Annotated in this window: 47 protein-coding genes, 4 tRNA genes and 1 pseudogene (1 of these 52 running past the window's edge); 27 read left to right on the plus strand and 25 right to left on the minus strand. The window is 71.1% G+C overall.

The annotated features are described in order from the left end of the window. Positions 1–43 precede the first annotated feature (43 nt). From ACIBAG_RS10585 to ACIBAG_RS10595, 3 genes are all read right to left on the minus strand, one after another. A complete protein-coding gene (locus ACIBAG_RS10585) occupies positions 44–517 on the minus strand; it encodes an SseB family protein (protein ID WP_399103327.1) in 474 nt (157 codons plus the stop codon). A 148-nt stretch (positions 518–665) separates the two neighbouring features. Continuing rightward, a complete protein-coding gene (locus ACIBAG_RS10590; protein WP_399103329.1) occupies positions 666–1538 on the minus strand; it encodes a DUF2797 domain-containing protein in 873 nt (290 codons plus the stop codon). A 250-nt stretch (positions 1539–1788) separates the two neighbouring features. Beyond that, on the minus strand, positions 1789–2184 hold the full coding sequence (locus ACIBAG_RS10595) for a winged helix-turn-helix transcriptional regulator (RefSeq protein ID WP_399103331.1): 396 nt from the start codon (positions 2182–2184) through the stop codon (positions 1789–1791). A gap of 166 nt (positions 2185–2350) precedes the next feature. On the opposite strand from ACIBAG_RS10595, the gene ACIBAG_RS10600 reads away from it, so the two are divergent. Further along, positions 2351–3178: an NAD(P)H-binding protein gene (locus ACIBAG_RS10600; protein WP_399104482.1), complete on the plus strand. Its 828-nt coding sequence runs from the start codon at positions 2351–2353 to the stop codon at positions 3176–3178. 197 nt (positions 3179–3375) lie between these two features. Beyond that, entirely contained in the window at positions 3376–6372 is a 2997-nt protein-coding gene (locus ACIBAG_RS10605) for a SpoIIE family protein phosphatase (protein ID WP_399103333.1), read from the plus strand. A gap of 92 nt (positions 6373–6464) precedes the next feature. On the opposite strand, the gene ACIBAG_RS10610 is transcribed toward ACIBAG_RS10605, so the two are convergent. From ACIBAG_RS10610 to ACIBAG_RS10620, 3 genes are all read right to left on the minus strand, one after another. Continuing rightward, positions 6465–7016: a YcxB family protein gene (locus ACIBAG_RS10610; protein WP_399103335.1), complete on the minus strand. Its 552-nt coding sequence runs from the start codon at positions 7014–7016 to the stop codon at positions 6465–6467. A gap of 96 nt (positions 7017–7112) precedes the next feature. Then, positions 7113–7185, minus strand: a tRNA-Arg gene (locus ACIBAG_RS10615). Between the two features lie 200 nt (positions 7186–7385). Continuing rightward, positions 7386–7476, minus strand: a tRNA-Ser gene (locus ACIBAG_RS10620). A 205-nt stretch (positions 7477–7681) separates the two neighbouring features. On the opposite strand from ACIBAG_RS10620, the gene ACIBAG_RS10625 reads away from it, so the two are divergent. Both ACIBAG_RS10625 and ACIBAG_RS10630 read left to right on the plus strand, forming a co-directional pair. Then, positions 7682–8191 carry an SSI family serine proteinase inhibitor gene (locus tag ACIBAG_RS10625; RefSeq protein ID WP_399103337.1) on the plus strand — a complete coding sequence of 170 codons (510 nt, stop codon included), beginning with the start codon at positions 7682–7684 and terminating at the stop codon, positions 8189–8191. A gap of 337 nt (positions 8192–8528) precedes the next feature. Continuing rightward, positions 8529–13124, plus strand: a complete 4596-nt coding sequence (locus tag ACIBAG_RS10630) for a PAS domain-containing protein (protein WP_399103339.1) — start codon at positions 8529–8531, stop codon at positions 13122–13124. A gap of 202 nt (positions 13125–13326) precedes the next feature. Here ACIBAG_RS10630 and ACIBAG_RS10635 read toward each other — a convergent pair whose 3' ends face one another. The 5 genes and pseudogenes from ACIBAG_RS10635 to ACIBAG_RS10655 all read right to left on the minus strand — a co-directional run bounded on the left by ACIBAG_RS10635 (position 13327) and on the right by ACIBAG_RS10655 (position 19819). Beyond that, complete coding sequence (locus ACIBAG_RS10635) at positions 13327–15003, minus strand: long-chain fatty acid--CoA ligase (RefSeq protein ID WP_399103341.1); 1677 nt, start codon at positions 15001–15003, stop codon at positions 13327–13329. A 267-nt stretch (positions 15004–15270) separates the two neighbouring features. Further along, on the minus strand, positions 15271–15831 hold the full coding sequence (locus ACIBAG_RS10640; protein ID WP_399103343.1) for a SigE family RNA polymerase sigma factor: 561 nt from the start codon (positions 15829–15831) through the stop codon (positions 15271–15273). A gap of 170 nt (positions 15832–16001) precedes the next feature. After that, positions 16002–17168 (minus strand): lipid-transfer protein, encoded by a 1167-nt coding sequence (locus ACIBAG_RS10645; protein ID WP_399103346.1) that lies wholly within the window; start codon positions 17166–17168, stop codon positions 16002–16004. Positions 17169–17992: 824 nt separating this feature from the next. Next, a pseudogene (locus ACIBAG_RS10650) lies at positions 17993–18886 on the minus strand (bifunctional MaoC family dehydratase N-terminal/OB-fold nucleic acid binding domain-containing protein); the annotation flags it as partial. A 606-nt stretch (positions 18887–19492) separates the two neighbouring features. Continuing rightward, a complete protein-coding gene (locus tag ACIBAG_RS10655) occupies positions 19493–19819 on the minus strand; it encodes a hypothetical protein (protein ID WP_399103349.1) in 327 nt (108 codons plus the stop codon). 377 nt (positions 19820–20196) lie between these two features. On the opposite strand from ACIBAG_RS10655, the gene ACIBAG_RS10660 reads away from it, so the two are divergent. The 5 genes from ACIBAG_RS10660 to ACIBAG_RS10680 all read left to right on the plus strand — a co-directional run bounded on the left by ACIBAG_RS10660 (position 20197) and on the right by ACIBAG_RS10680 (position 23435). Next, on the plus strand, positions 20197–21063 hold the full coding sequence (locus tag ACIBAG_RS10660; RefSeq protein WP_399103350.1) for a bifunctional DNA primase/polymerase: 867 nt from the start codon (positions 20197–20199) through the stop codon (positions 21061–21063). An 81-nt stretch (positions 21064–21144) separates the two neighbouring features. Next, a complete protein-coding gene (locus tag ACIBAG_RS10665; RefSeq protein WP_399103353.1) occupies positions 21145–21576 on the plus strand; it encodes a hypothetical protein in 432 nt (143 codons plus the stop codon). A 188-nt stretch (positions 21577–21764) separates the two neighbouring features. After that, complete coding sequence (locus ACIBAG_RS10670) at positions 21765–22301, plus strand: DinB family protein (RefSeq protein ID WP_399103355.1); 537 nt, start codon at positions 21765–21767, stop codon at positions 22299–22301. 114 nt (positions 22302–22415) lie between these two features. Next, entirely contained in the window at positions 22416–22787 is a 372-nt protein-coding gene (locus tag ACIBAG_RS10675; protein WP_399103358.1) for an amphi-Trp domain-containing protein, read from the plus strand. A 192-nt stretch (positions 22788–22979) separates the two neighbouring features. Further along, entirely contained in the window at positions 22980–23435 is a 456-nt protein-coding gene (locus ACIBAG_RS10680) for a VOC family protein (RefSeq protein WP_399103361.1), read from the plus strand. A gap of 65 nt (positions 23436–23500) precedes the next feature. On the opposite strand, the gene ACIBAG_RS10685 is transcribed toward ACIBAG_RS10680, so the two are convergent. The 3 genes from ACIBAG_RS10685 to ACIBAG_RS10695 form a co-directional block, all read right to left on the minus strand. Continuing rightward, positions 23501–23587 (minus strand) — tRNA-Ser (locus ACIBAG_RS10685). A gap of 114 nt (positions 23588–23701) precedes the next feature. Further along, positions 23702–25273, minus strand: coding sequence for a serine/threonine-protein kinase (locus tag ACIBAG_RS10690; protein WP_399103363.1), 1572 nt, complete (start codon positions 25271–25273; stop codon positions 23702–23704). 371 nt (positions 25274–25644) lie between these two features. Continuing rightward, positions 25645–27183 carry a S1C family serine protease gene (locus tag ACIBAG_RS10695; protein WP_399103365.1) on the minus strand — a complete coding sequence of 513 codons (1539 nt, stop codon included), beginning with the start codon at positions 27181–27183 and terminating at the stop codon, positions 25645–25647. A gap of 277 nt (positions 27184–27460) precedes the next feature. On the opposite strand from ACIBAG_RS10695, the gene ACIBAG_RS10700 reads away from it, so the two are divergent. From ACIBAG_RS10700 to ACIBAG_RS10710, 3 genes are all read left to right on the plus strand, one after another. Next, positions 27461–28288, plus strand: coding sequence for a glycerophosphodiester phosphodiesterase (locus ACIBAG_RS10700; RefSeq protein WP_399103367.1), 828 nt, complete (start codon positions 27461–27463; stop codon positions 28286–28288). Between the two features lie 205 nt (positions 28289–28493). Beyond that, entirely contained in the window at positions 28494–29132 is a 639-nt protein-coding gene (locus ACIBAG_RS10705) for an ATP-binding protein (RefSeq protein WP_399103369.1), read from the plus strand. Positions 29133–29251: 119 nt separating this feature from the next. Then, entirely contained in the window at positions 29252–30217 is a 966-nt protein-coding gene (locus ACIBAG_RS10710) for a DUF5926 family protein (RefSeq protein ID WP_399103372.1), read from the plus strand. A gap of 243 nt (positions 30218–30460) precedes the next feature. Here ACIBAG_RS10710 and ACIBAG_RS10715 read toward each other — a convergent pair whose 3' ends face one another. Both ACIBAG_RS10715 and ACIBAG_RS10720 read right to left on the minus strand, forming a co-directional pair. Beyond that, a complete protein-coding gene (locus ACIBAG_RS10715; RefSeq protein WP_399103375.1) occupies positions 30461–31078 on the minus strand; it encodes a hypothetical protein in 618 nt (205 codons plus the stop codon). A 55-nt stretch (positions 31079–31133) separates the two neighbouring features. Then, positions 31134–31793, minus strand: a complete 660-nt coding sequence (locus ACIBAG_RS10720; protein WP_399103377.1) for a bifunctional DNA primase/polymerase — start codon at positions 31791–31793, stop codon at positions 31134–31136. Between the two features lie 503 nt (positions 31794–32296). On the opposite strand from ACIBAG_RS10720, the gene ACIBAG_RS10725 reads away from it, so the two are divergent. The 4 genes from ACIBAG_RS10725 to ACIBAG_RS10740 all read left to right on the plus strand — a co-directional run bounded on the left by ACIBAG_RS10725 (position 32297) and on the right by ACIBAG_RS10740 (position 38419). Continuing rightward, the gene (locus ACIBAG_RS10725) at positions 32297–33808 is read left to right on the plus strand and encodes a PP2C family protein-serine/threonine phosphatase (RefSeq protein ID WP_399103379.1); all 1512 of its coding nucleotides are present in this window, start codon (positions 32297–32299) and stop codon (positions 33806–33808) included. Between the two features lie 272 nt (positions 33809–34080). Continuing rightward, positions 34081–35574: an aminopeptidase P family protein gene (locus tag ACIBAG_RS10730; RefSeq protein WP_399103382.1), complete on the plus strand. Its 1494-nt coding sequence runs from the start codon at positions 34081–34083 to the stop codon at positions 35572–35574. A gap of 92 nt (positions 35575–35666) precedes the next feature. Next, on the plus strand, positions 35667–37028 hold the full coding sequence (locus tag ACIBAG_RS10735) for a PLP-dependent aminotransferase family protein (protein ID WP_399103384.1): 1362 nt from the start codon (positions 35667–35669) through the stop codon (positions 37026–37028). 137 nt (positions 37029–37165) lie between these two features. Then, positions 37166–38419, plus strand: a complete 1254-nt coding sequence (locus tag ACIBAG_RS10740) for an MFS transporter (RefSeq protein ID WP_399103387.1) — start codon at positions 37166–37168, stop codon at positions 38417–38419. A gap of 52 nt (positions 38420–38471) precedes the next feature. On the opposite strand, the gene ACIBAG_RS10745 is transcribed toward ACIBAG_RS10740, so the two are convergent. The 3 genes from ACIBAG_RS10745 to ACIBAG_RS10755 form a co-directional block, all read right to left on the minus strand. Continuing rightward, the gene (locus tag ACIBAG_RS10745; RefSeq protein ID WP_399103389.1) at positions 38472–39305 is read right to left on the minus strand and encodes a triphosphoribosyl-dephospho-CoA synthase; all 834 of its coding nucleotides are present in this window, start codon (positions 39303–39305) and stop codon (positions 38472–38474) included. An 11-nt stretch (positions 39306–39316) separates the two neighbouring features. Next, positions 39317–40261, minus strand: a complete 945-nt coding sequence (locus ACIBAG_RS10750; RefSeq protein WP_399103391.1) for an intradiol ring-cleavage dioxygenase — start codon at positions 40259–40261, stop codon at positions 39317–39319. 240 nt (positions 40262–40501) lie between these two features. Then, positions 40502–40951, minus strand: coding sequence for an ATP-binding protein (locus ACIBAG_RS10755; RefSeq protein ID WP_399103393.1), 450 nt, complete (start codon positions 40949–40951; stop codon positions 40502–40504). A 259-nt stretch (positions 40952–41210) separates the two neighbouring features. Here ACIBAG_RS10755 and ACIBAG_RS10760 point away from each other — a divergent pair, with 259 nt between their 5' ends. The 9 genes from ACIBAG_RS10760 to ACIBAG_RS10800 all read left to right on the plus strand — a co-directional run bounded on the left by ACIBAG_RS10760 (position 41211) and on the right by ACIBAG_RS10800 (position 51644). Then, entirely contained in the window at positions 41211–42038 is an 828-nt protein-coding gene (locus ACIBAG_RS10760; protein ID WP_399103395.1) for a hypothetical protein, read from the plus strand. Between the two features lie 351 nt (positions 42039–42389). Beyond that, positions 42390–43136: a YcnI family protein gene (locus ACIBAG_RS10765; RefSeq protein ID WP_399103398.1), complete on the plus strand. Its 747-nt coding sequence runs from the start codon at positions 42390–42392 to the stop codon at positions 43134–43136. A gap of 97 nt (positions 43137–43233) precedes the next feature. Continuing rightward, on the plus strand, positions 43234–43887 hold the full coding sequence (locus tag ACIBAG_RS10770) for an SCO family protein (RefSeq protein ID WP_399103400.1): 654 nt from the start codon (positions 43234–43236) through the stop codon (positions 43885–43887). Between the two features lie 32 nt (positions 43888–43919). Continuing rightward, positions 43920–44360 (plus strand): copper chaperone PCu(A)C, encoded by a 441-nt coding sequence (locus tag ACIBAG_RS10775; RefSeq protein WP_399104484.1) that lies wholly within the window; start codon positions 43920–43922, stop codon positions 44358–44360. A gap of 13 nt (positions 44361–44373) precedes the next feature. Beyond that, on the plus strand, positions 44374–46425 hold the full coding sequence (locus ACIBAG_RS10780; protein ID WP_399103402.1) for a copper resistance CopC/CopD family protein: 2052 nt from the start codon (positions 44374–44376) through the stop codon (positions 46423–46425). An 8-nt stretch (positions 46426–46433) separates the two neighbouring features. Next, positions 46434–47813 carry an iron uptake transporter deferrochelatase/peroxidase subunit gene (efeB, locus tag ACIBAG_RS10785; protein ID WP_399103404.1) on the plus strand — a complete coding sequence of 460 codons (1380 nt, stop codon included), beginning with the start codon at positions 46434–46436 and terminating at the stop codon, positions 47811–47813. A gap of 190 nt (positions 47814–48003) precedes the next feature. After that, positions 48004–48936 carry a prephenate dehydratase gene (gene pheA, locus ACIBAG_RS10790; protein ID WP_399103406.1) on the plus strand — a complete coding sequence of 311 codons (933 nt, stop codon included), beginning with the start codon at positions 48004–48006 and terminating at the stop codon, positions 48934–48936. A gap of 615 nt (positions 48937–49551) precedes the next feature. Beyond that, positions 49552–50829: a serine--tRNA ligase gene (serS, locus tag ACIBAG_RS10795; protein ID WP_399103408.1), complete on the plus strand. Its 1278-nt coding sequence runs from the start codon at positions 49552–49554 to the stop codon at positions 50827–50829. Continuing rightward, positions 50826–51644: an HAD family hydrolase gene (locus ACIBAG_RS10800; RefSeq protein WP_399103410.1), complete on the plus strand. Its 819-nt coding sequence runs from the start codon at positions 50826–50828 to the stop codon at positions 51642–51644. The genes serS and ACIBAG_RS10800 overlap by 4 nt, the downstream gene beginning before the upstream one ends. Before the next feature lie 132 nt (positions 51645–51776). On the opposite strand, the gene ACIBAG_RS10805 is transcribed toward ACIBAG_RS10800, so the two are convergent. From ACIBAG_RS10805 to ACIBAG_RS10830, 6 genes are all read right to left on the minus strand, one after another. Beyond that, positions 51777–51864: transfer RNA gene (locus ACIBAG_RS10805), tRNA-Ser, on the minus strand. A 379-nt stretch (positions 51865–52243) separates the two neighbouring features. Further along, a complete protein-coding gene (locus tag ACIBAG_RS10810) occupies positions 52244–52486 on the minus strand; it encodes a hypothetical protein (RefSeq protein WP_399103412.1) in 243 nt (80 codons plus the stop codon). Positions 52487–52600: 114 nt separating this feature from the next. Further along, positions 52601–53320: an ABC transporter permease subunit gene (locus tag ACIBAG_RS10815; protein ID WP_399103415.1), complete on the minus strand. Its 720-nt coding sequence runs from the start codon at positions 53318–53320 to the stop codon at positions 52601–52603. 10 nt (positions 53321–53330) lie between these two features. After that, positions 53331–54242 carry an ABC transporter ATP-binding protein gene (locus tag ACIBAG_RS10820; RefSeq protein ID WP_399103417.1) on the minus strand — a complete coding sequence of 304 codons (912 nt, stop codon included), beginning with the start codon at positions 54240–54242 and terminating at the stop codon, positions 53331–53333. Next, positions 54239–55165, minus strand: a complete 927-nt coding sequence (locus tag ACIBAG_RS10825; RefSeq protein WP_399103419.1) for an ABC transporter permease — start codon at positions 55163–55165, stop codon at positions 54239–54241. The genes ACIBAG_RS10820 and ACIBAG_RS10825 overlap by 4 nt, the downstream gene beginning before the upstream one ends. Further along, positions 55155–56144, minus strand: coding sequence for an ABC transporter ATP-binding protein (locus ACIBAG_RS10830; RefSeq protein ID WP_399104486.1), 990 nt, complete (start codon positions 56142–56144; stop codon positions 55155–55157). Before ACIBAG_RS10830 ends, ACIBAG_RS10825 begins: the two co-directional genes overlap by 11 nt. Before the next feature lie 255 nt (positions 56145–56399). Between ACIBAG_RS10830 and ACIBAG_RS10835 the strand changes: the two genes are divergently transcribed. Continuing rightward, positions 56400–57251 (plus strand): M24 family metallopeptidase, encoded by an 852-nt coding sequence (locus tag ACIBAG_RS10835; RefSeq protein ID WP_399103422.1) that lies wholly within the window; start codon positions 56400–56402, stop codon positions 57249–57251. 8 nt (positions 57252–57259) lie between these two features. After that, positions 57260–57671: the beginning of an SDR family oxidoreductase gene (locus ACIBAG_RS10840; protein ID WP_399104488.1), read on the plus strand. The gene runs 1346 nt beyond the window's last position; the window shows 412 of its 1758 coding nt (coding positions 1–412); the start codon lies at positions 57260–57262; the stop codon falls past the right edge of the window.

A 57671-nucleotide genomic window follows, 5' to 3' on the forward strand; every position in this document is an offset into this window, starting at 1 on the left:
CGCTCCAGCGCCTCCGGATCGACCTGGTAGCCGTCGCCGCCGCTCACGCGCCCGCCGTCCCTTCCCCGTCCGTTTCCACCGCATCCACCGCCGCCGCTTCCAGATCCACGGCGTCCAGAGCCACCGCGTCCGGAACGATGCCCGGCACCGGAGGCAGCACCATGCCCGCCGCGCTCCCCGCGTCCACCGCGATCCCGACCGGTCCGCCCGACTTCGCCACCCTCGGGACCACCTGATCCAGCAACCGGGCCCCGAAGACCGGCAGCCCTTCGGGCACCGCCTCACCACGCGCCTGGGCAAAGCGCTCCAGCGCCGCGTCATCCGTGAACGCGAAGAGCCAGCGGACGCCGCCCATCTCGACCGACAGCACCGAGCCATCCACCACCGGCACCAGCACCTCGCTGCGCCGGAACTCCCCTACGACCTCACGCAGATCGCGCAGATCGCGCAGATCGCCCTGCCCGGTCTCCGCCAGCTCCGCCAGCCGCGTCCGCAGCCGCAAGGCATCGGCGCTCACGTCATCCCCCTGTTAAAACACTTCACCGGTCATCGCACAAGCGAACGATCACGCTAGTTGGTTCAGTCCGGGGAATGCCAGCATTCGCGTGTCGGCCAGACTTGGCTGAGCTGGGACATCGTGATCCGTGGCCCGACGAGGACGCCGGTCAGAACAAGCCTTCCTGGATGCGCGGCTGCGACCTGAACCCCCGCAAGGGAAAGGACAGTTCTGCATCGGCGGCGGGAACCAGCCCCCACCCCCGCATCAGCCGAGTGTCGACCACCACCACCCCGCCGCCCGTCTCCAGATGCAGATCGGGTCCGGCAGCCGCCACCAACCTCCCGCTCACCGCCCCGCCCGCGACCAGCTCCGTCACGTCCCCGACGGCGGCCGGGAGATCCGTGAGGCCGAACGCCCCGGCGTGATCCACCGGTTGGCAGGGCTCGCGGGCGAGAGACTCGGGCCAGGCATCCAGCGCGGCGGCCCGGGCATGCAGGTCCTCCACCTCGGCAGCCCGTTCCGCCGCCGACGCCGGCAGCACGGACCGCACCGCCCGCTTGTCGGCGTACGGAATCCGGTCCGGGACCCGCAACGCCGCGCGGAGCAGTTCCTCGGTGCGCCTGGCCGCCATCAGCGGGCCGATGCCCAGCCAGCTGAAGCAGACCGCGCCCTGCTCCAGCAGCCGTGCCGAGCCGCGTTCAAGAGCGGTGATGCCTACCTTGGTCATCCCCGGGCCGAACCACGCCAGATATACGTGGTACGGGCGCGGATCGTCCACGATCGTGTCGGCGGCCACCGAGTGCGCGCGGTCCAGTCGCGCACACTCCTCGCACCGCGCCCCCGTACTCCGTCCCGGCACGACCGCCCGTACCGGACACGCATGCCCCCGTGCTCCCACGCATGTCCGCACTCCCCCTTCCGCGACCCCGAAGGCCACCCGTTTCCCCCAGGTCAGCGCCGAGCGCCGACCACCGTCCCACGCCAGTTCGGGGCCGTCCGCCGACCAGCGCAGCCCGTTGCATCTCCATGCCTGTGCCATCGCTCTTCGAGCGTAGGGGCTGCCACTGACAACGCCCGTGCGGTGACCGGGGCGACCGACTTCCCCCGGTTCAGCGCCCCGCCTCAGCGCCAGTCGCCGTCCTGACCGACTGGTTCACCCGCGCAAGCACACTGGCGGCGGACCACCTGGAGGAGCACTGCCGCACCGACTGACGCGCCGGCAACGCACCAACTGCCGCACCGACTGACGCACCGACGGCGCCAGGGCTGACGTACCGGACTCACTGGAGTCACCGAAGGCCTCGGCCGCCGCCGCGCCCGTCCCCCCGAGCGTCGTACGCCGCCCGCGCCCGCTCCACCTCGCCCAGATTCACAGACCACTCCGACAGCGCGGCGAACAACGGCGCGAGGCTGCGCCCCAGTTCGCTGATCTCGTACTCCACGCGCGGGGGCACCTCGGGATAGTAGGTGCGTACGACCAGCCCGTCCCGCTCCAACTGCCGCAGCCGCTGCGTCAGTACCTTCGGCGTGATGGTGGCGATACGGCGCTCCAGTTCGACGAAGCGCTGACGGCCGTACTCATGGAGCGCCCACAGGATCGGGGTGGTCCAGCGGCTGAAGACGATGTCGACGACGGGAGCGATCGGGCAGGCGTTCTCGGGAGCGACCCCTTTCGGAACCTGCATCTCTGCGCCTTCGGCAGCGACCCCGCCCGGAACCCGCGCCACTGTGTCCTCGGTCACAATTACCCCCGCCCGCCAATACTTTCCCCTAGGTACCTACTACCCCCACAACAGTAGCGTCGCCGTACGAGACGAGACACGAGATCCGAACTCGGAACGGAGGCCGATGATGATCGTGGTGACCGGAGCAACGGGCAATGTGGGACGGCCACTTGTGCGGGCCCTCGTGGAGGCCGGCGAGCAGGTGACGGCCGTCTCTCGCCGTATCTCCGCGCGGGATGTGCCGGCGGGGACCCGCCACCACCAGGCCGACCTGACCGACCCCGAGCGCCTGGCGCCCGCCCTCGACGGGGCCAAGGCCCTGTTCCTGCTGACGTCCGGTGAGTTCCTGGCGTCCGGCGGTGACCTCACCGCCGTCCTGGATGCCGTACGGGGATCAGGCATACGGCGTGTGGTGCTGCTGTCGTCCCAAGGGGTCGGCACCGGAGACCACCCACCGGTGCTGGAGGACGCCGTCAAGGCGTCGGGGCTGGAGTGGACGATGCTTCGCCCGGGCGGCTTCCACTCCAACGCCCTTCAGTGGGCCGACATGATCCGCGCGCGACGGGAGGTGGCCGCGCCCTTCGGCGACGTCGGCCTGCCGACCGTCGATCCGGCGGACATCGCGGAGGTCGCCGCGCAGGCGCTGCGCGAGCCCGGGCATGACGGGGAGGTCTACGAGCTGACCGGGCCGGCGCCCGTCTCCCCCCGGCAGCAGACTGCCGCGATCGAGGCCGCGCTCGGCGAGGCGGTGCGGTTCGTCGAACTGACCCGCGCCGAGGCACGGGAGCGCATGCTCGGGTTCATGCCCGAGCCGGTCGTGGAGAGCACGCTCGACATGCTGGGGGCTCCGTCGGACGCGTTGCGGCGGGTGAGCCCGGACGTGGAGCGGGTCCTCGGGCGGCCTGCGCGGTCGTTCGCGGAGTGGGCGGGGCGCAGTGTGGGGGCGTTCAAGTAGCGCGAGCGTTCAAGCATCGGGCGTTCAAGCATCGGGCGTTCAACGGGGGCGATGGTGCTAGGTCTCGCACGTCAAATCGGCGGCGCTCAGGGTCTGTTGACGGCCTGTCGTATTGCCGGGTGAGGGGCGTAAGGATCTTGCGAAGCACTCTTGCGAAGCACCGATTCGGTTGAGCCCGGAACGGTAAGGTCCGCAGCATGAACGCTCGGCTGGCACTGCTCGGCACGGTGGCCCCCGGTGTCGCGGGAAGCGAGGTCTTCCGGCTGGCCCTGCAGCATGCGGTGGGCGAGCTGGGCGCGCTCGGCGGAATGGTCCATCTCCGTGGCCCGATGTCCGCGCTGCGCCTGGTGTCGACGGCCGGACTGCCGCCCGCCCTCACCCGTCACTGGGAGATCATCGACCAGGAGAGCCCGCTGGCCCCGGCCCGCGCGCTGCGCGAGGGGAGCGGCGTCTGGGTCCCGCTGAGCCCGGCCGGCGCGGTCGACACCCCGGACACCACCTGGCCCGGCACCGGCCTGGCCGCGCTGCCGATGCACAACGGCCACCGCAGCACCGGCGCCCTCAGCGTCCTGATGGGCGACCAGGGCGAACCGAGCCCCGAGCACTGGAAGTTCCTGCGCGCCCTCGTCACCTGGGCCGAGGACCGTATGGTCCAGGCACCGCCGCCCATCGGGCCCGCCCAGCCGGGGCGCAACGGCGGTCGCCTGCGCCAGGCCCTGAAGGAAGTCAGCGTCGGCTCCTGGGACTGGGACATCCGCACCGGCGAACTGCTCTGGGACGAGGCGGCTCTGGAGTTGTACGGCACCCGTCCGCAGGACTTCACCGGCAAGGTCGAGAGCTGGATGCGCTGCGTCCATCCGGACGACCTGGCGCCGACGCTGGCGCTGATGGACCGGGCGATCCGGGAGCACGGCGTGTTCGAGGCCGAGTACCGGGTGCGCAAACTGGACGGCACCTGGGGCTGGACACAGGCGCGCGGCAGGACGACGTACGACGACAGCGGCGAACCACTCCGGATGATCGGCGTGGGCTGGGACAGCGACGAGCCCCGCTCCGCCCGTGACGCGCTCGGCCGGGCCCTGCGCCACATGAGCGACGGCTTCCTCGCGATGGACGACGACTGGCGGATCACCTTCGCCAACGTGGAGGCCGAACGCACCCTGGGCTACTCCGAGGAGGAGCTGTTCGGCCGCCTGCTGTGGGACCTGCCCGCCGCCGAGCAGGTACCCGGCCTGGAGATCCGCTGCCGGCAGGCCGCCGCCGCGGAGAAGTCGGTCAGTTTCGACGTACGGCTGCCCAACGGCCGTCTGTGCCACCTGCGCCTGGTCCCGGGCCCCGACGGCCGCACGATCTACTTCACCGACGTCACCGAGAAGCGCCGGCTGGAGGAGGAGCGCCGCTGCGCCGAACGCGCCGCGTCCGAACGTGCTACGCGGATAGCGGAGTTGACGGCCGCGCTGGCCAAGGCGACGACCTCGAAGGATGTGGTGGACGCGGTCGCCCGCCGGGTGCTGCCGCCGTTCGAGGCGACCGGCCTGGTGGTGCAGGCCGCGGAGGGCGACCGGCTGCACACCGTCGGATCCGTCGGCTACCCGGACGACGTCCTCGCCGTGCTCGACGGCCGTGAGCGTACGGAGTCCAGCCCGCTGTGGGACGCGATAGTGGCCGGCACGCCCATGTTCATGTCCTCCCCGCGGGAGTTCGCCGCCCGCTACCCCGACCTGGCGGACCTGCCCGCCCGCGCCGGCAAGCAGGCCTGGGCGCTGCTCCCCCTCACGGCCTCGGGTCACACCTTCGGCATCTGCGCGATCAGCTTCGACCACCCACGCCGCCTCACCGACGAGGAGCGCACCCTCCTGACCGCGACCAGCGCCCTGGTCGCCCAGGCCCTGGAACGCGCCCGCCTCTTCGACGCCGAGCACACCCGGTCCCGCGAACTCCAGCGCAGCCTGCTCCCCCGCGACCTGCCCGACCTCCCCGCCTGCACGGCAGCGGCCCGCTACCTCCCGGCGGGACAGGGCATGGACGTCGGCGGCGACTGGTACGACATCATCCCGCTCTCGGGCGGCCAGGTGGCCCTGGTCGTCGGCGACGTCATGGGGCACGGCCTCCCCGAGGCGGCGACGATGGGCCGGCTGCGCACGGCGGTCCACACCCTGGCCGACCTCGAACTGCCGCCCGACGAGATCATGAGCCACCTCAACGACATCGTCGGGGCGATGGGCGAGGAGTCGTACGTGACGTGCCTGTACGCGTTGTACGACTCCACGACCCGGGTCTGCTCCATAGCCAGGGCGGGCCACCCGCCCCCCGCCCTGCTCCACCCGGACGGCACAGTCGTCTTCCCGCCCCTGTCGGCCGACCCGCCCCTGGGCGCGGCGGAACCCCCCTTCGAGACGACCGAGATCCAGGTACCCGAGGGCAGCGTGCTCGTCCTCTACACCGACGGCCTGGTGGAGTCGTCGAAGCGCGAGATGGACGAGGGCATGGCGGCACTGGCCGGCGTCCTCGGCACCTCCCACAAGGACGGCACGGCGAACGACCTGGACCACCTCTGCGAGCGGATCGCGACCGCCCTGCTCCCCACCGACCACCAGGCCGCCGACGACGCGGCCTTCCTCCTCGCCCGCCTCCACGCACTGCCCGCCTCCCGCATGGCCTCCTGGCCCCTCCCCGAGGACCCCAGAGCGGCGGGCCAGGCCCGCGCCCTGATCCGCACCCAGCTGGCGGCCTGGGGCCTCGACGCCCTCACCCCCACGACCGAACTCCTGGCCAGCGAACTGATCGGCAACGTCATCCGCCACGCCAGGGGCCCCCTGCGCCTCCGCCTCCTCCACGGCGCCGACCTGATCTGCGAGGTCTTCGACGGCAGCCTGACGATGCCGCGCATCCGCCGGGCGACGGAGACGGACGAGGGCGGCCGAGGGCTGCAACTGGTCACGGCGCTGTCGCAGCGGTGGGGGACGCGTTACACCCCGACCGGGAAGTGCATCTGGACGGAACAGGCTCTGCAGACGTCGCCGGACACGGCCCGGCAGGGAGCGGGGGACGATCCGTTGGCGGCGATGTTCCTGGGGATGGCGGGGTTGGGGGAGGACTTCGCAGGGGGCCTGGAAGGGGAATGGGACAGGGTCGCCGGCTGGGACTGGGACGGGGATGGGGACTTGGACGGATTGAGGTTCGGGGAGCGGTAGTTGCAGGTGGGGCGTGGCGGCCGAGTTCCCACAGCCGTCCGGAGCTCTCTCCCCCCACAGCCGTCCGGAGCTCTCTCCCCCCCCCCGGTCGTCTAGAGCCGCTTCAGATTCCGGTCCAGGATCGCCCGGAGCCGGTCGATGTCCGCAGGGTCCTGAGCGCCCCGCTTGGGCAGCACGGCGACACCGGCCGCGCGGTCACCGCCGAGGAGCACGAAAAGGCCGGGCGTCTCCAGGTACTCCCGGAACACCACCCACTGCATGCTGAAGGACGCCCGCTCGCCGGTGGTGACCGAACCACGCTCGTCGGCCACCATCCGGGCCTCCCCGTACGGCTCCACCATGCTGTGCATCCGTCGGGCCATGGTGCGCAGCCCGCGCAGAGTGCCCCAGAACGCGATCGGCACGGCGAGCACCAGCGAGATGATCCACACGACCGGCGGGGCATCCCTGGCAACCGAGAAGACGCTCACGGCGACCGCCGCCAGGACCGGCGCCATCAGTGCCTGGGCGCGTCCCGCCGATGACCGCCGCGCTCGTGCACGCAACGCCTCTTCGAAGTCCGCTGCCGTCGGCCGGTAGACGAACTCCACCGGCGTACCGAGATCCGTGTTCTGCGGTGTGGATTCCCTGCCCCTGGTGCACATGGGCAGGGATCGTAGCGAGCAAGTCCCGGGAGGATCCGACCGGTATGCAAAAGCCAGAGGCCCTGCGGAGCACTCCGCGGGGCCTCTGGCTTGTTGTGCACTCGGCAGGATTCGAACCTGCAACCTTCTGATCCGTAGTCAGATGCTCTATCCGTTAAGCTACGAGTGCTTGTTTTGTTTTCCCGCCGCTCCCGGCCTTCCGGCCCGCTCGCGGCGACAGGAAGAACATTACATGACCGGCGCCGCCATGTGAAATCCGTTTGGCCTACCCCTTGTGACCTGCGGAAATGCCTCTGAGGGCGGTCTGCGGGAGTGAGCCTGTGAACGACGAAGCCCCGGTCCTGTGGACCGGGGCTTCGTGATCGAGCGCGGAGGCGGAGGGATTTGAACCCTCGATGGGCTTTAAGGCCCAAACCGCATTAGCAGTGCGGCGCCATAGACCGGACTAGGCGACGCCTCCAGCACAGCCGCTCGCGCGAGCGCGATTGGTGCGTGCAGATGATGACACAGTCGAGCGTGGTGTCACCAATCGACGTCCACGGTACTAGGCCGGGCGGGCACAGGGCAAAGCCCTTCCCGGCGCGCTTCCCGGCGCGCTTCGCGGCGTGCCGCGCGGTGTGCCGCGCGGCGCGCAACGTCGGGGGCCTTGGGGCGCTGGTCAGGTCATGTTCCAGGTCAATCGTTCCGGCGCGGCCGGACGCGTCGGGCGGCTCCTTCTCGCCGCCGCCGGATCCCTCGTCGCCGTCGGCACCGCCACCGTCGCGCCCGCCTCGGCGTACGCCCAGGCCACGCCCCTCCCCCTCGCGCTCCCGTCCCTCCACGACTCCGCCCGCTCCGGCCACCACCTCACCATCACCGTCCGCAACGCCGGCGACGGCCATGACGGGACGTACGAGCTGTACTGCCACCCCGGCGACGGCGACCACCCCGACGTCGCAGGCGCCTGTGCCGCGCTCGATCGCGGCACCCGGTGGGGCACGGACGCCTTCGCTCCCGTACCGAAGGACACCCTGTGCACCATGCAGTACGGCGGTCCCGCCACCGCGCATGTCACCGGGACCTGGGCCGGGCGGCCCGTCGACGCGCGGTACGACCGCGCGGACGGATGTCAGATCGGGCGGTGGAACCGGCTCGTGCCCGTGCTTCCCGATGTGGGTCAGGAGGGGCGGGCGTAGGCGTGGGCCGTGGCAGCCGCTCGCCCGACCGAGCGGGAAGCGGGGGCTCCGGTACGCGATCGCACAGCCTTCGTACAGGCTTTCCCAGGGGGACGCATCGGGTCCGTAAATGTCCCGCGAAGGTCTCGCGAAGCCGGAAGGCCGCTGGAAGGAGGGCGAGCAGGACATCTGCACAGGCGGTCATACGTTCTGGGTCACTTCGTCGTGCGACCTCCCTCTCATCCGGCGTCGCGAGCGCAACCCCAGCCCTTAGACTCCCTCGCGTGACACGCTGCGGGACGGTTGGCAAGATGGCCCGAGCGGTCGGCAAGGTGCGGTAACAGGGAGGAAGCGTCTCGTGAGCAGCAGGCCATCCCGAGGCGCTGCTCGCCTCGCAGCCATACTCGACGCGCTTCCCGACGCGTTGGTGCTGGTCAACGCCAATGGGACCGTCGTCAACGCCAACACCATCGCCCTGGAGACCTTCGAGGCGCCGGGGACCGCCCTGGTCGGGCGCGGGCTGCTCGATCTGCTGCCGCACTTCGACTCCAAGCTCATCCCCGGGTCCATGCGGCGGCCCGATCACATGGACCCGCAGGGGCGGACCAAGCCGACCCGGATGATGGCCCGGCGGACGGACGGCACCGAGTTCCCGGTCGAGGTCACGTCCGCGAATCTCGAGAACGGCCAACAGGCGTACGACGGCTACGGCTATACGGGTGACGAGCTGCTCATGCTCGTCGTACGGGACCTCTCCGGGACCGTCGACACCGAGGCCGAGCTGGCGCGTTCGCAGCGGCAGACCGAGATGATCCTGCGGGCCGCGTCCGAGGGTGTGGTCGGGACCGACACCGAAGGGCGGATCGTCCTCGTCAACCCGGCGGCCGCTCAGATACTGGGTTATCGGGCCAGTGATCTGGGCGGGCGGGAGCTGCACACGCTCGTGCTGCACTCACGTGTCGACGGGTCTCCCTTCCCCTACGAGGAGTCCCCGCTCGCCGACACCCTGCGCTCGGGGCGCAAGCACCGGGTGCGCGGGCAGGTGCTGTGGTCCAAGGGCGGGGACAAGGTCTCCGTCGATCTGACGACCGCGCCCGTGCGCGACGGCGACCAGCTCGTCGGCGCCGTGATGACCTTCACCGACCGCCGGCCGTACGACACCCTCGCCGAGGAGAAGGCCGCCGCGGACAAGCGGCACGAGGAGGAGCTGGAGCGGCTCGCCGAGGAGCACGCCTCCGAGCTGACCGCCCTTCGGCAGAAGCACGTGACCGAGGTCGAGGAGCTGCAGGAGCGGCACCAGGAGGAGCTCGCCGCCGGCGAGGAGCGGTACGCCGCGCTCGGGGAGCGGGAGAAGGACCGGTACGAGGCGCTGGCGGGCCGGCACGAGCAGCTGCTGACGCTGCTCGGGCGCTCGCTGCGCGGGCCGCTCGACGAGCTGCGCCGTGAGCTGGCCGCGCTCGCCGCGGACGACGCGGGGCAGCTGTGGCCCGAGGCCAACCAGGTGCTGCACCACCTGTCGGCCGGGTACTCGCGGATCACTACGTTGATCGACAACGTGCTCCAGTACCAGCGGCTCGACTCGGGGGGCGACGCGGTCTCCCGTACGAAGGTGATGCTCGACGCCGTCGTCGCCGCGGGTGTCGACGGGGCCGTCGAGCTCATCGGGCCGGGGCGGGTGCAGTTCGCCGTGCACGCGCCGCCCATCGAGGCCGAGGTCGACCCGCAGCGCCTCGCCACCGCGCTCGCGCATCTCGTCGCCGATGTCGCCGGCGTCGACGCGACCGGCAACTCGCCCGTGTCGGCGGGCGGTTACCTGGACAACACGGTGGTCGTCGCGGCGGCGCAGCGTGGTGAGGTCGTACGGATCGAGGTGCGCGGGCCGTATGCCGGGGGAGACCCGGTGCACGAGCCGATCGTGCGCGGGATCGTGCGGGCTCACGGCGGTGTGCTGCAGACGCACGACGTACCGGGGATGAGCGGCAGTGCGTTCGTCCTCGAGGTGCCGATCGGCGGTGGGGCCGGGGCCGTCTCCGGCACCCCGGCCGAGGACGCCGGGGCCGAGGCCGGTGACGGGACCGAGGGCGCCGCCGTCGAGGCCGGGCAGAGTGCCGGCAGCGGGCGGCGGCGGGCCCGGCGGTCCTCTGTCGACGCCTTCCTGGAGAGCGAGCATCCCGGTGCCGAGGCCGAGGGCGCCGAGGCCGAGGGCGCGGCGCCCACCGGACGGCGGCGCAGGCGCGCGGCCTCCGCGCCCGAGCTCCCCCAGGGGGACGCGGGCGGCGAGGTCTCGGGAGGTACGGGACGGCGCCGTGGGCGACCGGCCGAGGACGGCGGGGACGGCGTCGCCGAGGGCGCCGTCGTGACGGCCGCCGAGCATGCGGCGGGCACCGCGGCCGCCGGGAACGGCCTGGGCGGGACCGTACCGCCGCAGGGCGTGCCCGCGCCCGGTGGGCCCAGCGGGCGGCGGGCCCGGCGGGACGGCGGTGAGCAGCACGCTCTGCCGCCCGCGCTGCCCGCGGGCGGTGACGGCGGACAGTCGCCTTCCGCGGCGGTGGCCGGTGCGGCCGCGGACTCGGGTGAGGGTGCGCAGCCGACCGGGCGGCGTCGGCGTGCGCTGGCCGCTGCTCCGGCGCGTGCGGCTGGGCAGGCGCAGGAGGCGGGGCCCCGGCAGGTGTTCGCGCTGCCTCCCGCGGAGGCGGACCGGGGTGGTGCCGCCGGGGCGGAGGGGGCGGTCGCTGAGCCGGCTTCGGCTCCGGGTGCCGGTGTGGCTTCGGCTCCGGGTGCCGGTGTGACTGCCTCGACTGCGGCTACTGCTGTGGCACCTGCGGGTATGGGTGCAGTGGCGCCAGCGGGTGCTGCTGTGGCTCCGGCTTCGCCGATGGTTCCGGGGGCGGCGGTTCCCGGGCAGGGTCCGGTTCCCGGGCAGGGTCCGGCTCCCGTGCAGGGGCTGGCTCCCGTGCAGGGGCTGGCTCCCGTGCAGGGGCTGGCTCCCGTGCAGGGTCCGGCTCCCGTGCAGGGGCAGCAGGCTCAGGCTCAGGGCCACGGCCAGGACCAGCGCCAGGTTCCGGGGCAGGCCGCTCCCGGTGACGTACTCGTCGACGAGGGGCGGCACGACGCCGTGCCCCACGACCAGGCCGACGACCACACCCCGCCGCAGCCGCATCCGACCAGCGCGCCGACCGGGCGTCGCCGGCGGGCCGTGGGCCAGCCCCCGGAGGCGGCGGAAGGGACGTCCGCGCAGGGTGGCGCGGCGCAGAACGTGCAGGGGCAGGGGGTCCCCGCGTCGGCCGCTCCGGCGCAGGCCGGCGCTGCCCCGGGTGCGCCCGTGCAGGGCACCGTGGGGCAGGGACTTCAGGTGGCCGTGCCCGGGGACGTGGCCCAGGCTGGGGCGGGGCAGGCAGTGACCGGCCAGGCCGGGGCCGCTCAGCCGGTGCCCGGTAGGCCTCTCCCCGCCGAGACCCCCGGTCAGGGCGTCCCCGCGCAGGGCACGCCGGCCCAGGGCGTTCCGGCCCCGCAGCCGTGGCCCGTCGCCGACGACACCTCCGGCGCCGGGACGGCCGTACCGGCGAACGGCGCCGCCACCCCCGTGCCGCCGCATGCGAGCACCCCCCAGCAGGCCCAGCCCCAGCCCGCCCCCGGCACCCCGGCTCCGGGTACCCCGCTGCCTCCCGACGCCGCGGCGGGCGCCCAGCAGCAGCGTGCGGCGCAGCCTCTCCCGGCCGAAGCGGCCGCTCCGGGGGCCCCCGTCGACCCGAACTCCACTCAGGGCCGGGCGATCAGCGTGCGGACGTTGGGGCAGGGAGTGCCGTTCACGCGGCAGGCGGCGCAGGTGCAGCAGCCCGCGCAGGCTCCGCACTCGGCTCAGCAGCCCCAGTCGTCGGCCACGCCTCCGCCGCATCAGACCAGCGGTGGCGGACGGCGCCGCAAGCTGGGTACGCCGCCGGACCCCGCCACGCGCGCGTCCGCCTCGGCGGAGCAGTCGGCGCGGCCGCATCCGCCGACCGAGAAGCCGGTGCCCGCGCAGCCCGTACCGGTGCAGCCGTCGCTCGGCGGGCAGCCCCAGCCGTCCCAGCCCGGGCAGGCGCGGCTGGCCCCGATGACGGAGGGCGCCGGACGGTCGTACGCCATAGGCGCGCCGGACGAGAACGCCGCCGAGGGACCGGAGCCGCTGGACGGGCCGGGCGGCGCCGTCGAGGTCGCCGACACCCCGCGCCCGCAGCCGATGGACGACGAGCTGCCGCCGGAGCCGCTCGACAACCCGCGGCGGCTGCTGGTGTGGCCCGCGCCGGACGTGACGACCCAGCAGGCGCTGAGCGATCGCGGCTACCGGCCGGTCATCGTGCACTCGCGCGAGGAGGTCGACGCGCAGATCGCGGCGTTCCCGGCCGCGCTGTTCGTCGACCCGCTGACCGGGCCGATCACCCGGACCGCACTGCAGTCGCTGCGGCAGGCCGCCGTCGCGGCCGAGGTGCCGGTGATGGTGACGGCGGGGCTCGGACAGGCTTCGCGGGAGGCGGCGTACGGCGCCGACCCGGCCGTACTGCTGAAGGCGCTCGCGCCCCGGGACACCGAGCAGCACCCGCCGCGCGTGCTGCTGATCGAGGAGCACGCGGAGATCGCGCTGGCGCTCACAGCGACGCTGGAGCGGCGCGGGATGCAAGTGGCGCGGGCCGCGAGCGACGCCGACGCGGTGGCGCTGGCGGGCGACTTCCGGCCGAACCTGGTCGTGATGGACCTGATGCAGGTGCACCGGCGCCGGGCCGGGATCGTCGACTGGCTGCGCGCGAACGGGCAGCTCAACCGCACCCCGCTCGTCGTCTACACGGCCGCCGTCGACCAGGCCGACCTGCCACGGCTGGCCTCCGGCGAGACGGTGCTGTTCCTGGCGGAGCGGTCGACGAGCGGTGAGGTGCAGAGCCGGATCGTGGACCTGCTGGCGCGGATCGGCACCAACTGAGCGCGAACGCAGCGGAATCAGGCGAAGCGGAGCTGAGCGGAGCGGAGCTGAGCGCGAAGTGACCAGGTGACCAGGGGCCGCTGAAGCGCCCCTGGCACGGGCGCGGGGCTGTGCGTCGATTCTCGGCTACCGCCGCGTGGGCGCGGGCGGCCACGTACAACCCGTGGCCGCCCGACGACAGTTCCCCGCTACGCCAGTCGCGTCAGATGCTGGTGACGTCCAGCTCACCCTCGGCGTACTGCCTGCGCAGCACCTTCTTGTCGAACTTGCCCACGCTCGTCTTCGGAACCGCCTCGATGACGGTCCACCGCTCCGGGAGCTGCCACTTGGCGATCTTGCCCTCCTCGGCGAGGAAGGCGCGCAGGGTCTCGAAGTCGGTGGTGGCGCCCTCCTTGAGGACGACCGTGGCCAGCGGGCGCTCGCCCCACTTGTCGTCCGGGACGGCGACCACGGCGGCCTCGGCGACGTCCGGGTGGGACATCAGCGCGTTCTCCAGCTCGACCGAGGAGATCCACTCGCCGCCGGACTTGATGACGTCCTTGGCGCGGTCGGTGAGGGTGAGGAAGCCGTCGGGGGAGATGATGCCGACGTCGCCGGTCTTCAGCCAGCCGTCCTCGCTGAACTTGTCGGCGGGCCGCAGGGGCTCGGCGCCGGGGCCGTTGTAGTAGGCGCCCGCGATCCAGGGGCCGCGCACCTCAAGCTCGCCGGCCGACTCGCCGTCCCAGGGCAGACGCTCGCCGCCGGGGCCGGTGAGACGGGCCTCGACGGAGGCGGGGAAGCGGCCCTGGGTCAGGCGGTACGCGAACTCCTCCTCCGTGCCGACCGCATGGGCCGGCGGACGGGCGACCGTGCCCAACGGGGACGTCTCCGTCATGCCCCAGGCGTGGCAGACGCGCATGCCGAGCTTGTCGAACGCCTGCATGAGCGAGGGCGGACAGGCCGAGCCGCCGATGGTGACCTGGCCGAGGGAGGAGACGTCACGCGGCTTGGCGGTGAGCTCGGCGAGCAGGCCCTGCCAGATGGTGGGCACGGCGGCCGCATGGGTGGGCTTCTCGCCCTCGATCATCTCGGCGAGGGGCGCGGGCTGCAGGAAGCGGTCCGGCATCAGCATGTTGACGCCGGTCATGAAGGTGGCGTGCGGCAGGCCCCAGGCGTTGACGTGGAACTGCGGGACCACGATCAGCGACGTGTCCTGGTCGGTCAGACCCATCGACTGGGTCATGTTGACCTGCATGGAGTGCAGATAGACGGAGCGGTGGGAGTAGACGACGCCCTTCGGGTCGCCGGTGGTGCCGGAGGTGTAGCACATGGCGGCGGCCTGCCGCTCGTCCAGCTCCGGCCAGTCGAACGTGACCGGCTTACCGGCGATCAGTTCCTCGTACTCGTGCACCTGCACGTCGGCGGCCGCGAGGCCGGAACGGTCACCCGGCCCCGAGACGACCACGTGCTTCACCGTCTTGAGGTGCGGGAGCAGCGGGGCGAGCAGGGGGAGGAGGGAACCGTTGGCGATGACCACCCGGTCGGCGGCGTGGTTGACGATCCAGGCGAGCTGCTCCGCCGGGAGCCGGAGGTTGAGGGTGTGCAGGACCGCGCCCATGGAGGGGATCGCGAAGTAGGCCTCGACGTGCTCGGCGTTGTTCCACATGAGCGTGGCGACCCGCTCGTCGTCGGCGACGCCGAGGTCCTCGCGCAGGGCATGCGCCAGCTGCGCGGCACGCGCACCGACCTCGGCGAAGGAACGGCGGTGCGGCTCATCCTCGCCGGTCCATGTGGTGACCTGCGATGTGCCGTGGATCGTCGACCCGTGGGTCAGGATCCTCGAGATCAGCAGCGGTACGTCCTGCATGGTGCTCAGCACGGCGTCCTCCCGGGGCGACATTGCCTACGCGGTAGTAAGGGTTGCGGAGATTCTGCGCGCATACCGCGCGGTATGTCACTAGGGTCGGGCGATCGATCATGTCACGTTGCGTTCATGAGGGTGTGACGCTATCGGCGCTGACGGGGGGTGGCGTGGCGAGTAAGGGGGCGTGGGCGGTGCGGCGGGAGACGCTGACACGTGTGGTGCTGTGCCGCATGATCGGCGCCTGTGCAGGTGAGGGGGCGCAGGGTCGTCGCCTGTGGAGGTGACGGGCGGGCAGGGCCGGCTCTAGCGGACGAGCCCCAGCTCGGGGTCCTCGCGCAGCTTGCCCAGCGCTCGTGACACCGCCGACTTCACCGTGCCCACGGACACCCCGAGGACCTCCGCCGTCTGCACCTCGCTCAGGTCCTCGTAGTAGCGCAGGACGACCATGGCCCGCTGGCGCGCCGGCAGCCGCATGATCGCGCGCCACATGGCGTCGTGCAGCGCCTGCTGCTCGGCCGGATCGTCGTCGTGGCCCGGCATCGGCTCCGGCTCGGGCAGCTCGTCGCAGGCGAACTCGTCGACCTTGCGCTTGCGCCACTGCGACGTCCGCGTGTTCAGCAACGCCCTGCGCACATAGCCGTCGAGGGCACGATGGTCCTCGATGCGCTCCCAGGCGACGTATGTCTTGGTGAGCGCGGTCTGCAGCAGGTCCTCCGCGTCGCTCGGGTTCGCGGTCAGCGACCGGGCGGTACGCAGCAGCACCGGCTGGCGGGCCCGCACGTACGACGTGAAGGAGGGGTACGTCGCGTTCGGAAAGGACCGCGTCGCGGCGTTGGAAGCGCTGGTGCAGACGGGTGTGGTCATGGCTCCACGCTATGAGCGTCCCCTGCTTCAGCGGATCGGCCGGAGGTGCCGAAGCAGCGTCCGCCTCAGGTTGTAGGGGTGGGGCTGACTCCACCTACTGAAGGTGGACGAGCGAGGGTCACATACTGCGGGATTACCCCTGGGGGCCACCCGTCGGCGACAGGGTCGGTTCAGCGGTCCGCGGCCAGGACCAGCCCCGACGTCGGCACGCCCGTGCCCGCGGTCACCAGTACTCGCTCCGCCCCCGGTATCTGGTTCACAGACGTCCCCCGCACCTGCCTCACCCCCTCCGCGATGCCGTTCATTCCGTGCAGATACGCCTCCCCGAGCTGCCCTCCGTGAGTGTTGAGCGGCAGCCGCTCCTCGGCCACGAAGTCCCCGGCCTCCCCCTTTCCGCAGAACCCGAACTCCTCCAGCTGCATCAGCACGAACGGTGTGAAGTGGTCGTACAGGATCCCCACGTCGATCTCCTGCGGCCCCAGCCCCGCCGTCCGCCACAGCTGCCGCGCCACCACGGCCATCTCCGGCAGGCCGGTGAGGTCGTCCCGGTAGAAGCTCGTCATCTGTTCCTGCCCCCGGCCCGCACCCTGCGCCGCCGCCGCTATGACGGCCGGTGGGTGGGGAAGACCACGGGCCCGCTCGACGGACGTGACGACGAGCGCCTGGCCGCCGTCCGTCTCCTGACAGCAGTCCAGCAGCCGCAGCGGCTCGACGATCCAGCGGGAGGCCGCGTGGTCGGCGAGGGTGATGGGTCTGCCGTGGAAGTACGCGGCCGGGTTGGTCGCCGCGTATCTGCGGTCCATGACCGCCACATGCCCGAACACCTCCGGCGTCAGCCCGTATGTGTGCAGATACCGCTGGGCCGCCATCGCCACCCAGGAGGCCGGCGTGAGCAACCCGAAGGGCAGCGACCAGCCGAGCGCCACGCCCTCCGCCGACGGCTCCCGGTGCTGCACACCCGAGCCGAAGCGCCGCCCCGACCGCTCGTTGAACGCCCGGTAGCAGACCACCACCTCGGCCACGCCGGTGGCGATGGCGAGCGCCGCCTGCTGGATCGTCGCGCAGGCCGCGCCGCCGCCGTAGTGGACGCGGGAGAAGAAGGACAGCTCACCCATCCCACAGGCCTGGGCCACGGTGATCTCCGGGCTGGTGTCCATCGTGAACGTCACCATCCCGTCCACGTCCCCGGGCGTCAGCCCCGCGTCGTCCAGCGCGGCCCGCACCGCCTCCACGGCCAGCCGAAGCTCGCTGCGCCCCGAGTCCTTGGAGAACTCGGTGGCCCCGACACCGACTATCGCCGCCCGGCCGGAGAGGGCGTCTCTGGTGCGCGCACTCATACGGCACCTCCCGAGGGAGCGGGGGCCGACAGCACGCTTACCGTCGCCGTGCCGGTCACGTGTCTGCCGATGCCGTTCACCCCGACGACCCGTACCGTCGCGGTGTCGTCGGTGACCTCCTCGACCGTGCCCGTCAACTCCATGGTGTCGCCCGGATAGTTGGGCGCCCCGAGTCGTATGGCCACCCTGCGCAGTACGGTCGTCGGTCCGAAGTGGTCGGTGAGGTAGCGGCCGACCAGGCCGTTCGTCGTCAGGATGTTCATGAAGACGTCCGGGGAGCCCTTCGCGCGTGCCAGCTCCGCGTCGTGGTGCACGTCCTGGTAATCGCGTGAGGCGATGGCGCCGGCGACGATCAGCGTGCGCGTGATCGGGATTTTCAGCGGCGGCAGCTCTTCCCCGGGCTCCATGCGTTTCTCGGTCTCGGGCTTCATGTGCCTCGCTGTCGCCGTCTCGGGCTTCATGTGCTTCCCTGTCGCCGTCCCGGGATTCACGTGCTTCCCTGTCGCCGTCCCGGGATTCACGTGCTTCCCTGCCGCCGTCCCGGGATTCACGTGCTTCCCTGCCGCCGTCCCGGGATTCATGTGCCTCGCCGTCGCCGTCCCGGGCCCCAAGTGCCTCGCCATCCCGGACTTCATGTGCCTGTCCGTCGCCTCCGCGCCGCCGGTCGTGGCTCGGGGCGCTGAACCGCCGGGGACTTCTTCATGCGGCTCCTGGGCTTCTCGTGGCTTCTGAGGCTGTCCTAGCTTTTGAGGCTGTCGTGGCTTTTGAGGCTGTCCTGACTTTTGGGCTTCCTGCGGTTCCTGAGTTGCTGGCGCTTCCTGAATCTCCGCCGCCTCCCCAACTCGCCAGACCGGCAGCACCAACTCCTCGTCGCACTCCTGGAACTCGAGCCGCACCGGCAGCCCGATGCGCACCTTGTCGTACGGCACGCCCACCACGTTGCCGATCATCCGCACGCCCTCGGCCAGTTCGATGAGACCGACCGCGTAAGGAGGGTCGAAGGCCGGGAACGGCGGATGGTGCATCACGACGTACGAATAGACCGTCCCCTCGCCGCTCGCCTCGACCGTGGCCCAGTCCAGGCCGCCGCAGGCGTTGCAGCCGGGCAGCCAGGGGTGACGCAGGGCGCCGCAGTCGATGCAGCGCTGAATCAGCAAGGTGCGCCTGCGGACGCCCTCCCAGAAGTCGGCGTTGTCCCGATTGACCACCGGGCGAGGGCGAGGCTGCTTGGTCTGTCGGCGGGCCGGGGCGTACTTGAGGATGCGGAAGCGGTGGGTGCCCGAGAGTTCGGTGTCGACGCGGACGTCCATGCGGGTCGTCACGAAGTAACCGGCCCCCAGCTTCGTCGTCTTGCGCTCCGACACCGCCTCGATCACCGCGTCGAAGGTGATCTCGTCCCCGGGTCGAAGGGCGCGTGGATACTCCTGCTCGCAGTCGGTGGCGACCACCGAGGTGTAGCCCGCCTCGTCGAGGAGCCCGAGCAGCTCGTCGTACGCACCCGTGCGTGCCGTATGGCCGGAGAGGCCGCCCATCGTCCACGCCTGGAGCATGGTGGGCGGAGCGATGGCGTCCGGGCCCGAGTACGCCGGACTGGTGTCGCCCATCGCCTCGCACCAGTGCCGGATCATGGGCGCGTTGACGGGGTCCTTGCCTCTGCTCGCCACGGCTGCCGGCCGTCCCTCGTAGACCTTCAGCCGCGCATACAGCTCGTCGCTCACGTCGCCCCCTCGTCCTCATCAGTCCCGCGGTCCCGGTGGACCCGGTGGTCCCCGTGGACCCGGTGGACCCGGTGGCCCCGGTGGTCCCGTGGACCCGGTGGACCCGGTGGACCCGGTGGACCCGGTGGGCCCGGTGGTCCCCGTGGACCCCGTGGACCCGTCTGCCCCGTCGTCCCACAGCGCATCGCACTGACACTTCTGGTACACCGCGACCGCCGATCCGGTTCCCACGACCTCGCGGGAAATTTCGGGAACTTCCCGAGGCCCTCCACGAGGGTCCGGGCGTGGTTCGAACCCTCACTCCCTCATCCGCGCCAGGAAGGTTTCTGACTGTCCGTCAGATAACACTCACTGTCAAGGCCACCGATGCACGCGCCCGCCGGGCTGTTTCAACACCCGTACGACAGCGGCGAAAGGGCCCGCGGAAACGGAAGCCGGGCGGCCGCACGGCGCCAGCAGCCCCCCTCCCCGCCCACACACCGACGCCAAAACGCCTGCGCGGCGGCACCGAAGTACCGCCGCGCAGACGCGTTACACCCCACAGAGCACACCCGACACAATCAGAGAGGGCCGGTGCCTGAGCACCGGGGCACCGACCCCCTCAGCTCACCACCAGAGCGGCGTGAAGTTGACGGCCGCGTTGTCGTTGCCCTGGTTGATGGCCGTGAACGCGGAGCCGTTGACCTGGGCGGTGTTGCTCTGGTTCGAGGCGCCGGAGCCGGTCGCCTGCTGCTGAGTGGTGGACGAGGTGCCGTAGTTGTCGCCGCCGACCCCGCTGCCCACGAGGCCCTGGGCGGCGTTCGTGACAGCCGCGCTGGATCCGTCGTCCGCGACGGCGCCGTTGTCCGCCGTCGCGACGCCGGAGAAGAGGGCGACCGCGAGCGGAAGGGCGGAGACGGCTGCGATGACGCGGGCGGTACGGATGCTTGCCATGTTGTTCCTCCAGAACAGGTGCGCCCAGGCTCCCCGCCGGACGCATGTGTGTTGCATGAAGTACTGCTCGATCCAAGGCAGTTGGCCGACCGCCTCGGAGTCCTGCACGACGTCGCGAGATCAGAGTTGCCCACCGAATCCCCGGCGAACCACCCCGGAAGCCGCCATTCGCCCTCAAGCATGATGAAAAGTCGATAAACCCCTTTCGCGACTTCTAGCACGCAAGTCAGGGCAGTACGGACACCGCCATCCCAAGCACCACAAGAGGCGAAACGTTCCTGCACATGTCCGGCCGATCCCAGCCGACCGGCGGATCGCCCGACGACCCACACCCAATCCCCCTTTCTTTTTTCGAACACTCGTACGAACATAGAGCTATGGCCACCACCGACCGGCAGGCCACGACGCTGGCCCTCGCACACGCCCTGTCAGCCGCCGAACGCGGACTGGCCGTCATCCCCCTGTCCCGGACGAAGCTCCCGGCCCTGCGCTCCCCGCACCGCGACGACCCCGACCCCGCCCCCTGCCACGGCGAGTGCGGCCGCTTCGGACACGGGGTCTACGACGCCTCCACGGACCCCGCCCGCATCCGCGAACTCTTCGCCGCCGCCCCCTGGGCGACGGGCTACGGCATCGCCTGCGGCCTGCCACCGCACCATCTGATCGGCATCGACCTCGACACCAAATCCGGTACGGACTCCTCGGCAGCCCTGCGCGAACTGGCGCTGCGCCACCTGTTCACGATTCCGCCCACCGTGGTCGTCCTGACCCCGAGCGGCGGCCGCCACCTCTGGCTGACCGGCCCGGCCGACGTCGTCGTACCCAACTCGGCGGGCCGCCTGGCGCCCGGCATCGACATCCGGGGTGCCGGCGGCTACCTGGTCGGCCCCGGCTCCCGTACCGACCACGGCGTCTACAGCACCGCGCCCGGTACGTCCCACATCGCTCCCGCGCCCTGTCCGCGCGCCCTGCTGCGCCTGCTGCTCCCGCCACCCCGCACGCAGCACCCCGCGCCCCCGTCGACCGGGGGTCACGGTCAGGGGCTGGTCCAGTTCGTGCTCGCCGCGCACGAGGGCCAGCGCAACACCCGGCTGTTCTGGGCGGCCTGCCGCGCGTACGAGGACGGCATCGGCCCCGCCCTGGTCGACCCTCTGGTCGAGGCGGCCCTCGACACCGGCCTGACCGAACGCGAGGCCCGCGCGACGATCGCCTCGGCGGCACGCATGACGGGACACCGGCCCTGACCGGCGCCGGCGTCCGACGGGCCCTTGACCGGCCCTGAAATTCACGGGAGATCCATGCACCACCGCCCTAGAGTGCCGACCATGTCACTGACCCACGTCGTCCTCACGTCCGGCCGCTCGCTCGACCTCTCGGAGCTGCGGTTCTCCTCGACGTACGGCGGAATGCTCGAGGGGTACCCGTGCAAGCCGGTCAACGACATGAAGATCAAGGGCCTCGTCCGCACGGCCGAGCAGGCCGCCCCTTCGATCCCGGTGCACCTTGTGCCGCCGCCGCGCGAGTATCCCGACCAGTACTCGGGGGCCTTCGGTCCGGTCGAGGTACTGCCGACGGTGGCCTGCGTCGGCGACTTCCATTCCACGCCCCTCGACCGCGACCTCGACCCGGTCCTCTACCGCTCCGCCCTCACGATCATCTGGTTCCAGCCCACCCCGTACGTGCCGTCCGGTTGTGACGCGGAGGAGGCGTTGCGGGAGGTGCCTTGGGAGGAGCTGGCGCGGGACTATGAGCTCTAGCCGGGGGGGAGAGGGAACGGATGGGGGAACGGAGGCCGTGGCGGCCCTGGATTCGGGTGGCCCGTGCTGCCAGTGGCTCAGTCTGAGCGGCTTGCTCCAGTGACGGCCGGGAACGGGAACTTCGGGGTGGTGGCCGTAGCGGGGAAATGGCTTGTCCCGACGGGGAGTCCATATGCCAGGGTCGGCCGATGAGCGTTTCCCGACGTGACCTGATCCGCTGGCAGTTCGATCTGACCTGGGCGTTGTTCGAGTACCACCTCGACCGGCTCCGCCCCGACGACTTTCTGTGGGAACCGGTGCCGCACTGCTGGACCGTGCACCGAGCCGCCGACGGCACCTGGGTTCCGGACTGGGCGGAGACCGAGCCCGACCCCGTCCCCGTACCGACCATCGCCTGGGTGAGCTGGCACATCGGCTGGTGGTGGAGCGTGGCCACGGACCACCTTGCGGGCCGCGAGCCCCGGGACCGGACCGACATCACCTGGCCCGGCGACGGTACGGCGACCATCGCCTGGCTGCGCGACCTGCGCACCGACTGGCTGGCGGCGCTGGACCGCCTCGACGACTCGGAGCTGGACGCCATGGCACCGTTCCCCTGGCCGGACGACCCTCAGTACACCGTCGCCCACATGATCGGCTGGGTGAACGCCGAGTTGATGAAGAACGCCGCGGAGATCGGGCAGTTGCGACTGCTGAGGGCGCAGTGGACTGGGAGCGGGGGCTGATCCGGCACTCCCGCGACAGGAATGTCGTTCAGCGAGATCCGCGCGAGATGTCCGATCCGACGCAGGGCGCCAAAATGGGCGCTATCTTCTGTTTGCTCCCGATCGGAGAATGCCATGAAGGACCTCAAGCTTGAGCAGAAGCGCTCACTCTCACGCCTTGAGGCGGCTGATCAGCTCGAGGCGCTCGCGGCCGCGCTGAGGCAAGGCGGGGAGGCCGAGCTGGAACTCGACCCCTGGAAGCTGAGCCTGCGGATCCCCGACGACCTGCGGGGCGAGATCGAGGTCGAGGTCAGCGACGGGGAGATCGAGCTGGAGATCGAGTTCAAGTGGCCGACCGGGCCCACCGCCCGGACAGCGTCATCGCCGGCGGAGACAGACGCGGAGAAGACCGGGGGCGCGCAGCGGAAGAGCGCGGCGGCGGGTTCCAGGCGAAGCGGTTCCGCCGGAGCCAGAACATCGAAGCGGGCCACGGCCAAGGGCTCCTGAACCCGCTCAACCGCCAGTCACCGCAGGAACGATCACTGCGGCACAGCCGACAGCAGCCCTCCAATGGCGAGAGCGCCGTCACTCACGTCCCCGACCTTGCTGCGCGGAACGATCACCTTGAGCCAACCAACGCGGTAGCCACCATGATCCCCAGCGGGATCGTCTGTCAGACCTCCCTGGGATGCTCCGAGCATGGAGATGACAGTGCAGCTGACGATCGACTGCTCCGATCCGCAGAGAATGGTGACTTTCTGGGCCGAGGCCCTGGGCTACGTGCCTGAGCCTCCGCCGAGCGGGCACGCGACGTGGCGTGCTTACTGGGCGGCGGTGGGGGTGCCCGAGGAAGAGTTGCCTGCCGGTGCCGGGGATATACCGGAGTCGATCATCGATCCTGCGGGACGTGGACCGAGGGTGTGGTTCCAGCAGGTTCCGGAGCCGAAGGTCGCCAAGAACCGGTGGCACTTCGACCTGAAGGTCGGCGGGGGCCGTGACGTCCCACTGGACCTCCGCACGCAGCGGGTCAAGGCGACGGTGGAACGGCTCCTCGAAGCTGGTGCCACCGTGCTGCGGATCAAGGACGAGCCGGACATGGGGCTCTACGCCACCGCCATGCAGGACCCCGAGGGCAACGAATTCGACGTCGTCTGAGGGCCGCCCTCGGGTGCCGCACAGCGCGACGCCCCTGACCATGCTTCTGGCCAGGGGCATCAGTGCGGTGGGTGTGGGATTTGAACCCACGGTGACATCGCTGCCACGACGGTTTTCAAGACCGTTCCCTTAGGCCGCTCGGGCAACCCACCTCGGCCCCGCGCCACCAGGGGCGGGGCGGGTACAGCGTACCGGCCCCGAACGTCGTGCGGGGTTGGTGGTCCGCACGGGGCCGGTTGAACACCTGCGGCCGGTTGCGCCCTGGGTCAGGTGCCGTCGGTCACGCGGACGCCGTTGACGGCCGTGTCGAAGACCGGGCGGTACTCGTGCCAGTCGGCGTCCGGGGCGGAGAGGTAGATGACGTACTGGGTGCCGTCGGTGCTCGCGAAGGCCAGTTCCGCGGCGCGGTACTGCCGTGCCCTGCCGTCGAAGGTGAACTCCCAGTACGCGGCGGGCTGTCCCCGGAAGGTCGTCTCGGCCATCCTCACCCGCTCATAGCCGGGATTGTCGCGGGCGGTCTGTTCCTCTTCCGTCTCGCGCCAGTGCTGCAGCGGATCGGTGCCGGCGAACTCGATGACGTTGACCCTGAGGCCCACCAGCTCCGAGGGGTCCAGGTAGACGACTTCGCCGCCGGAGAGCGTCTTGCGGGTCCAGCCGTCCCGCACGGGCACGGCGATACGGGTGTCCGGCTTCTCGAGGTGGTATCCGGTCGGCACCGGCGGCACCGAGGCGCTGCTGGAGCCAGGAGTGGTGGTGCCGGGAGTCGTATCCGTATCGGTGCTCGCAGTGGTGCTCGCCGTCGGGCCGGACGCCTCCGAACCGGACGCCTGCTTGCTCGGACCGTCGGCCCTGCCGCCCAGCCACCATGCCGCGCCGCCCGCGAGACAGGCGGTGAGCGTCACGGCCAGGGCCGACAGCACCACCGTACGGCGGCGGCCGGCGCCGCTCCTTCGCGTGGGAGGCGTGAGGTCGTCGGTACGGTCCGGCCGCGTGGGCGGATCGAGGGGCGCGGTCCGCGTGCCCGTCACGTCCCCCAGGCGGCGCTCCACCTCGTGCACGTCCATGCGCTGCTTCGCGTCCTTGACGAGCAGACCCTCGATCACCGGGGCCAGCTCCCCCGCGTTGCGCGGGGGCTCGTACGGGTCCGTCGCGATGGCGTACGCCGTCTCGATCGCGGTGTCACGGCGGAACGGGTCCCGTCCCTCGACGGCCTGGTACAGCGTCGCCCCCAGAGCCCAGAGGTCGCTGGCGGGGCCGGTCTCGGGGTGCGCGCCCCTGAGCCGTTCGGGGGCCAGGTAGCCGATCGAGCCGATCAACTCGCCCGGCTTGGTCAGCGAGGACGTACCCGACTCCATGGCGATTCCGAAGTCGGTGAGGACGATTCGCCCGTCTGCGCCGAGCAGTACGTTGGCGGGTTTGACGTCCCGGTGGAGCACCCCGGCGCCGTGTGCGGCGCGCAGGGCGGCGGCCATGGCGCGGCCGATGCGGGCGGCTTCCTCGGGTGGCAGCGCACCCCGTCGCTTCAGTACGTCGCTCAGCGTGACCGAGGGCACGTACTCCATGACGATGCACGGCAGGCCCTCGTCGTCGACCACGTCGTGCACGACGATCACGTTGGGGTGGGTGATCCGGGCGGCGCTGCGGGCCTCGCGGCGGGTGCGCTCGTAGAGCGTGCGTACCTCGTCGTCCTGCAGGTGCGGTGGGATGCGCAGTTTCTTCACGGCGACGTGGCGGCCGAGCATCTTGTCCTCGGCACGCCAGACGGTGCCCATGCCGCCGCTGCCCACCCGCTCGACGAGCAAGTACCGGCCGGCGACGAGCCGCCCAAGATCGGACACCGCGAGATCGTCCCCTTGTCTGCTTCCCATTCGCGGCTCTGCTTCCCGTCAGCGAAGAGTCGAGGTCGAGAAGGCACGATAGCCCATTCGATTGCATGGACATGGTGGCCGCTCGACCGGCGACTTCCGGCGCGAGTCGCACGGTCCGCACCCCGCGAAATGGCGAACAGCCGCCCGTTCGTCCACCGTGGCGTCGCCTCGGCGATCGACGATGCGAAAGGGGGCCACCGGGTGGGTGGACGCCGTTCGTCGCGGCCTGGTTCCCGTCCCTTTCGAAAACTCCTCATGACGGGAACCGCCCTCTCACAAAGCACGCGCGCGTAGTCGGCTCCAGTCGGGAACCGGATCTACGCGCGCGTGGCCGTCGACCGTCAGCTGTCGCCCGTGCGGGACCCCAGCGTGAGTTCGACCGTGCGGGACTTGCCGTCCCGTTCGTAGGTGATCGTGACCTTGTCGCCGGGCTGGTGGGTCCAGATCTCGCCGATCAGGGTGGGCCCGGAGTCGATCACCGTGTCGTCGAGCTTGGTGATGACATCGCCGGGCTGGAGGCCGGCCTTGTCGGCGGGACCGCCCGCCTCGACCGCGTCCGCGCCGCCGGCGCCCTGTTCGGTGATCTTGGCGCCGTCGCTGGTGTCCTCCAGGGAGACGGAGGCGCCGATCTTGGCGTAGACCGGCTTGCCGGTCTTGATCAGCTGCTGGGCGACGTACTTGGCCTGGTTGATCGGGATGGCGAAGCCGAGCCCGATGGAGCCGGACTGGCTGGTGCCGCCCAGGCCGTTGGCGGCGGACTGGATCGCGGAGTTGATACCGATGACGTTGCCCTGCGCGTCCAGCAGCGGGCCGCCGGAGTTGCCGGGGTTGATCGAGGCGTCCGTCTGCAGGGCGCTCATGTACGACGCGTTGCTTCCGGTGCCGTCGCTGGAGGCCACCGGGCGGTTCTTGGCGCTGATGATGCCCGTCGTGACCGTGTTGGACAGGCCGAAGGGGGCGCCGATCGCGATCGTCGAGTCGCCGACCGCCACCTTGTCGGAGTCGCCCAGCGTCAGCGGCTTCAGGCCCGACGGGGCGTTGTTGAGCTTGATGACCGCCACGTCGTAGCCCTGCGCGTTGCCGACGACCTCGGCGTCGTACTTCTTGCCGTTCGGGAAGGTCGCCGTCAGCTTGCCGCCTTCGACCGCGTCGGCCACCACGTGGTTGTTGGTGAGGATGTGGCCCTCGGTGTCGAAGACGAAGCCGGTGCCGGTGCCGCCCTCGCCCGCGCTGCTCTCGGCCTGGATGGTGACCGTACTGGGCAGCGCCTTGGCCGCCACGCCCGCGACGGTGCCGGGGTCGCGCTTGACGGAGCCGCCGCTGTCGGAGGCGGAGACGGTCGTCGAGGAGGTGCTGTCGTCGTTCCGGGCCAGGGTGTAGCCGAGGCCACCGCCCAGGCCGCCCGCGACCAGCGCGGCGATGAGGACCGCGGCGAGCAGACCGCCGCGGCCGGACTTCGGGGCCGGCGGCTGGTACGTGGCGCCCCAGCCGGAGCCCACACCTGCGCCCGCACCACCGGCACCCGCACCACCTGCGCCGGCACCACCGGCCGCGGCGCCGCTGTCCGAGTAGAGCGGCGTGGCGGGCGGCGGCGGAGGCGGCCAGGAGGCGTCGGGGGCCGAGCCCTGGGTGACGGGCGGCTGGGCGCCGTTCGAGGCGGGCGGCTGTGCCCCGTTGGCGGCGGCCGGGGCGGCGTACGGCTGTGTGCCGTTGGTGTTCGCCGGGGTGCCACCGGGCACCGGCGGGAGCGGAGCGGTCGGGGCGGCGTCGCCCTCGCGGGCCGGGCGCTCCTGGGACGCCGGAGCAGCGGGAGCATCCACCGGCACGGGGGGTGCGGACGGGGCCGGGGGTACCGCGGCGCCCTCGTTCTCGGTGCTCACAGCTTCTCTCCTCGATCCACGGCTGTTGTCTTCGGTCGCACTCGGTCACGCCCGTTCACGCTGGCCAGTGCCTGTCGGCGGTCGGTGCGCTTCAGCTGTGCATGCCTTTATGTATGCCGTCAGCTTTTCCCACGGGCCGTCAGAGCACCATAAGCGGTCGCTGTGGGTCCACGGCCAGTCTTTATATTGCTCATGTAGGACTAAAAAGGCGCAATCGCTGCACCCTCGCCGTTCCTCCGGTCCCACGTCTACCCCGGTGCGGTGGCACCATGACGCGGTGACCCAAGCACGGCAGCACCAGATCCAAGTCGTCGCCCACCGCGGAGCCTCGGAAGACGCTCCCGAGCACACCCTGGCCGCGTACAAGAAGGCGATCGAGGACGGTGCGGACGCTCTTGAATGCGACGTACGCCTCACCGCGGACGGCCATCTCGTCTGCGTCCATGACCGACGCGTCAACCGTACGTCCAACGGCCGCGGCGCGGTCTCGGCCCTGGAGCTGGCCGAGCTGGCCGCCCTGGACTTCGGCTCCCGGAAGAACCGGGACTCCTGGAAGAACCGGTCCGAGGAGCCCGACTGGGAGTTCCGGCCGGAGGATCCCGAGGACACCTCCGTGCTCACCCTGGAGCGGCTGCTGGAACTCGTCGCCGACGCCGGGCGGCGGGTGGAGCTGGCGATCGAGACCAAGCACCCGACGCGATGGGCGGGACAGGTCGAGGAGCGGCTGCTGGTCCTGCTGAAGCGGTTCGGGCTGGACGCGCCCGCCTCGGCCGAGGAGTCCCCGGTGCGCGTCATGAGCTTCTCGGCGCGCTCGCTGCATCGCGTGCGTGCCGCCTCGCCGACGCTGCCGACGGTCTATCTGATGCAGTTCGTCTCGCCCAGGCTGCGGGACGGCCGCCTACCCGCGGGCGTCCGTATCGCCGGCCCCTCGATCCGCATCGTGCGCAATCACCCGGCGTATGTGGAGCGCCTGAAGCGAGCCGGGCACCAGGTGCACGTCTGGACGGTGAACGAGCCCGAGGACGTCGACCTCTGTGTCGAACTGGGCGTCGACGCCATCATCACCAACCGCCCGCGCGCGGTGCTGCACCAGCTCGGCCGCTGACACGCGCGCGTACCAAAACGACACGCGCGCACGGAAAGCAAACCGCACACTCGGAAACCTCTAAAACCTCATCAATCCCTGCACAACCTCTTGACCCCCGAGTCCCACCAGCCCCATCCTCCACTCTCGGCCACACCGACGAATTCCAGCCATCTCGACTACAGGGAGTGCTCCGGCGCGTTCGGTCCGTATTCGATCGTTGTGAATGCGTCGCCGGACCTTGATTGGCCGGTTTCCGGTACAGGCCAATGGGGCATCCACACCGTGGCGTGGGGCAAAGGAGGTCTCGGGGGTGGCGTTGGTGGTGGCACAGGAGGTGCCCACGTCGTCGAGCATGGCCGTACCCCATGGCCCTGCGGGCGTGGGGGAAGCGAGACACCGTATGCGCTCGCAGTTGCGCAGGGGCGGGGTAGCGGAATCGGTCATCGACGATGCCGTACTGATTCTTTCCGAACTCCTGAGCAACGCGTGCAAACACGGCCGGCCGCTGGGCGATGCACTGTCCGGGGACGGCGACGTCCGGGCCGCATGGCGCGTGGACGCGAGCGGCAGACTCACGGTCGAGGTGACGGACGGCGGCGGGCCCACCCGCCCTGCTCCGGCCACGCCCTCGGTCACCGCGCACGGCGGCCGCGGGCTGAACATCATCACCGCCCTGGCCGACGACTGGGGGGTACGGGACGACGCCCGCGGCGAGGTCACGGTCTGGGTCGTGGTCCACGACGACGTTCATGATCCCGATGCCGGGCACCGCCGCGACGACTTCGCTACGCGCGTCACGGCACCGTCCGTGGGCGCGATATCCGGCCTCGACTTCACGGACGCCTTCGACGATCTGGACTGACCCGCCGAAGACGGCGTACGGCACGACCCGTGGGTTGTCCACAGGCTCCCGTCGGCCATGGTGTGAACGGCTAGGCTCGCGCCCGTACGAGACGAGCCGTAACCGGGAGACAACTCACGATGGCCAAGAAGCGACCCCAGACCCAGGCCAAGCGCCCGCAGCTCAGCGACGCGGAGATCCCGGTCGTCGGCGCACGCGAGCCCTGCCCCTGCGGCAGCGGCCGCCGCTACAAGGCCTGCCACGGCCGGGCCGCCGCGCAGGCGGTGACCGAGCTGGTGCACCGCCCGTTCGAGGGCCTGCCGGGCGAGTGCGACTGGGTGGCCCTGCGCGAACTGGTACCCGCGGCCACCGTCGAACTGCCCCTCAAGGGCGGCCTCCCCGAGGGTGTCCCCTCCGTCACCCTGGCCACCGTCCTGCCCATGGCCTGGCCGGCGCTGCGCCGCGACGACGGCTCGGTGCTGCTCGGCCTGCAGAACGACACGGCGTCGGGCGACATCAGCCGCGACCTCGCCGACACCCTCCAGCAGGCCCTCGCCGCCAAGCCCGGCACCCCGGTCCAGGGCCGCCGCGCCCCGGCCGACGGTCCGCGACTGCAGGATCTGCTCGACCCCGAAGGCGCGTTCGAGCCAGTTGTGCACCAGGGCTTCGAGTTCTGGGTCCCGGACGCGGAGAACGCCACTCCGGAAGTGGCCGCCTCCCTGGAGCGGGCCAACGCCGCGGCCATCCCGACCGTGAAGCTGACCGGCGTGGACGCCGCCTACTGGTGCCGGACGCCGGAGAAGAACCACCTGCGCTGGGTCATGCCGCACTCCGAGGAGCAGCTTCTGGACGCTCTCGCGCGGCTGCACGCCGCGGGCAGGTCGAGCCTCGGTGAGGGCACCCGGCTCGTCGGTTCCTTCCGCGCTCACGGCCTCACCGTGCCGGTCTGGGACCTGCCGAGCGAGATGAGCGCGGAGGATGTGGAGAAGCCGGCGGCCGAGTTCGCCGAGCGCCTCGCCGCGGCCCTGGCGGCGGACACTCCGCTCACCGCGGACGAGCGTCGCGCGCGGGGCGGCCTGACCAACCGGCAGGTCACGCTCAGCTGACGCACAGGACGGAGACCGGCTTCGGCTGAACGGCCGTTCAGCCGAACCGGCCCTCATGGGAGGGGTGAATCCGATCACAACTCCCATGCGGAGCAAGGGAATCCGTGACTTGAAAGCCCGGATCGAATTTGCGAACCGCCGATCTCTTGTTACCGTTCCAGTAGCCCGGTTGCTGGTGCATCCCCCGTCGCCAGCAACCGGGTCTTTCCATGCGCGCGGTCGTGTACGGAACGACGTCGCGTGTCAACGCCCCATGGATGCCGTGGAATCGTCCGGCACCGAGTTGCTCGCGGCGCGCAGCAGCAGCGGCCCGTTCGCGGCCCCCGAGGCGAACTCCGCGACCGCCGTGTAGGCGTCCAGGCCCCCGCGGGTCCGCTGCCGGGGCGTCTCGCATGTCGCCGGTTCGTCCTCGGCGCCCCCGGCGCAGCGCATCTGCACGGTGCGCCCACCGGGTCCCATGAGGCTCAGTACGGAGTCCAGCGCGCCGCCGGTGGCGTTGCGGAAATACGTGCGCGCCCAGGTCTCCTCGCCCTGCGTGAGGACACAGGTCTGCGCCTCGATGCCCTCCGGGGAGATGAGCTCGGGGCCGCAGCGGGTGGCGGTGGCCAGCCCCAGGCCGAGCAGCAGGGGGGAGTCCTCGGCCTCGGCGGAGGGTCCTTTGGGATCGGCGGCCGGCGAAGGAGGTGCCGACGGCCGCTCGGCCTTGCGTGACGTATGGCCGAGGGCACGGTCCTCCTCGCCGACGGGCCCTGCGGACGCGACGGCCAGCGGCAGCGCGACCGCGCCCACCACGACGCCGGCGAGGGCGGACAGACGGACTTTTCCTGAGCCTGGACGGCGTGTCTCAGCGTGACGGGGCATACACGGAATGTAACGACCGCGCGCACGTGCGCCGTTCCACGCGCGCCGGAGTGGCCTACAACTCGGGCGCGCTCACACCCGTACGAGTGAGGGCCTCGATCACCGCGTCGACGACGGCCTCCACATCGGGCACCCACGGAGAGGCCGAGCCGGGCAGCGGGGCGCGCTGCCAGCTGATGGGGCCCTGGCCCGTCTCGGAGGGGGGCAGGGCGAGATAGCCGCCCTCGCCATGGAAGCGCAGGGAACCCGGGACGAAGTCCTTGGCGTAGAGCAGTTCGCCCAGCTGTTCCATGGAGTACGGCTTCACCAGGATCGCCCAGCGGGTGGGCGAGGCGACGACCGGGCCGAGGCGCATGCCCATGCGGTCGAGTGCGGTGAGGGCGTGCGCGGCCGGCAGGGCGGGGAGGCTGACCGCGCAGGGCGCCTTGCCGCCGGTGGCGAGGATGATCGGGGCCGCGGGCCGGTTGGCCCACCACCAGCGCACCATGCGCTCGTCGGTGGTGGCCGCGAGGAGGCCCGGATCGAAGGGGTGGGCACCGGGCACCGTGCACTCGGGGTCAGGGCAACCGCAGCGGTCCCGCCCCTGCGGATCCGCCGCCACGCCCGGGAGTACCGGCCACTGCCATTCCGTCGCGAAGGTGAGGGCCGCGCTGATCAACTCAGGCCTCCCGTCACCGCGCAGGGGCCTGCGTCGCCTTCCGAGGATCTCGCGCATGAGCGCTCGTTCCTTTCCGTTGCACCGCTGGCAACACCGTGGTCCACATCACACCATGTGTCGATCACTTCACTGTGCGTACCTAATGGCGCATCACACCCCTGCCTTGAGCAAGGGGAACCCCTATGGGCCGAGCGTTGACTGCTTCCGCGGCAGCCTCGTCCATACTGCGTGCATCAAAAGCATGGGCGTGGCGTGGGGTGGCGAAGTCTGGCGTTTTGCCGTCGCGCGTATTTCTCTTCGCCTCCGCCACGGGAGGATGGGGCACGATCGTCGGTGGCTAAGACGCCCGGGTCCGTCACCAGGTTCCGGGTGGTTGTCAACCACCCCTGGCCTTCTCCGAGTACGTACCCATCACGACCGCTGTGACGCTCCGTGGAGCGAAACCAGTCGACCGCAATACCCCGTTCACTGCGGCAGTTTTAAGCCAACTTTGCCTTTGTGCAAGAGATCTCCGACGAGTGCTCTGGCTACTCACGGACACCAGGAATCCAGGCAGGACAATGCTGGACATCCCCTCACGAGTGCGTGTACATGTGGAGACACTGCTAGCGGCGCAGAATGACATGGGGGTTTGCGATGCTTTTGAGCAATACGCACCGGTCGGAAAGCCGGACGCCATGAACGCTCCCCACCCTCCGAAAGTGGCCGGAATCGATTCGACGGTTCCCTCGCCCGCACACACTGTCGCGCCCGCGCAGGCGGCCTCGGGTGCCTCAGCGGTCCCACCACCGAACCCACCGGGGGTGCTGCTCCAGGACCGACTGGCCGGCTGGGTCTCGGACCTCACGACACTCCACGAACTCACCGAACGCCTGGCCCGCACGAGCGTGCTCGCCGAGGCCCTCGAGGAACTGCTGCGCGCCGGATCCGCCCTCGTGGGCGCCCGGCGCGGTCTCGTCGTACTGGAACCGGCGGACGGGCAGGGCCCCGACACGACCATCGGGCTCGGCCTGGCCCGCGCGGACCTCGGGCACATCGAGACGGTCCCGCGCAGCGTGATGTCGTACGGCAGGATCCTCGACGGCCTCCCGGGCGGGGACGGCGAGATCGCCGAGCCCGACCTGTTCGCCGAGGACGGTCTCGACCCACGGCACCGTGAGGTGGCCGCACGCCTCGGCTACGCCGCCAGCTACGCACTCCCCCTGTCCACCGAGGCGGCCGGACGCCTCGGCGCCGCCGTATGGCTGTACGACGAGCCCGCCGAACCGGCCGAGCGCCGGCGCCACCTCGTCGGCCTGTACACCCGCTACGCCACCGAGCACCTGGCCCGGCTCCTCGAGGTCGAGCGCACGCGCGCGTGCATGCGGACCATGGCCGAGGAACTGCTCCCGTCCCGGCTGCCCCGCATGGCGGGCGTCAAGCTCGCCGCCCGGCACCGCACCGGCCCGCGCGGGGGCGGCGACTGGTACGACGCGCTGCCCCTCCCGGACGCCGCGCTCGGCCTGGCGGTCGGCTCGGTGACCGGGTCCGGGCCCAGCGCGGTCGCCGCGATGGGACGGCTCAGGGCCAGCCTGCGCGCGTACGCCGTCATGGAGGGCGAGGACCCGGTCGCGGTGCTCTCCGACCTGGAACTGCTGCTCAGACTCACCGAGCCCGCCCGCTCCGCCACCGCGCTGTTCGCCTACTGCGAGCCGGCCCTGCGCAAGATCACGCTCGCCGGAGCCGGACACACCCCGCCGCTGCTGATCGGCGAGCGGCGGACGGAGTTCGTGGAGACGTCCGTGTCCGCGCCGCTGGGCATGCTGGCCTGCTGGGAGGCGCCGAGCGTAGAGCTGACGGCGCAAGCCGGAGAGACGGTTCTGCTGTACACCGACGGACTGCTGCACCGCACCGGCGACCCCACGGACCGGGCGTTCGCCCGGCTGCACGCGGCGGCGGCCGGGGTGCCCAGGGCCATCCGGCACGACCCGGACGCCGTCGTCGACCACGTCCTGCGGACGGTGCTGCCGGACGGGCGGGACCGGGCGGACAGCGAGGAGGACGTGGTGCTGCTGGCGGCTCGCTTCGCGTAGCGGACTGGTACGCGTCGAGGAGCGGATCGGCGGCGCGCGTCGCGTAGCGACCCGGCACGCGCGCGTAGTCGTGCGGCAGCCAATCGTAGTCGCCCGATATGCGTGCGTAGTCGTCCCGCACGCGTGCGTAATCGTCCGCGGAAAGCACTCATAACAGGCGAGTGACCTCGGCCATAACAGCGGCGCCCCGGCGCGGGTAACAGGCCTTTCGGCCCTGGGCCCCCTTACGTACGACCGTACGATGGTGGGGGTCCAGCGCCGTATCGAGGAGGATGACCGTGGCCGACGAGCTCACCCCGGCTGTGTCTGATCCTGCTGCTGACGCAGCGGGCTCGGAGCCTGAGTCCGAAGAGCCGATCAAGCAGCGCAAGAACGGCCTGTACCCGGGCGTGTCCGACGAGCTCGCCGAGAACATGAAGTCCGGCTGGGCCGACACGGAGCTGCGTGACCTGCAGCCGATCCCCCAGGCCGCCGAGACCGCCGCGCGGCGCGCCGCGCTGTCGGCGCGGTTCCCGGGCGAGCGCCTGGTGATCCCCGCGGGCAACCTGAAGACGCGGTCGAACGACACCGAGTACCCCTTCCGGGCGTCGGTCGAGTACGCGTACCTCACCGGCAACCAGACCGAGGACGGTGTGCTCGTCCTGGAGCCCGTCGCCGGCGGTCACAAGGCGACGATCTACCTCCTGCCGCGCTCCGACCGTGAGAACGGCGAGTTCTGGCTGTCCGGGCAGGGCGAGCTGTGGGTCGGCCGCCGGCACTCGCTCACCGAGGCGGAGAAGCTGTACGGCATCCCCGCGTCCGACGTGCGCGAGCTGGCGGACAAGCTCCGCGAGGCGACGGGGCCCGTGCGCGTCGTACGCGGCTACGACGCCGGCATCGAGGCCGCGCTGACCGACAAGGTCACCGCCGAGCGGGACGAGGAGCTGCGCGTCTTCCTGTCCGAGGCCCGGCTGGTCAAGGACGAGTTCGAGATCGGCGAGCTGCAGAAGGCCGTCGACTCGACCGTGCGCGGCTTCGAGGACGTGGTGAAGGTCCTCGACAAGGCCGAGGCGACGAGCGAGCGCTACATCGAGGGCACCTTCTTCCTCCGCGCGCGCGTGGAGGGCAACGACGTCGGCTACGGCTCCATCTGCGCGGCCGGCCCGCACGCCTGCACGCTGCACTGGGTGCGCAACGACGGGCCCGTGCGCTCCGGTGATCTGCTGCTGCTGGACGCGGGCGTCGAGACGCACACGTACTACACCGCCGACGTCACGCGCACGCTGCCAATCAACGGCCGGTTCAGCGAGATCCAGAAGAAGATCTACGACGCCGTGTACGACGCCCAGGAGGCCGGTATCGCGGCCGTGAAGCCGGGCGGGAAGTACCGGGACTTCCATGACGCGGCCCAGCGTGTGCTGGCCGAGCGGCTCGTCGAGTGGGGGCTCGTGGAAGGGCCGGTGGAGCGGGTGCTGGAGCTCGGGCTGCAGCGCCGGTGGACGCTGCACGGGACCGGACACATGCTCGGCATGGACGTGCACGACTGCGCTGCCGCGCGCGTGGAGTCGTACGTCGACGGCACGCTGGAGGCGGGCATGGTGCTGACCGTCGAGCCGGGGCTGTACTTCCAGGCCGACGACCTGACCGTGCCGGAGGAGTACCGGGGGATCGGGGTCCGGATCGAGGACGACATCCTGGTGACGGCCGAGGGCAACCGGAACCTGAGCGCCGGGCTGCCTCGGCGGTCGGATGAGGTGGAGAGCTGGATGGCCTCTCTGAAGGGCTGACGTGCGTGTGACGGCCGGATACCGGAGGGGTGTCGGGCCGTCGTCGCGGTCTGCGGGTCGTGGGGGCTTGTCGCGCAGTTCCCCGCGCCCCTATGGGGGTGGTTTGTGTGGACCTGCATCTGGAAGTCATCGCGGCTGACGGGCGTCGTGCGGGGCTTGAGCGTGCCCTGCGCGATGCCGTTCGGGACGGGCGGCTCGCACCTGGCGCTCGGCTGCCCGCCACCCGGCGGCTCGCGGATGAGCTCGGGATATCCCGAAACACCGTGAAGGCGGCGTACGACCAGCTGGTCGCCGAGGGCTACCTCACCGCCCGGCAGGGGGCCGGTACGCAGGTCGCCTCGCTGCCTTCCGTCGACGCCCAGTTGCCGGAAGCCGCCGCACACGCGCGCGTGCCGCGATTCGATCTGCGACCCGGTAGTCCGGACGTCGGGGCCTTTCCGGCGGCGGCCTGGCTGCGAGCGCTGCGCAGGGCCATCGCCACGGCGCCCTCACTGGCGTACGACTACGGCGATCCGCGTGGGCGGATCGAGCTGCGGACGGCGCTCTCGGGGTACCTGGGGCGGGCGCGCGGAGTGATCGCGCCGCCGGAGCGGATCGTGATCACCTCCGGGTATGTGCAGGGGCTGGCGCTGCTCACGCGCGTGGTGGAGGGGGGCGTCATCGCGATGGAGGACCCCGGGCTGCCGTTCCATCGTGAGGTGGTGCGGCGCAACGGCGGCCGGGTCGTCCCCGTGCGGGTCGACGAACGGGGCATGTGCGCCGAGGAGTTGGGGGACGGTGACGCAGCCGTCGTCACGCCCGCGCATCAGTACCCGACGGGCGTGACCCTGCACCCGGAACGGAGACGCGCGCTCACCGACTGGGCACGCGCGCGTGGCGGGCTGATCGTCGAGGACGACTACGACGGGGAGTTCCGTTACGACCGCCAGCCCGTGGGCGCGCTGCAGGGGATGGCGCCGGGGCAGGTGGCGTACCTGGGCACGGCCTCGAAGACGCTCGGACCCGCACTGCGGCTCGGCTGGATGGTGCTGCCGCCGCACCTGGTCGACGCCGTCGCCGACGCCAAGCTGCACAGCGACCATCACACCGAGTCCATCGGCCAGTTGGCGCTCGCCGAACTGATCGACAGCCATGCGTACGACCGGCATGTGCGGGCCTCCCGGCTGCGGTACCGGCGGCGCCGGGATCAGCTGCTGCACCGGCTGGGGGCGCGGCGCGCCGTGCGCGGGATCGCGGCCGGGCTGCACGCGCTGGTGGAGGTCGACGACGAGGCGCGGGTGCTGGCGCGGGCGGAGGCGGAAGGGCTCGCGGTGGGATGTCTGGGGGAGCACTGGCATGTCGCGGGCAGCGGCGAGGGGCGGCCCCAGGGGCTGGTCGTCGGGTACGGGACGCCTCGGGAGCGGGTGTATCCGCAGGCGTTGGAGGTGCTGGTGAGGGTGTTGGAGGGCTGCTGAGAGGAGCAGGTTGGAGGGCGGCAGAGAGAGGCGGGGCGGGCAGCCCCGAACGGGTCGTTCGATCAGTGAATTGGGCCACTGAAACCGCCGCTGATTGGTCCTGTTGAGCGGCCCAGTGCGTTTCTAGTGTCGTAGGCATGACGTCCTCGCTCGTCCCGCCGCCCGGTCCGCAACGCCTCCTCGCCCTCGCCCAGTTGAGCAACTCGGTCGGGGACGGCGCCTACTACACGACGTCGGCCCTCTACTTCAGCCAGATCGTCGGACTCGCCCCCGCGCGCGTGGGGCTCGGGCTGACCGTCGGCTGGGCGGTCGGCTCGCTGGTCGGGGTTCCGCTGGGGCGGCTCGCGGACCGGTGCGGGCCGCGCGGCACGGCGGTGCTGCTGGCCCTCGCGACGGGGCTCGCGGTGGCATCGTTCACGGTCGTGCGCGGCTTCGTGCCGTTCGTACTGGCCGCGTGCGCGTACGCCGCCGCTCAGTCCGGGCTCGCGGCGGCCCGGCAGGCGCTGCTGGCGGGGCTCGTGCCCGCCGGGGAGCGGACCGGGCTGCTGGCGCATCTGCAGTCGACGCTCAACGCCGGGCTCGCGGTGGGTGCGGGGCTGGGCGGGCTGGCGCTGCACGCCGGAACTCGGGGGGCGTATCTCGGGGTGTTCGCGTTGGACGCGGTGAGCTTTCTGGTCTGTGCGGGGCTGTTGCTGCGGTTGCCGGGCGTGCGGGGGGTGCCGGTGCCGGTACGGCAACGGGGGCTTGAGCGGAAACGTCACGGCATGGCTGTGCTGCGGGATCGGCCGTACGTTCTCGTGGCGCTCCTCAACACGGTTCTGCTGCTCCGGTTGCCGCTGCTGAGTCTGGTGCTGCCGCTGTGGATCACCCGCCGGACCGAGGCGCCCGCCTGGCTCGTCTCCGCGCTGTTCGTGCTCAACACCGGTGCGGTGATGCTGTTCCAGGTCAGGGCGGCGCGCGGCGTCACGGGCCTGGGCACCGCCACGCGCGCGGTGCGTCGCGCGGGCTGGGTGATGCTCGCCGCATGTGTGGTGTTCGCGCTGTCGGCGGGGGCTTCGTTGTGGGTGGCCGTGGGTGTCCTGGTGGTGGGTGCGGTGCTTCAGGTGGTCGCCGAGATGGGGCAGTCGGCGGGGTCCTGGCAGCTGTCCTTCGAGCTGGCTCCGCAGGGACGCGTCGGCGAGTACCAGGGGCTCTTCGGGACCGGCGTCACCGTCGCCCGCACACTCGGACCGCTCCTGCTGACGACCCTGCTGGTGGAGTGGGGGACGCCCGGCTGGCTGCTGCTGGGCGGGGCGACGCTGGCCGCGTCGTACGGCATGGGACCGGCGGCGCGCTGGGCCGCCGGTCGCCGGGCGGAGGAGACGGTCGGGCAGCCCGCGCTTCTGCCGTGACGGGCGGCCGCCCTCGCGCCGTGACGGGCGGGCCGCCCTCGTGCCGTGCCGTTCAGGCCGCCCGCGTTGCAGCGGTGACCGGAAGCGAGTCCAGGAACAGCGCCCCCGCGAGCAGCCCCGCACTCCCCCGCGGGCTCCACGCGCGCGCGTGCAGGCCGGCGTCGAGGTCGGCCAGGGCCTTCGCGCCCGCCTCGGTGGACGTGCCGCCCGCTTCCAGGACTGCCCGCGCGCCCGCCTGGACGTGCCGGAGGCCGACGGGGCCCGCGGTGTAGAGCAGTTCGGTGTCCTGGAGGGTGGACATCACCGTGAGCAGGGCGTCCAGGCGGGCCTGCTCCTCCGTGGCGCCGGTCGTGCGGGCCTTGGTGAGCGCCTCCAACGCCCGCCTCACGTGCGGGAATCCGGCCCGTGCCGCACCGCGCGCCCCGGCGGCGCCGTACCTCGCGGACACCGAAGAGCCCCGGGAGGGCCTGCGTGCGGCGCGTTTGTCGGTGTGCGCGGCGATGCGCTTGGCGGTCGCGGCGACGTCCCGCGCCCCGGCGCGGGGGTCGAGCGCGGCGGCCGCGACCAGCAGGCCGAGCGCCCACAGCGCACCCCGGTGGCCGCCGCCCGCGAGGTGCACCGAGTGCTCGGCACACCTGCCGATCGCGCCCAGTTCGCTACGGAGCCCGGGCGTCGGCTCGCCCGTGCGCCGGGCCGCGGCGGGCATCGCCGCGAGGCCCGGCGCGAGCGCCTTGGCCGACCAGCGCAGCATGCGGTGGTCCCGGCGGGTGACACGGGCGCCGAGGTCGCGCGGATCGGGCAGGCCCGGCTTGGGAGCCAGGGCCAGCTGACCGGTCAACGCGGTCACGGCGGCCTGCGCCAGCGCCTCGTCCTCGCGGCTGCTCATGGCCGTACCCCCTACGGGGACGCCGAGGCCGACGGCGCGTCGCTCGGCGGGGCACCCGTCGGGGCACCGCTCGGCGGCGTACCGCCCTCGCCGCCACCGCCGCCGCTGCCCGCGCCGGTGTTCTCGGCGTCGGGATCGATGCCGAGGGTGAGGAAGCCCTTGTAGCCCTTGGAGGGGTCGGCCTTCTTGACCGGCTTGAGGGTCAGCAGGCCGCTGGAGGCGCCGCCGCCGTCGTAGACCATGTCGTTGTCGAGGGTGGTGTAGCTGCCGGAGTGCTTCGAGTAGGGCTCCAGCGTGAAGATCTCCTGGGCGATCTCGTCGTCGAAGAACAGCTGGCCGGTGTAGTTGACCTTGCCGCCCTCGTAGGTGCCGTCCTCCTTCTGGCCGCCCGTGTGCACCTTCAGGTGGATGTGGCAGGTGCGCGGGGTGTACCAGCCCGGAAAGATCGTCTCGAACTTCACGACCCCGTTGGCGTTGGCGATCTGGTATCCGCGCAGGTAGGTGTTGTCGTCGGCGGTCGAGCCGTCCTCGCTCTCGGCGGGTGCGGAGCCGCCGGGGTTGGCCGTGGTGTACCCGGAGTAGTAGCCCCAGGCGTCGCAGTGCCAGATCTCCACGGCCGCGCCGGGGACCGGGGTGCAGCCGTCGGTGGCGTCGACGACGGTGAGGCGCAGCGTGAGCGGGACACCGCTCTTGCCCTCGGTGATGTCCTTTCTCACCAGGGCGCCGTCGAGGTAGTACGGCCCTTCGGTGACGCTCGACATCAGCGTCATACAGGTGCCGGCGCTCTCCGAGGCGGTCGTGCTCGCCGTCGCCGCGGCCTGGGTCGTGGTCGTGCCGGTCTCGGCGAAGGCCGCCTGGTAGCCCGCGACGGCGAGCCCGCCCGCCGCGACCGTGCCTCCGGTCACCGCGATCGCACGGCGCCGAGTGATCGACTTGTCCTTGTGGTTTCCCGTCATGACCAGGACGTTAGGGACGCCACCCGGCAGAGGCTTGGGGTGGCGCTGTGCGGAGGCTGTGAGTCCTGAGGAAACTGAGTCGGCGGGCGTCACCGACCGTTGGCGGGCTCATCCAGGAACCGCTCCGCCTGCGGTGGTTGACGCCTCGGCGAGCAACGCCCGCGCAGGGTGGCGGCTATAAGCCGGTGGCGGCCGTATGCCGGTGGCGGCCGTATGCCGGTGGCAACCGTTGCCCCGGCGCTACACCGCCACCAACGGCGTGTCCTTGCGCCACTTGAGGATCTTGTCGAAGCTCACCACCGCCCCGCTCCGCCCCGGCTTGTTGCCGATCTGGACGTGGTCGGCGAGTTCCGCGATCAGGCACAGGCCGCGGCCGTGCTCGGCGTCGGTGGCGGCCGGGCGGGGGGCGCGGGGTGGTGCCGTGAAACCGGGGCCCGAGTCGGTGACCTCGATATGGCACTTCTCGCCGTCCAGGTACGCCGTCACGCGGTACGCCTGTGGGGAGCCGTCCGGCGCGCTGCCGCCGCCGTGCTCCACGGCGTTCGCGCAGGCCTCGCTGAGGGCGACGGACAGGTCGTACGACACATCGGGGTCGACGCCCGCGGTCTCCATGGTGCCGATCAGCAACCGCCGGGCGAGCGGCACGCTCGCGGCTTCCCGCCGCAGATGGAGTGACCACCAGATGCTCATGCTCCAGCCTCCTGGCCGCGGCTCGACATACCGTTACGTATTGCCACGAGTGCGGGGGTGTAAGCACATCATTGACGTGATGCCGCCCATATGGTCGATGCGCCCACGCGGGAATCGGTGTATGTGGGGTCGGCCCACACCAGAGGGTGATCTTCCGGTCGTACGATCCTTATCGCACCGTTCGTCCTGAAACGCCCGTATGTCATCTTGCGGACCTGCCGTATGGCGGTCCTCGGGCCAGTGCGATGATGAGCCCGCCATGACTGCCCCCCACCCGCGCACGGTGCGCTCCGGAGGAGATCTCCGGATACTGCGGGCCGCGGTGTTCGCCGCGGTCTGCGTCGTGCTGGCCGGGGTCGGGCACGCGCTGGGCTCCTGCGCCACGATCCCGCTGTGGACGCTCGGCGCCGGGTTCCTGGGGGTGCTCCTGGTCACGGTGCCGTTCGCCGGGCGGGAGCGCTCGCTCCCCGGGATCGCGGCACTGCTCGCGGCCGGTCAGACAGTCCTGCACACGCTGTTCGGCTTGGGGCAGCACGGAGCGGCCAACGGGGTCTCCGGCGCCGCGGCCACCTCCGACGCCGCGCTCGTCGAGCAGGCCGCGCGGCTCGTCTGCGGTACCGCCGCGGCGGCCATCAGCCCCGCCCAGGCCCAGCGGATCCTCGCCGAGGCACGGATCCACCCGGTCGCCGGCACGCACGCCTCGCACCCCTCGGTGGACGCCGTGTCCGGTGCCACGGACGCCTCGGCGTCCCTGCTGCCGTCCCTGCCCATGGTGCTCGCCCACCTGCTCGCGGCGGTCGTCGCGGGGTGGCTGCTGCGGCGCGGGGACCTGGCCCTGCTGCGCATCGTCGAGATGTCCGCCCTGTCGGCGCGCTCGGTCGCCGAGGGGGCGTTCGTACGATCCCTGCGCGGGGCGCTCGCGCTGGTGCGCGCCCTGCGTGCCGGGCTGCCGGGCGCTCCCGAGGCGGGTCCGCGGCTCCGGTGCGTCGACTGGTCCGGCCCGCCCGAGCCCCGCACCCTCGCACTCCAGCACACGGTGATCAGGCGCGGCCCGCCGGCCCGGGCCGCACTCGTCCTCGCCGCCTGACACGACGCGACCGCCACTCCACCGAAGTGGGCTGAGGGGCCGCTGTCGTGCGGCACGCGCGCGTACGCGTGCCCGGGATCTCCGATCGAGGGACACCTGACGCCTGGTCTCCCTGCTGATCGCCCTGATCGAGCCCGATGGGGTTCATCGGGCTCGATCAGGGCCGTTGGAGCCTTGGGCCGATGAAGCCTTGGGCCGACGGAGCCTTGGGCCGACGGAGCCTTGGGCCGACGGAGCCTTGGGGCCGTTGGGCCCGATCGCGCCAGGTCGCACCTGATCGGGCACCCCCCGCGCACGCGTACTCCTCTTCACCACCGGAATCCGAACCTCACTCACAGTGGAGTGCTCAGCATGAAGGCCTCTCGTATCGCCGCCACGGGCGCGCTCGCCGGCACGGCCGTACTCGCCCTGTCCGTCCCCGCGTTCGCCCACGTCAGCGTGCAGCCCGAGGGCACGGCAGCCAAGGGCGGCTACGCGGTCGTCGACTTCAAGGTGCCCAACGAGCGCGACGACGCCTCGACCACCAAGCTCGAGGTGACCTTCCCGACCGACCATCCGCTGGCGTCCGCGATGCCGGAGCCGGTCAACGGCTGGGACATCAAGGTCACAAAGGCCGAGCTGGACAAGCCGATCGAGATGCACGGCGAGAAGATCTCCCAGGCCATCTCCAAGATCACCTGGACGGCCACTGGCGACGGCATCAAGGCGGGGTTCTTCCAGAAGTTCCCGGTCGCCATCGGCCAGCTCCCCGAGGACACCGACCAGCTCGTCTTCAAGGCCCTGCAGACCTACTCCAACAAGGAGGTCGTGCGTTGGATCGAGGTGCCGCAGGAGGGCCAGGAGGAGCCCGAGAACCCGGCACCGGTGCTCGAATTGTCCGCCGCCGAGGACGGCCACCACGGCTCGTCCTCCTCCGACCAGGCCTCCGACTCCGACGACGCCGAGGCCGCCTCCGCCAAGACCGAGGCCGCCGAGCCCGCCGAGCCCGCCGACAGCAGCGACACCACCGCCCGCGTCCTGGGCGTGGTCGGCATCGTCGTCGGCGCGGTGGGCGTGGCGTACGGCGTGCTCGCCGGTCGTCGGCGCACCGACGCCTGACGACTCCTTTGATTCGCGGCGCGCGCCGGGGCACGCCCCCGGTGCGCGCCGGAGCACTCACAACTGGGACATTTTTCTATGCGTAAGAAGACTTGCCATGCGTAAGAAGACCTTCGCTGCGGCCGCCCTGGTCGCCGCCGCCACCCTGACCCTCTCCGCCTGCGGCAGCGGCGACGACAGCGCCCAGCCCGTCACCGTGGTCTCCGAGGAGGCCGGCTCGGACAAGGCCGCCATCGTTCTGGACAAGCCGTTCGAGAAGCCTGACCTGGTCCTCACGGACACGAACGGCAAGCAGTACGACCTCCGCAAGGAGACGAAGGGCAAGCCGACGCTGATCTACTTCGGCTACACCAACTGCCCCGACATCTGCCCGCTGACGATGAACAACATCGCCGTCGCCAAGAAGCAGCTGCCGAAGGCCGAGCAGGACGAGCTGAGCATCGTGTTCGTCACGACCGACCCGGAGCGCGACACCGCGTCCGCGCTCGGCAAGTGGCTCAAGGGCATCGATCCGCAGGTCGTCGGCCTGACCGGCGACTTCGACACCATCCAGGCCGGCGCCCGTACCCTCGGCATCTCCATCGAGCCGCCGCACAAGGACAAGAACGGCAAGATGGTCTCCACCCACGGCACCCAGGTCGTCGCGTTCTCGCCGAAGACCGACGCCGGGTACGTCCTCTACACCGAGGACGCCACCGTCGACGAGTACACCAAGGACCTCCCCAAGCTGATCAAGGGGGAGAAGCCGTGAGGCGGTTCGCCCCAGTGCGGCCGGTGACCCTGGTGACCCTGGTGACGACCGGCGCCCTCGTCCTCGCGGGCTGCGGTTCCGAGGACTCCGGGGCCGGTTCCAAGGCCGAACTGTCCGTCAGCGGCGCCTACATGCCGCAGCCGGTCTCCGACTCCATGGCGGCCGGCTTCCTGACGGTCACCAACAAGGGCGGCACGAAGGACGAGTTGACCTCCGTCACCAGCGACGTCGGCGAGGTGACCGCCCACGAGACCGTGGGTTCGTCGATGCAGGAGGCCAAGGACCTCGCCGTCCCCGCGCACGGTCAGCTCGTGTTCAAGAGCGGCGGCAGCCACCTGATGTTCGACAAGCTGAAGCGAAAGCCCAAACAGGGCGAGAAGGTGACCGTACAGCTCCACTTCGCCGAGTCCGGGACGGTCACCGTCGAGATGCCGGTGGAATCGGCGACGTACAACCCGAAGACCGGACACTGAGGGAGAGATCGCCTTGACCCAGACCATCGCCCCCCGCGTCCGGCCCCGGGTGCTGCCGCGCGTCCGGACCCTGGTGCTGCTGCTCCTGGCCGCGACCGGCCTGCTCCTCGCCGGTGCCGGGCCGGTCTCCGCGCACGCCGCGCTGACCGGCAGCGACCCCCGGCAGGGGGCGGTGGTGGACAAGGCCCCGACGCAGGTCTCGCTGACCTTCTCCGAGAAGGTCGCCCTGTCCGACGACTCCGTGCGCGTGCTCGACCCCAAGGGCAAGCGCATCGACCAGGGCGACCCGGCCAACGTCAGCGGCACGACGTACGCCGTGAAACTCCACAGCGGCCTGCCCGACGGGACGTACACCGTCACCTACCAGGTGGTGTCCGAGGACAGCCATCCCGTCGCCGGCGCCTACACCTTCTCCATCGGCGCTCCCTCGCAGACCAGCGTCTCGGTCTCCGGCCAGGAGGCGGGCGGCGGCATCGTCGGCTGGCTCTACGGGCTCGGGCGGTATGTGTCGTACGCCGGCTTCATCGTCCTGGTCGGCGGCGCCGCCTTCGTGCTCGCCTGCTGGCAGCGCGGTTCGGGCGTGCGGGTGCTGCAGCGGCTCGTCGTCTCGGGCTGGCTGGCCCTGACGGCCGCCACGCTGGGTCTGCTGCTCCTGCGCGGCTCGTACACCAGCACCGGGAAGGTCGGCGACATCTTCGACCTGGAGCTGCTCGGACAGGTCCTCCAGACCAAAACGGGTGCGGCACTGGTGTCCCGGCTGCTGCTGCTCGCCGCGGCGGCGCTGTTCATCGCGGTGCTGTTCGGGGCGTATGACAAGCGCGAGGACGAGGAGAAGCGCGACCTGACCTTCGGGCTCGCGATCGGCGGGACGGTCGTGGCGGCGGGGCTCGCGGCGAGCTGGGCGATGTCCGAGCACGCCTCGACCGGGCTCCAGTCCGGCATCGCGATGCCGGTCGACGTCGTCCACCTGCTGGCCGTCGCGGCCTGGCTCGGCGGCCTCGCCGCACTGCTCGTGGCGCTGTACCGGGCACCCGCGGACACGCCGGTCGAAGGGGCGGCCGTACGACGCTTCTCACGCGTCGCCTTCGGCAGTGTGCTCGCGCTGGTCGCGACCGGGGTCTACCAGTCGTGGCGGCAGCTCGGGTCGTGGTCGGCGTTCACCGGCACGCGGTACGGACAGTTGCTGCTGGTCAAGATCGGGCTTGTGCTGCTGTTGGTCGGGGTCGCGTGGATCTCGCGGCGGTGGACGGCGCGGCTGGTGGACACGGTGGTGGGGAAGGCGAAGGGCGCCGCCGGGGTCGAGGAGAAGGGCGCAGGGGAGACGGAGAAGGGCGCGGGGGAGACGGAGAAGGGCGCGGGTGAGGGCGAGAGGGAGCACGCCGCTGCCCAGTCCCGTGCCTCCGCCGCCACGTCGGCATCGGGCTCGGGCTCGGGCTCGGGCTCGGGCAAGAAGCGTGCCTCCGCCACCGTGTCCGGCAAGAGCGACGCCAAGCGTGCCGCCCAGCTCGCCCGGCAGCAGGCCGCCATCGACACCGCACGGCAGAAGCAACAGCGGGATGCCGACCCGAACCGGTTCGGGCTGCGCCGCTCGGTGCTGGCCGAGGCGGGCGTCGCCGTCGTCCTGCTCGCCGTCACCACCATGCTGACGTCGACCGAGCCGGGTCGTACGGAGGAGGAGGCAAGGGCGGCCACGTCGGCCACGTCCACCGACACGTCGTCGTCCGGGGCACTGACCCTGGACATGACCTTCGACACCGGCGGCGAGGACGGCAAGGGCGTCGTACGCGTCGACCTCGATCCCGCGCGCGTGGGCGGCAACGAGATGCACGTCTACGTCCAGCGCCCCAATGGCCGTGCCTTCGACATCCCCGAGGTGAAGATCGCCTTCACCCTGGAGTCCCAGGACATCGGGCCACTGCCCGTCGTCCCTGACCACATCTCCACCGGTCACTGGTCGGCGCGCGGAGTGCAGATCCCCATGGCGGGCGAGTGGAAGATCGCCGTGACCGTGCGGACCTCCGACATCGACCAGGCCACCGTCTCCAAGAACGCGCAGATCGGCTGAAACTCACCATGGCTGACCAGTCCATCCCGGAGGCCCGTACTCCCAAGACGCCGCACAAGGGCGAGACGGCAGTCAATGCCGACGCGGCGCTCAATGCCGACGCGGCGCTCAATGCCGACGCGGCACTTGATGGCGGCGTTTCCGAAAGCGCCGCCAAGGGCGCCCTCAAGCAGGGCGTTTCGCGGCGCCGGCTGCTCGGGACCGCCGGTGCCACCGGGCTGGTGCTCGGCGCGGCCGGCGGGGCGGTGGGATACGGCACCCGGCCCGCCGAGGCGACGCCGCTCAGCTCGCTGGGCGCCGATCAGGTGATGTTTCACGGGAAACATCAGCCCGGCATCCTCCAGGGGCTCCAGGCACGCGGCCATGTCGTCGCCTTCGACCTGGCGGCCGGTGCGGGCCGCAAGGAGGCGGCTGCGCTGCTGCGCCGCTGGTCGGAGACGGCTCGGCGGCTGATGGCGGGCGAGGCCGCCCAGCAGGACGACACGGATGTCGCCCGCGACGCAGGTCCCTCCTCGCTGACCATCACCTTCGGCTTCGGCCATAGCTTCTTCGCGCGGACCGGCCTGGAGAAGCAGCGCCCGGTCGCCCTGGACCCGCTGCCCGACTTCTCCTCCGACCAGCTGGACAAGGCCCGCAGCAATGGCGACCTGTGGGTGCAGATCGGCGCCAACGACGCCCTGGTCGCCTTCCATGCCCTGCGCGCGATCCAGAAGGACGCGGGCCGGGCCGCCAAGGTGCGCTGGCAGATGAACGGCTTCAACCGGTCGCCGGGTGCCACCGCGCATCCCATGACGGCGCGCAACCTGATGGGCCAGATGGACGGCACGCGCAATCCGAAGCCGACGGAGGCCGACTTCGACGAGCGGATCTTCGTGCCGGAGTCCGGCTCGAAGGACCCGGCGTGGATGGCGAACGGCTCCTACGCGGTCGTACGCCGTATCCGCATGCTCCTCGACGACTGGGAGCAGCTCTCGGTCAAGGAGCAGGAGGACGTCATCGGGCGCCGCAAGGCCGACGGGGCGCCGCTGTCCGGAGGCACCGAGACGACCGAGATGGACCTGGAGAAGACCGACAAGGCAGGGAACCTGGTCGTCCCCATCAACGCCCACGCACGCATCACCCGGCCCGACCAGAACGGCGGGGCGGCGATGCTGCGGCGCCCCTTCTCGTACCACGACGGCATCGACGCGGACGGGGTACCCGACGCGGGCCTGCTCTTCATCTGCTGGCAGGCCGACCCACTGCGCGGCTTCGTCACCGTTCAGCGCAAGCTCGACCGGGGCGACGCGCTGTCGAAGTACATCCGCCACGAGGCGAGCGGGCTGTTCGCAGTGCCGGGCGGGGCGGCGGAGGGGGAGTACGTGGGGCAGGGGTTGCTGGAGGGGTGACACCGCGGGCGGCGGCGAGGGCGACGACGAGTGCGACGACGAGCTGGGCCGGGGCTGGGCGCGCTGGGCCGGGGCGTACGCGTGGGCCAGGGGCTCGGGGGCGCCCGCCCGAGCCCGGACCGGAATCCCCCTTGGGGCAGCCGGGTGAGATGTGCGCACCGCGTTTGGCAAGGCCCATTAGGGTGAGGTCATGCCAGCGAGCTATGCCTATCTCGGCCCCGAGGGCACCTTCACCGAAGTCGCCCTGCGCACCCTTCCCGAGGCCGCGACCCGGGAACTGATCCCCTACGTGTCCGTGCAGTCCGCGCTCGACGCGGTGCGTGCCGGCGAGGCCGAGGCCGCGTTCGTGCCGATCGAGAACTCCGTCGAGGGCGGCATCACGACGACGCTCGACGAACTGGTCGCGGGCGCGCCGCTGATGATCTACCGCGAGGTGCTGCTGTCGATCACCTTCGCGCTGCTGGTCAGGCCCGGCACGAAGCTGTCGGACATCAAGACGGTCTCCGCCCACCCGGCCGCCCAGCCGCAGGTGCGCAACTGGCTGAAGAAGAACCTCCCGGACGCCACCTGGGAGTCGGCCGCCTCGAACGCGGACGCCGCCCGACTGGTCCAGGAGGGCCGCTACGACGCCGCCTTCGCGGGCGAGTTCGCGGCCGCACGGTACGGCCTGGAACCCCTGGAGACCGGGATCCACGACGCGGAGAACGCCCAGACCCGGTTCGTGCTGGTGGGCCGGCCCGCCCGGCCCGCCGCGCCGACCGGCGCGGACAAGACGTCCGTCGTGCTGTGGCAGCGCGACGACCATCCCGGTGGGCTGCGCGACCTCCTGGGCGAGTTCGCCACACGCGGCATCAACCTGATGCTGCTCCAGTCCCGGCCGACCGGCGCGGGCATCGGCAACTACTGCTTCTGCATCGACGCCGAGGGCCACATCTCCGACCGCCGGGTGGCCGAGGCGCTGATGGGGCTGAAGCGGATCTGCCTGGAGGTGCGGTTCCTGGGCTCGTATCCGCGCGCGGACATGAAGCCGGGGGATGTGCAGCCGCCGCGCCTCGGGACGTCGGACGAGGAGTTCGTGTCAGCGGCGGACTGGGTGGCCCGGTGCCAGGACGGGCGGTTCTGAGCCGCCCCGGTTCAGACCCCGGTTCAGGCGCCGGGTTTACGCCCCGGCGGGCGTCGCTGTGGTCGTCCTGGCAGGGGTCCAGGCACTGGATTTCCGCCAGTACTATCAGCCGATTGTCGTTATCCACAGAGGTTATCCACAGGTCCTCATCTCGACCTGGGGACAAGTCGACAAGCAAGCGTGACCCTGTCGACAAATCGCTCCTCAGGGCCCGTCGGCGTCCACCATCAGGCAAGTCACCCTTCGTCCACTCTTTTCCTTTGGGCAATCCTTTGGGGCGACCGCTTTCCACTCGAACGTGGGGATGCAGAGGGTTTGTCCTGGGAATCCTCGACTCACGCGAAGCGGTACGGAGTGATCAATTCCGACGTCCACAGTCCATCCACACACCCTGTGGATAACTCTTCAGGGGCTGGGGATATCTGTGGACAACCGATCCCCAAGTCCCGTTCTCCACAAGGGAATCGAGTCAACCGGACGCCGCATCCCTTACCCGTCCCGGGGAGTGAGACACTTTTTATTGACACGCGTCGCAATTCCCCCATAACGGAACGTAAGCCGCAGTTCGGAATAGCGAGTCGTGGGCTGTCACCCCACCCCGGTAGCCTTGACCGCGTGATTGACCTTCGCCTGCTCCGTGAGGACCCCGACCGAGTGCGCGCCTCGCAGCGCGCCCGTGGAGAGGACGTCGCGCTCGTCGACTCCCTCCTGTCTGCCGACGAGCGGCGCAGGTCGTCCGGCGTCCGCTTCGACGAGCTGCGTGCCGAGCAGAAGCAGCTCGGCAAGCTCATCCCCAAGGCCTCCGGAGACGAGAAGGCCGAGCTGCTGAAGAAGGCGAGCCAGCTGGCCGCCGACGTCAAGGCGGCCGACGCCGAGCGCGACGCGGCCGACGCCGAGACCCAGGAGCTGCTCCTCCAGCTCGGCAACCTGGTGCACCCCGACGTCCCGGTGGGCGGCGAGGAGGACTTCGTCACGCTGGAGACGCACGGCGAGATCCGTGACTTCACGGCCGAGGGATTCGAGCCGAAGGACCACCTGGAGCTCGGCACCATCCTCGGCGCCATCGACGTCGAGCGCGGCGCCAAGGTCTCCGGCTCCCGCTTCTACTTCCTGACCGGCGTCGGCGCCCTGCTGGAGCTGGCCCTGGTCAACGCGGCGATGGCCCAGGCGACGGCGGCCGGCTTCACGCCGATGCTGACCCCGGCGCTGGTCCGCCCCCAGTCGATGGCCGGCACCGGCTTCCTCGGCCAGGCGGCGCAGGACGTCTACCACCTCGACAAGGACGACCTGTACCTGGTCGGCACCTCCGAGGTCCCGCTCGCGGCGTACCACATGGACGAGATCCTCGACGCCGACAAGCTCCCGCTGCGCTACGCCGGCTTCTCCCCCTGCTTCCGCCGCGAGGCCGGCTCGCACGGCAAGGACACGCGGGGCATCTTCCGCGTGCACCAGTTCGACAAGGTCGAGATGTTCTCGTACGTCGCTCCCGAGGACTCGCAGGCCGAGCACCAGCGCCTGCTTGAGTGGGAGAAGCAGTGGCTGACGTCCCTGGAGCTGCCGTTCCGCGTCATCGACGTGGCCTCGGCCGACCTCGGCTCCTCGGCGGCCCGCAAGTTCGACTGCGAGGCGTGGATCCCGACGCAGGGCAAGTACCGCGAGCTGACGTCGACCTCGGACTGCACCGAGTTCCAGTCCCGCCGCCTGTCGATCCGCGTCCGTGACGGCAAGCAGGTCAAGCCGCTGGCCACGCTCAACGGCACGCTGTGCGCCGTACCGCGCACCATCGTGGCGATCCTGGAGAACCACCAGCAGGCCGACGGCTCCGTCCGCGTCCCCGAGGTGCTTCGCCCGTACCTGGGCGGCCGGGAGGTCCTGGAGCCGGTCGCCAAGTGAGCGCTGCCTCTCCCTCTGGGGGGTTCCCCTACAGGCTGATCGCGACCGACCTCGACGGAACGCTCCTGCGCTCCGACGAGTCGGTCTCCCAGCGCACCCGTGACGCCCTCGCCGCGGCCACCGAGGCGGGCGCCGCGCACATCGTCGTCACGGGCCGCGGGGCCCCCTGGACCCGGCCCATCCTCGACGACCTCGGCTACCAGGGCCTCGCCGTGTGCGCCCAAGGCGCGCAGGTCTACGACTTCGGCGAGCACCGCCTGCTGACCTCGGTGACCCTGGACCGCCAACTGGCCGGGGTGGCCCTGGCCAAGATCGAGGCGGAGGTCGGCCCCCTGTTCCTGGCGGCGAGCCGCGACGGCCTGGACGGCGACGTCCTCGTGGGTCCCGGTTACGCGGTCACGGGCTCCCTCCCGTCGACCCCGTTCACGGATGCGTCGGATCTGTGGACGGCCCCGCTGAACAAGATCTACATACAGCACCCGAACCTGTCGGACGACGAACTGGCAGAGGCGGCCCGCCAGGCAGCGGGCGGCTTCGTCACGGTCGCGATGGCGGGCGAGGGCATCGTGGAACTGCTCCCCCTGGGCCTGTCCAAGGCGACCGGCCTGTCACTGGCAGCCCGACGCCTGGGCATGAAGGCGACAGACACGATCGCCTTCGGCGACATGCCCAACGACATCCCGATGTTCGCCTGGGCGGCGAGAGGCGTGGCCATGGCCAACGCCCACGAGGAACTCAAGGCGGTCGCGGACGAGGTGACGGCCTCCAACGAGGAGGACGGGATCGCGGTGGTGCTGGAGCGACTGCTCGGCTGACGCGCGATGTTGATCTGCCACGGGCACCCCGCAAGCGCCGGGTTCCGCTGCCGACCTCTCAGCTGCAGCGCCGACCGCAGCTCACGCGCCCCAACCCCTGCACTACGGCCCAGCCCAAGTGGCAACGTCTCGCGGAGGATGCACGAATCGAACGTGCGCGGGCTTTTCAGACCCGACCACGGCTTAGCAAGCCGGTGCCTTACCACTCGGCCAATCCTCCGGGTGGGCGGCCCACGCGAGAGCGACATCGCGTGCTCGAAGCGGCCGCCCCGGGCAGCTCCCCGTGCGGTACGGACTCAACGGAGGGGTAGCGATTACTCCGGAGCCCGCCGCCGGCTGCCCTGACGGGAGCTGGACGTACTGCCGTGCATGGACATCGTCCGGCTCCTCTCCCAGAACGTGGCGCCGGACTCATCGTCCGGCGATGTGGACACAACCACTGTGCCTGTACGACGAGTTGGACGCCACTGATTAACAGGCCCGGGAATGCCCGCTCAAGAGGCCCGGGAATGCCCGCTCAAGAGGCCCGGGAATGCACGCTCAAGAGGCCCGGGAATGCACGCCCGCTCAGGAGGACCGGGGATACCCGCGAACGCCCGCTACCGGCGCCGCCACCTGCGGCGGCGCCCCTTGCTGAAGAACCAGCCGGCCGGCGGCTCGTCCGAGCGCCACGGCTGCGGCTCGGGCTCCTCACGGCGCCAGCGGGCGGCCAGCATCCGGGCCCGGGCGGAGGGTTCCGAGGTCTCGGCCGCGCGTATGAAGTCGTCGTCCAGGACCAGGCTGTCCCAGGTGTCGTCCCCGGACCGCTCGTGCTCCTCGTGCTGCGACTTGCCGCCTGCCATCCCCGTCCTCCAGTTCGTGCAGTCCACCCCGTTCGTCCAGTGTGCCCGGACCAGGGTGAAGCCCCCGTCAAGAGCGGGCCCGGTCAGGGGCCCGGCTCTTTACATCCCGCCTGCCTACTCCTCACCCGCCAGCGTCAGCGACCGCAGCTTCTGCCCCGCGTACCAGGTGGCGAGGACAGTGACCACAATCAGCAGCACCGTCGCCGTCGGCAGCGCGACGTCCGACGTCACCATGTCCCCGCCGGCGACCTTCTGCGCCACCGCCAGCGACCACTGCTGGACGCTCAGCGTGCGCGCGCCCTCGACCAGGGAGCCGAACAGGGCCTCCCAGACGAGCGCGTAGACGAGCCCGAAGACCACCGCGTGCCGCGACACCGTGCCGAGCAGCAGGAAGATCGCCGCGTACGCGATGGAGGCGACCAGCGCGGCCACCGTGTAGGCGACGGCGATCTGCTGGCCGTTGCCGTTGAGGATGAATCCGGCGATGAAGGTGGGCAGCGCCGAGAACACCATCGTCACGGCGATCGCCACGATCAGCTTGGTGAAGATGATCGTCGGCCGTTTCACCGGCTTGGACAGCAGGTACACCACGGAGCCGTCGTCGATCTCGGGCCCGATCGCGCCCGTACCGGCGATGACGCCGATGATCGGCACCATGGTGGCGAGGGCGAGCCCGCCGAGCAGGTCCGACGCGGTCTGGTCGTCGGCTCCGGCGAGGCCGCGCACCATCACCGCGATGATGATGAGCAGCAGCGGCAGCGCGCCCAGGATGAGGGCCCGGCGGCGGCCGAGCAGGGCTCGGTAGGTGAGCCGGGCGACTGTGGGGTCGTACATCTTCGGCCTCCTACGCCGCGACCAGATACGAGAAGACGGACTCGAGGGACTCGTCGGACGGCGAGACCGTGAGCAGGCGGATGCCGTGGTCGCGCGCCACCCTCGGCAGCAGGGCGGTGAAGCGGCCGAAGTCGACGGCCTGGATGTGCAGCGCGCCCTCGGCCAGGTCGACCTCGATGCCGGACGTCGACGGGTCGGCGATCAGCGCGGCCGCGAGGGCGCGGTCGTCGCTGGAGCGCACGAGGTAGCGGTGCGGGCGGTCGGTCATCAGGCGGCGGATCTTGCGGAAGTCACCGCTGGCCGCGTGCCGTCCGGCGACCACGACCTCGATGTGCCAGGCGAGTTGCTCGACCTCTTCGAGGATGTGGGACGAGAACAGCACGGTGCGGCCCTCGTCGCCCATCTTCCGCAGCAGGTCCATCAACTGCATGCGCTGGCGCGGGTCCATGCCGTTGAAGGGCTCGTCGAGCAGCAGCAGCGAGGGGTTGTGGACCAGGGCGCTCGCCATCTTCACGCGCTGGCGCATGCCCTTGGAGTACGTGGAGATCTTGCGGTCCTGCGCGTACTCCATCTCCACCGTGGCCAGGGCCTTCTGGGCCGCCTTGGCGCCAAGGCCGTGCAACTCGGCGTTGGCGACGACGAATTCGCGACCGGTGAGGAAGTCGTACATCGCCTCGCGCTCGGGGACGATGCCGATGTGCTTGTAGATGGCCTCGTTGCGCCACACCTGCTGCCCGTCGAGGGTGACGGTGCCGGTGGAGGGAGCGAGGAAGCCGGCCATCATGTTGATGAGGGTGGACTTTCCGGCGCCGTTCGGGCCGAGCAGGCCCGTCACGCCGGGGCCGATCGTCATGGTGATGTCGTTGACGGCGACCACGTTGCCGAACCAGCGGGAGACGTGGTCGATGGAGAGCGTGGTCACAGTCCGACCTTTCGGTAGCGGCGCATCAGGAGGCCGTAACTGGCGGCGATCAGACCCAGGGTGAGGAGGACGTAGACGACGCCTTCCCCGTTGCTCGGGCCCACCCCACCCGGGAACGCGGAGCTCGCGCCCAGGAAGGCGGACTGCACGCCGTCGATGAGCGTGATGGGCGAGAAGAGGCCGATCCAGGCGATGGCGCCGCTGCTGCCTCCGCCGCCGTCGAGGGACTGTGCGTCGGCGATGGCCTGGAGCGTGGACACCGAGCCGTAGGAGATGGTCAGTACGGCGATCACGGCCGCGATGCCGAAGCCGCGGCGCGGCGTGACCGATGCGATGACCAGGCCGATGCCGGCGAACAGCAGTGAGAGCAGTGCCACGGAGACGAGCCCCTGTGCGAATCCCTTGGTCTGGTCGGCGAAGTCCAGCTTGGCCAGCAGCGCGCCCACATAGAGCACCAGCAGCGGCGCCGCGGTGAGCATGAACAGCGCGGAGGCCAGCGCCGCGAACTTCGCGCGGACGTAGTCGACGGTCTCGATGGGCCGCGAGAAGTACAGCGGTACGGTCTTGAAACGCAGGTCGCGGGAGACCGACTGGGGTGCCTGCGAGGCGACGTACAGGCTGATCACGGCCTGCATGACGATCGCGTAGCGCGTGTAGTCGACGGGCAGGTCGTTGGCCTTGGTGGCGACCGCGACGGCGACCATGATGGCCGCGGGCACGCACATCACCACGAACAGCAGCATCGGCAGCACCTTGGACTTCACCGAGCGGCCGAGGCCGTAGGCGCCGCGCAGGGACTGCGAGTAGAGGGAGCGGGTGGCGTAGGAGCGGCCGAGGCGGGGGCCGTCGTAGGTGCGGTAGCCGATGTTGTGGATGCGGGTCTGGTCACCCGCCTGGGTTGCTACGGGGTGCTCAACCGCCATGGCCGACCGCCTCCTTCCGCTGTGCGTCGGTGCTCTGCTCGCTGCCCTGCTCGCTGTCCGTGAAGACCTCGGAGATGTGGTGGCGGCGCTGTTCCATGCGCACGAGGCCGAGGCCGAGGTCGGCGACCACGTCCCGCACGAGGTCGTAGGTCTCGTCGCCCTGCGCGGTGAGCAGCAGGATGTGACCGGCGCCGGGGAGGCCGCCGCTGCCGTCGAGAACGTCCACCCCGCGCGCGTGGAGCGCGTCGCGCACCGCGCGGGTGCCGTCCGGGTGGTCGTCGGTGTCGGTGACCTCGATGGCGAGGGTCGTGGTGGTCTGGGTGAAGTCGGTGGTGGAGCTGGAACGCAGGAGCTTGCCGCCGTCGATGACGACGACGTGGTCGCAGGTGCGCTCCAGTTCGCCCAGCAGGTGGGAGGTGACCAGGACCGAGATGCCGAAGTCCGTGTGGATGCGGCGGATGAGACCGAGCATGTCGTCGCGGCCGACCGGGTCGAGGCCGTTGGTGGGCTCGTCCAGGAAGACCAGCTGCGGGTCGTGCACCAGGGCCTGCGCCAGCTTCACGCGCTGCTTCATGCCGGTCGAGTAGCCGCCGATGGGGCGGTAGCGCTCCTCGTACAGACCGACGTGGCGCAGCGTGTCCGCGGTGCGTTCGCGTGCGGCGGTGGGCGGCAGGCCGGACATGCGGGCCATGTGCACGACGAACTCGGTGGCCGAGACGTCGGGCGGCAGGCAGTCGTGCTCCGGCATGTACCCGACCCGCTCACGGATGGCGGCACCCTTGGTGGCGACGTCGAGTCCGAGCACTTCGGCGCGGCCCTCGGTGGCGGGGGACAGACCCAGCAGAATCTTGATCATGGTGGACTTGCCGGCTCCATTGGCTCCGACGAGTCCGGTCACCCCGGGCCCGATGTCCATGGTCAGCCGGTCAAGAGCGGTCACCCTCGGGAACCGCTTGCTCAGGCTTTCGGTCGCGATCACAGTCACGCTTCGAAGGTAGTGACGCGTACCACGCCGGTCGTCACCCCGCAGAGCTGTCTTGGGGTCAGACTCCAGGACTACGGGACCCTAGGGGTCACCCTGAAGTCGAACAACGCGACCTCCGTTTTCCCCATGCGCGAGGTTTTCCACAGGTCTCGGCATCCCTATTGACGCAGCCTCTAACAACTGTCACATTCGCCAGTGTCAAGTTACGGGCACGTACCGCAGTCAGCGTGGACAAAGTGGGGCGGTGGCATGACTACGGCGGTGACAGGCGAACTCCGTGCGGATTCCGCGGAACTGCGGGGGTTCAGACGGGTCCAGCGGCTGGCGTACGAGTGCGCGGAGGCCGTCGCGGCGCAGCTGGAGCCGGGTATCACCGAGCGCGAGGCGGCGCGCATGCAGCGCGAGTGGCTGCGCGAGCGCGGAGTGCGGGACTGGTTCCATCTGCCCTTCGCCTGGTTCGGGGACCGCACGGCGTTCGTCGACTTCCGCATCCCCCTGCAGTTCTTCCCGACCGGCCGCCGACTCGAGCCCGGGATGCCGTTCATCCTGGACATGGCCCCTGTGTACGACGGTTACACGGCCGACATCGGCTTCTCCGGCTCGCTCGGCATCAACCCGGTGCAGGACAAGTTGATGGCCGACCTGGAGGCGCACCGGGAGCTGATCCTGCGCGAGGTGCGCGAGCGGCGGCCGCTGCGGGAGATCTACGAGGACGTGGACCGCCTCATGGTCCGCCAGGGCTATGCCAACCGGCACCGCGCCTATCCCTTCGGCGTGATCGCGCACAAGGTCGACCGGGTGAAGCAACGCCGCTGGTCAGCGCATGTCTTCGGGTTCGGCACCCAGTCCCTGAAGGGCCTGGCGAGCGACGCGCTGCACGGCCACCGCGAGGGCTGGTCCCCGCTGTGGTCGCCGTACCGCTTCTCCGACCATCCCCCGCAGCCGGGCCTGTGGGCGGTCGAACCGCATCTCGGCTTCCGGGGTACGGGCGCGAAGTTCGAGGAGATCCTGGTCGTCACCGACTCCGCGGATCCCGAGGAGAGCGCCTTCTGGCTGGACGACGATCTGCCGCATGTGCGGCGCTGGGCGGAGGAGAAGTGACGGTGCCGGTGACTCTTCAGGACGCGCGCGAGCGCCGGGTGCGGACCGGCGGTGTCGAACTGTGCGTCGCCGAACTGGGCGATGCCGGGCAGCCGACGGTGATCCTGGTGCACGGCTACCCGGACAGCAAGGAGGTGTGGTCCGAGATCGCGCCGCGGCTGGCCGACCGCTTCCACGTCGTGCTCTACGACGTCCGGGGCCATGGCCGGTCGACGGCGCCCGAGCCGCTGCGTGGCGGGTTCACGCTGGAGAAGCTGACGGACGACTTCCTGGCCGTCGCGGACGCGGTCAGCCCGGACCGGCCCGTGCACCTGGTGGGTCACGACTGGGGCTCGGTGCAGGCCTGGGAGTTCACCACGGTGAAGCGCACGGAGGGCCGGATCGCCTCATTCACCTCGATGTCCGGGCCGTCCCTCGACC

This window comes from Streptomyces sp. NPDC051243, assembly GCF_044455405.1.
Lineage (GTDB): Bacteria > Actinomycetota > Actinomycetes > Streptomycetales > Streptomycetaceae > Streptomyces.

Bases quoted from the DNA above. Each gene is read 5' to 3' on its own strand.
- ACIBAG_RS10590 (WP_399103329.1), bottom strand. From the start codon at position 1,538: ATGGCACAGGCATGGAGATGCAACGGGCTGCGCTGGTCGGCGGACGGC.
- ACIBAG_RS10595 (WP_399103331.1), bottom strand. From the start codon at position 2,184: ATGCAGGTTCCGAAAGGGGTCGCTCCCGAGAACGCCTGCCCGATCGCT.
- ACIBAG_RS10600 (WP_399104482.1), top strand. From the start codon at position 2,351: ATGATCGTGGTGACCGGAGCAACGGGCAATGTGGGACGGCCACTTGTG.
- ACIBAG_RS10605 (WP_399103333.1), top strand. From the start codon at position 3,376: ATGAACGCTCGGCTGGCACTGCTCGGCACGGTGGCCCCCGGTGTCGCG.
- ACIBAG_RS10610 (WP_399103335.1), bottom strand. From the start codon at position 7,016: ATGTGCACCAGGGGCAGGGAATCCACACCGCAGAACACGGATCTCGGT.
- ACIBAG_RS10625 (WP_399103337.1), top strand. From the start codon at position 7,682: ATGTTCCAGGTCAATCGTTCCGGCGCGGCCGGACGCGTCGGGCGGCTC.
- ACIBAG_RS10635 (WP_399103341.1), bottom strand. From the start codon at position 15,003: ATGTCGCCCCGGGAGGACGCCGTGCTGAGCACCATGCAGGACGTACCG.
- ACIBAG_RS10640 (WP_399103343.1), bottom strand. From the start codon at position 15,831: ATGACCACACCCGTCTGCACCAGCGCTTCCAACGCCGCGACGCGGTCC.
- ACIBAG_RS10645 (WP_399103346.1), bottom strand. From the start codon at position 17,168: ATGAGTGCGCGCACCAGAGACGCCCTCTCCGGCCGGGCGGCGATAGTC.
- ACIBAG_RS10655 (WP_399103349.1), bottom strand. From the start codon at position 19,819: ATGGCAAGCATCCGTACCGCCCGCGTCATCGCAGCCGTCTCCGCCCTT.
- ACIBAG_RS10660 (WP_399103350.1), top strand. From the start codon at position 20,197: ATGGCCACCACCGACCGGCAGGCCACGACGCTGGCCCTCGCACACGCC.
- ACIBAG_RS10665 (WP_399103353.1), top strand. From the start codon at position 21,145: ATGTCACTGACCCACGTCGTCCTCACGTCCGGCCGCTCGCTCGACCTC.
- ACIBAG_RS10670 (WP_399103355.1), top strand. From the start codon at position 21,765: ATGAGCGTTTCCCGACGTGACCTGATCCGCTGGCAGTTCGATCTGACC.
- ACIBAG_RS10675 (WP_399103358.1), top strand. From the start codon at position 22,416: ATGAAGGACCTCAAGCTTGAGCAGAAGCGCTCACTCTCACGCCTTGAG.
- ACIBAG_RS10680 (WP_399103361.1), top strand. From the start codon at position 22,980: ATGGAGATGACAGTGCAGCTGACGATCGACTGCTCCGATCCGCAGAGA.
- ACIBAG_RS10705 (WP_399103369.1), top strand. From the start codon at position 28,494: ATGCGTCGCCGGACCTTGATTGGCCGGTTTCCGGTACAGGCCAATGGG.
- ACIBAG_RS10710 (WP_399103372.1), top strand. From the start codon at position 29,252: ATGGCCAAGAAGCGACCCCAGACCCAGGCCAAGCGCCCGCAGCTCAGC.
- ACIBAG_RS10715 (WP_399103375.1), bottom strand. From the start codon at position 31,078: ATGCCCCGTCACGCTGAGACACGCCGTCCAGGCTCAGGAAAAGTCCGT.
- ACIBAG_RS10720 (WP_399103377.1), bottom strand. From the start codon at position 31,793: ATGCGCGAGATCCTCGGAAGGCGACGCAGGCCCCTGCGCGGTGACGGG.
- ACIBAG_RS10725 (WP_399103379.1), top strand. From the start codon at position 32,297: ATGCTGGACATCCCCTCACGAGTGCGTGTACATGTGGAGACACTGCTA.
- ACIBAG_RS10730 (WP_399103382.1), top strand. From the start codon at position 34,081: ATGACCGTGGCCGACGAGCTCACCCCGGCTGTGTCTGATCCTGCTGCT.
- ACIBAG_RS10735 (WP_399103384.1), top strand. From the start codon at position 35,667: ATGGGGGTGGTTTGTGTGGACCTGCATCTGGAAGTCATCGCGGCTGAC.
- ACIBAG_RS10740 (WP_399103387.1), top strand. From the start codon at position 37,166: ATGACGTCCTCGCTCGTCCCGCCGCCCGGTCCGCAACGCCTCCTCGCC.
- ACIBAG_RS10745 (WP_399103389.1), bottom strand. From the start codon at position 39,305: ATGAGCAGCCGCGAGGACGAGGCGCTGGCGCAGGCCGCCGTGACCGCG.
- ACIBAG_RS10750 (WP_399103391.1), bottom strand. From the start codon at position 40,261: ATGACGGGAAACCACAAGGACAAGTCGATCACTCGGCGCCGTGCGATC.
- ACIBAG_RS10755 (WP_399103393.1), bottom strand. From the start codon at position 40,951: ATGAGCATCTGGTGGTCACTCCATCTGCGGCGGGAAGCCGCGAGCGTG.
- ACIBAG_RS10760 (WP_399103395.1), top strand. From the start codon at position 41,211: ATGACTGCCCCCCACCCGCGCACGGTGCGCTCCGGAGGAGATCTCCGG.
- ACIBAG_RS10765 (WP_399103398.1), top strand. From the start codon at position 42,390: ATGAAGGCCTCTCGTATCGCCGCCACGGGCGCGCTCGCCGGCACGGCC.
- ACIBAG_RS10770 (WP_399103400.1), top strand. From the start codon at position 43,234: ATGCGTAAGAAGACCTTCGCTGCGGCCGCCCTGGTCGCCGCCGCCACC.
- efeB (WP_399103404.1), top strand. From the start codon at position 46,434: ATGGCTGACCAGTCCATCCCGGAGGCCCGTACTCCCAAGACGCCGCAC.
- pheA (WP_399103406.1), top strand. From the start codon at position 48,004: ATGCCAGCGAGCTATGCCTATCTCGGCCCCGAGGGCACCTTCACCGAA.
- ACIBAG_RS10810 (WP_399103412.1), bottom strand. From the start codon at position 52,486: ATGGCAGGCGGCAAGTCGCAGCACGAGGAGCACGAGCGGTCCGGGGAC.
- ACIBAG_RS10815 (WP_399103415.1), bottom strand. From the start codon at position 53,320: ATGTACGACCCCACAGTCGCCCGGCTCACCTACCGAGCCCTGCTCGGC.
- ACIBAG_RS10825 (WP_399103419.1), bottom strand. From the start codon at position 55,165: ATGGCGGTTGAGCACCCCGTAGCAACCCAGGCGGGTGACCAGACCCGC.
- ACIBAG_RS10835 (WP_399103422.1), top strand. From the start codon at position 56,400: ATGACTACGGCGGTGACAGGCGAACTCCGTGCGGATTCCGCGGAACTG.